Source organism: Paenibacillus periandrae, assembly GCF_022458865.1.
Taxonomy (GTDB): Bacteria; Bacillota; Bacilli; order Paenibacillales; family NBRC-103111; genus Paenibacillus_S; species Paenibacillus_S periandrae.
The window spans coordinates 1-49,817 of sequence record NZ_JAJNMU010000043.1 but is presented as its reverse complement, the minus strand read 5'-3'; the positions used below and the strand labels follow the sequence as shown (position 1 = coordinate 49,817).

Annotated in this window: 33 protein-coding genes and 1 rRNA gene; 3 read left to right on the top strand and 31 right to left on the bottom strand. The window is 47.1% G+C overall.

Annotated elements, in window-relative coordinates; genetic code table 11:
- Window positions 1–263: 263 nt before the first annotated feature.
- The 30 genes from LRL21_RS42005 to LRL21_RS41860 form a co-directional block, all read right to left on the bottom strand.
- Window positions 264–1,217 (bottom strand): tyrosine-type recombinase/integrase, encoded by a 954-nt coding sequence (locus LRL21_RS42005; RefSeq protein WP_275901161.1) that lies wholly within the window; start codon window positions 1,215–1,217, stop codon window positions 264–266.
- A gap of 43 nt (window positions 1,218–1,260) precedes the next feature.
- Window positions 1,261–2,340, bottom strand: coding sequence for a DUF3048 domain-containing protein (locus tag LRL21_RS42000; RefSeq protein ID WP_240421716.1), 1,080 nt, complete (start codon window positions 2,338–2,340; stop codon window positions 1,261–1,263).
- 252 nt (window positions 2,341–2,592) lie between these two features.
- Window positions 2,593–3,450 carry a sugar phosphate isomerase/epimerase family protein gene (locus tag LRL21_RS41995; RefSeq protein ID WP_240421715.1) on the bottom strand — a complete coding sequence of 286 codons (858 nt, stop codon included), beginning with the start codon at window positions 3,448–3,450 and terminating at the stop codon, window positions 2,593–2,595.
- 243 nt (window positions 3,451–3,693) lie between these two features.
- Complete coding sequence (trxA, locus tag LRL21_RS41990; RefSeq protein WP_240421714.1) at window positions 3,694–4,014, bottom strand: thioredoxin; 321 nt, start codon at window positions 4,012–4,014, stop codon at window positions 3,694–3,696.
- A 31-nt stretch (window positions 4,015–4,045) separates the two neighbouring features.
- On the bottom strand, window positions 4,046–4,432 hold the full coding sequence (locus tag LRL21_RS41985; RefSeq protein WP_240421713.1) for a hypothetical protein: 387 nt from the start codon (window positions 4,430–4,432) through the stop codon (window positions 4,046–4,048).
- Between the two features lie 222 nt (window positions 4,433–4,654).
- Complete coding sequence (locus LRL21_RS41980) at window positions 4,655–5,086, bottom strand: RrF2 family transcriptional regulator (protein WP_240421712.1); 432 nt, start codon at window positions 5,084–5,086, stop codon at window positions 4,655–4,657.
- A 142-nt stretch (window positions 5,087–5,228) separates the two neighbouring features.
- Window positions 5,229–12,551, bottom strand: a complete 7,323-nt coding sequence (locus LRL21_RS41975; RefSeq protein ID WP_240421711.1) for a fibronectin type III domain-containing protein — start codon at window positions 12,549–12,551, stop codon at window positions 5,229–5,231.
- A 69-nt stretch (window positions 12,552–12,620) separates the two neighbouring features.
- Window positions 12,621–14,168 (bottom strand): extracellular solute-binding protein, encoded by a 1,548-nt coding sequence (locus LRL21_RS41970; RefSeq protein WP_240421710.1) that lies wholly within the window; start codon window positions 14,166–14,168, stop codon window positions 12,621–12,623.
- Window positions 14,165–15,250 (bottom strand): SGNH/GDSL hydrolase family protein, encoded by a 1,086-nt coding sequence (locus tag LRL21_RS41965; protein ID WP_240421709.1) that lies wholly within the window; start codon window positions 15,248–15,250, stop codon window positions 14,165–14,167. The genes LRL21_RS41970 and LRL21_RS41965 overlap by 4 nt, the downstream gene beginning before the upstream one ends.
- 322 nt (window positions 15,251–15,572) lie before the next feature.
- Window positions 15,573–16,955, bottom strand: coding sequence for an extracellular solute-binding protein (locus LRL21_RS41960; protein WP_240421708.1), 1,383 nt, complete (start codon window positions 16,953–16,955; stop codon window positions 15,573–15,575).
- Between the two features lie 149 nt (window positions 16,956–17,104).
- Complete coding sequence (gene purD, locus LRL21_RS41955) at window positions 17,105–18,373, bottom strand: phosphoribosylamine--glycine ligase (RefSeq protein WP_240421707.1); 1,269 nt, start codon at window positions 18,371–18,373, stop codon at window positions 17,105–17,107.
- A 97-nt stretch (window positions 18,374–18,470) separates the two neighbouring features.
- Window positions 18,471–19,199: an IMP cyclohydrolase gene (locus tag LRL21_RS41950; RefSeq protein WP_240421706.1), complete on the bottom strand. Its 729-nt coding sequence runs from the start codon at window positions 19,197–19,199 to the stop codon at window positions 18,471–18,473.
- A gap of 65 nt (window positions 19,200–19,264) precedes the next feature.
- A complete protein-coding gene (locus tag LRL21_RS41945) occupies window positions 19,265–20,443 on the bottom strand; it encodes a phosphoribosylaminoimidazolecarboxamide formyltransferase (RefSeq protein WP_240421705.1) in 1,179 nt (392 codons plus the stop codon).
- 235 nt (window positions 20,444–20,678) lie between these two features.
- Window positions 20,679–21,272 (bottom strand): phosphoribosylglycinamide formyltransferase, encoded by a 594-nt coding sequence (gene purN, locus LRL21_RS41940; protein WP_240421704.1) that lies wholly within the window; start codon window positions 21,270–21,272, stop codon window positions 20,679–20,681.
- On the bottom strand, window positions 21,269–22,309 hold the full coding sequence (purM, locus tag LRL21_RS41935; protein ID WP_240421703.1) for a phosphoribosylformylglycinamidine cyclo-ligase: 1,041 nt from the start codon (window positions 22,307–22,309) through the stop codon (window positions 21,269–21,271). The genes purN and purM overlap by 4 nt, the downstream gene beginning before the upstream one ends.
- A 783-nt stretch (window positions 22,310–23,092) precedes the next feature.
- Window positions 23,093–24,583, bottom strand: coding sequence for an amidophosphoribosyltransferase (gene purF / locus LRL21_RS41930; RefSeq protein WP_240421702.1), 1,491 nt, complete (start codon window positions 24,581–24,583; stop codon window positions 23,093–23,095).
- Complete coding sequence (purL, locus tag LRL21_RS41925; protein WP_240421701.1) at window positions 24,568–26,811, bottom strand: phosphoribosylformylglycinamidine synthase subunit PurL; 2,244 nt, start codon at window positions 26,809–26,811, stop codon at window positions 24,568–24,570. The genes purF and purL overlap by 16 nt, the downstream gene beginning before the upstream one ends.
- The gene (gene purQ / locus LRL21_RS41920) at window positions 26,789–27,484 is read right to left on the bottom strand and encodes a phosphoribosylformylglycinamidine synthase subunit PurQ (RefSeq protein WP_240421700.1); all 696 of its coding nucleotides are present in this window, start codon (window positions 27,482–27,484) and stop codon (window positions 26,789–26,791) included. The genes purL and purQ overlap by 23 nt, the downstream gene beginning before the upstream one ends.
- Window positions 27,485–27,822: 338 nt before the next feature.
- Window positions 27,823–28,065, bottom strand: coding sequence for a phosphoribosylformylglycinamidine synthase subunit PurS (gene purS / locus LRL21_RS41915; RefSeq protein ID WP_076237752.1), 243 nt, complete (start codon window positions 28,063–28,065; stop codon window positions 27,823–27,825).
- Between the two features lie 439 nt (window positions 28,066–28,504).
- The gene (locus LRL21_RS41910) at window positions 28,505–29,389 is read right to left on the bottom strand and encodes a phosphoribosylaminoimidazolesuccinocarboxamide synthase (protein WP_240421699.1); all 885 of its coding nucleotides are present in this window, start codon (window positions 29,387–29,389) and stop codon (window positions 28,505–28,507) included.
- A gap of 24 nt (window positions 29,390–29,413) precedes the next feature.
- Entirely contained in the window at window positions 29,414–30,712 is a 1,299-nt protein-coding gene (gene purB, locus LRL21_RS41905) for an adenylosuccinate lyase (RefSeq protein ID WP_240421698.1), read from the bottom strand.
- Between the two features lie 27 nt (window positions 30,713–30,739).
- Window positions 30,740–31,924, bottom strand: a complete 1,185-nt coding sequence (gene purK, locus LRL21_RS41900) for a 5-(carboxyamino)imidazole ribonucleotide synthase (protein ID WP_240421697.1) — start codon at window positions 31,922–31,924, stop codon at window positions 30,740–30,742.
- The gene (gene purE / locus LRL21_RS41895) at window positions 31,921–32,406 is read right to left on the bottom strand and encodes a 5-(carboxyamino)imidazole ribonucleotide mutase (RefSeq protein ID WP_240421696.1); all 486 of its coding nucleotides are present in this window, start codon (window positions 32,404–32,406) and stop codon (window positions 31,921–31,923) included. The genes purK and purE overlap by 4 nt, the downstream gene beginning before the upstream one ends.
- A gap of 299 nt (window positions 32,407–32,705) precedes the next feature.
- Window positions 32,706–33,395 carry a DUF6483 family protein gene (locus LRL21_RS41890; protein WP_240421695.1) on the bottom strand — a complete coding sequence of 230 codons (690 nt, stop codon included), beginning with the start codon at window positions 33,393–33,395 and terminating at the stop codon, window positions 32,706–32,708.
- A 134-nt stretch (window positions 33,396–33,529) separates the two neighbouring features.
- The gene (locus LRL21_RS41885; RefSeq protein WP_240421694.1) at window positions 33,530–37,360 is read right to left on the bottom strand and encodes a cadherin-like beta sandwich domain-containing protein; all 3,831 of its coding nucleotides are present in this window, start codon (window positions 37,358–37,360) and stop codon (window positions 33,530–33,532) included.
- 293 nt (window positions 37,361–37,653) lie between these two features.
- Window positions 37,654–39,486 (bottom strand): hypothetical protein, encoded by a 1,833-nt coding sequence (locus tag LRL21_RS41880; protein ID WP_240421693.1) that lies wholly within the window; start codon window positions 39,484–39,486, stop codon window positions 37,654–37,656.
- 236 nt (window positions 39,487–39,722) lie between these two features.
- Window positions 39,723–40,979, bottom strand: a complete 1,257-nt coding sequence (locus LRL21_RS41875) for an efflux RND transporter periplasmic adaptor subunit (protein ID WP_240421692.1) — start codon at window positions 40,977–40,979, stop codon at window positions 39,723–39,725.
- Between the two features lie 14 nt (window positions 40,980–40,993).
- On the bottom strand, window positions 40,994–44,095 hold the full coding sequence (locus LRL21_RS41870) for an efflux RND transporter permease subunit (protein ID WP_240421691.1): 3,102 nt from the start codon (window positions 44,093–44,095) through the stop codon (window positions 40,994–40,996).
- A gap of 337 nt (window positions 44,096–44,432) precedes the next feature.
- Window positions 44,433–45,812 carry a HAMP domain-containing sensor histidine kinase gene (locus LRL21_RS41865; RefSeq protein ID WP_240421690.1) on the bottom strand — a complete coding sequence of 460 codons (1,380 nt, stop codon included), beginning with the start codon at window positions 45,810–45,812 and terminating at the stop codon, window positions 44,433–44,435.
- Entirely contained in the window at window positions 45,809–46,486 is a 678-nt protein-coding gene (locus LRL21_RS41860) for a response regulator transcription factor (protein ID WP_338044764.1), read from the bottom strand. Before LRL21_RS41860 ends, LRL21_RS41865 begins: the two co-directional genes overlap by 4 nt.
- Window positions 46,487–46,728: 242 nt before the next feature.
- Here LRL21_RS41860 and LRL21_RS41855 point away from each other — a divergent pair, with 242 nt between their 5' ends.
- Genes LRL21_RS41855 through nagA form a run of 3 tightly spaced genes read left to right on the top strand, consistent with a single transcriptional unit; the run spans window position 46,729 to window position 49,505 of the window.
- The gene (locus tag LRL21_RS41855; protein ID WP_240421688.1) at window positions 46,729–47,574 is read left to right on the top strand and encodes a MurR/RpiR family transcriptional regulator; all 846 of its coding nucleotides are present in this window, start codon (window positions 46,729–46,731) and stop codon (window positions 47,572–47,574) included.
- Window positions 47,575–47,592: 18 nt separating this feature from the next.
- A complete protein-coding gene (gene nagB, locus LRL21_RS41850) occupies window positions 47,593–48,318 on the top strand; it encodes a glucosamine-6-phosphate deaminase (protein WP_240421687.1) in 726 nt (241 codons plus the stop codon).
- Window positions 48,318–49,505, top strand: a complete 1,188-nt coding sequence (nagA, locus tag LRL21_RS41845) for an N-acetylglucosamine-6-phosphate deacetylase (protein ID WP_240421686.1) — start codon at window positions 48,318–48,320, stop codon at window positions 49,503–49,505. Before nagB ends, nagA begins: the two co-directional genes overlap by 1 nt.
- Window positions 49,506–49,692: 187 nt before the next feature.
- Here nagA and rrf read toward each other — a convergent pair.
- Window positions 49,693–49,809 (bottom strand): 5S ribosomal RNA (rrf, locus tag LRL21_RS41840).
- Window positions 49,810–49,817 lie beyond the last annotated feature (8 nt).

Sequence of the window (49,817 nt, the reverse complement as noted above, 5' to 3'; positions counted from 1 at the left end):
ATCAACGTGTATTGCATTTGACATTTTGCACCACCCTCCAACAAAATACGACACACATTTACATATTTCCTACTGGTGGGGGATTACACTCCCCCTAGTGATGTCGCACAATAACTGTTGTGCGACATTTTTTTGCAGATTAATGCAGATTAATGTACATTTTTGTCAAAATATTACTCAATAAAGTATAGTTCAAATGCCCTATCAAATCAACACTTTTGTTAATTTTTTGATATCTTGGGCATGATCCTCTAAAAATAATTTTATAAATATTCGGTCAAGCTCTCATGTACAAAATCGGGAGCTGCCTTCTTTAGCTGTTCAACCGTATGTAAATAACGCTGTGTTGTATTGATATGGGAATGACCCAAATTCTCCTGAACCTGCTGCAGGGAAGCACCGTACAGTAGTGCTAATGTAGCATTCGTATGCCGAAGCCAGTGGGGAGTGAAGCTCTTACCCAAATCGCATTGTCTGCTTGCTTGTTGAATAATACGCTCGATTTGTCTTCCCGATAAGGGGAAAAGTCTTTGTTCGTTTTTCTTATCTGGCTTATCGGATTTGAGATGCTGGAGTAATAATTCCCACAGCGGCTGAGGTACTTTGATTGTTCGCCGCTTGCCGCCCTTTCCGTCCATCACAGTGAGCCACATGGAGGCTTCTAAAGCGTCTTTACTAAAGTGGTTCCATTCGATGGAACTAAGCTCGGACAAGCGCAATCCCGTTAAAACAAAGGTTAATCCGATCAAATAATCCCGATCGCTTTGTTTTTTTAACTGATTCAGCAGACTGCCAACCTCCTGCTTGGTCAGATAGTGATTCTTGCTGTTAACCGGGATTGTGGGAATACGTACGCATGATGTCGGGTTCATTTTGAACAAAGCAATGTTGGGGTCGCTCCCCCATTTATAGAGAGAACGAAGTGGTGCAATAAAACTCGCAACCGTGGCTGAAGCCAACGGTTTTTTGTTTTGGCTGTAGTAGCCCCTCATCAGGCCGATTTTGTAAACCTCGATTTCTTGCCAGGTCACCTCGGACAAGGATTTGTGGGAAATGAACTGACGGAATCGCTCTATAGCCTGCTTATAATTGCGAATCGTATATTTGGAACGACTGCAAGTTGCTAAGAACATATCGATAATCTGATCATCTGTGTAGGGTTCCTGCTGCTGTTCATATAGGGATACCGAAGTAAATGCGGATACTTGATTAATCAATGGTTCTCCTCCTTTTTGTCGCACAACAGTTATTGTGCGACATTTAATTTTTTTCATACCCGATAATCTGAATATGCCCTTCAAATGTCGGTTTATTCGGTACAACTAACATATGGGTTGTCCCTGGATATAAGCCAAGCTCCCGATTTTCTTGAAATAAATGGAAACGATCCTGCTCTTCTGATCTTTCCCATCTTACCGACTGCACCTTGTCTCTCTGTAACAAATACCCCTTGCCACTGCCAACAAGTTCAACATCTCGACGACCCTCATCGTCCAAAATCGTATGCTCAGCCTCTATGACAACCACGTTGGCTGCAGCCAGCTGGACATTGTTTGATATATCCAAGTGTGGTAAATCGTTGATAAATCGCTTATATAGCTGGCTATCTGGATCATATTGGTAAGAAACCACATAGTTATTTAGCAAAAAGGTAACGTTAATTCGGGTAAGACGATTTTCATATGCCTCTACAGTAGATTCTGTTATGAATGCAGCCTGTGCCCGCAGATTTTGACTAACCTCGCGAATACCCATTTTCTTAGCCCCGGCTTCGAGTCTGTCCATACTGGTATATAAATTATGTGGCGCCTTACGGTTAGCATCCCTCCAAAAAAAAGGTCCGGCATTCGTAATTTCGTCCATATGCTCAAGCTTTTGTGCCGTTAATTCCGTATAAGCATCCGGACTTCCACCCGCATGAACAGGTACTGCGTCCATTATTTTTCCCAAATTTATGTAGTAAGGACGAATGCTTCGAACTGGGCCAATTGGCCCATCCCAATGTTTACTTTGGTAAACGGCCACCAAGCGAGTGATTTCCCCCTCTGCCAGTATTTCAAACAAAATGTCTGCATAGCTGAGTCCGGACTGTGGCCTTGCTTGGGGTGCATTATTAACCATGACCATGAAGGGTCGATGTGTGCTTGCTGTTGGTGCCTTTATGCCCGTGAGCGGCCACGCATATTCTGGAGTAACGGGCGGGCGCTGCTCTTGTATGATGGTTACATCAGGAGTTGGCGCTACAACCGTGGCAGGCTTATCCTTGTATATTCCGCATGAAGCTGTGACCGCCGCTACCATACCACAGGCGATCAGAGAAACTGCAACTTTTTGAACCACACTCCAATCCCTCCTTCCAAAGTACAGATGCAATCAATAAAGTGTACTCTTTATTACCCAAATCAGAACGAAGGACTGCGGTCGCAGCTGGCAAAAGCTGAAGGCAATTATTCAGCCAATTCTATTATCTCCAATTCCACCAGCCAGAACAACAACAGGAATGCAGTTCAAAGCAAATAACCCTCCAATTTCACTTTAACAGTGATTTTGGAAGGTTTTTTACACTCAACAGGTATGCGACTTGCTAATTAATTAAATGCTGGCCAATATTTCACGAGTTTGCTCGCCGTATTTCTTTAACAATTCCTTGGAGCCGTACAAACCGCTGAAATCCTCAACACCCAGATAGCCATCATAACCGACTGCCTTCAAATCAGTTAAAACCTGACGCCAGTTCACGATGCCTTGCAGATTCGGTTCCCAATACGAAGCCCAACCTTGCGATCCGTCTTCACGCACATCGGCCTTTTTCCAACCTGTATTTTTAATATGCACATGTGCCAGATAAGGTCCCAGCAGCTCCATGCCCATGCGGAAATTCTCATAACCCTCGTGGACCATGTTGCCTGGATCAAACAAGACACCAATATGCGCAGGATCGGAGTTGCTAACGAGACGGTAAGCCGCGGAAGCACTTGCCGTAATCGTGTTGTGATGCGTTTCAACCAAGCATTTTACACCATACTGCTTGGCCAACGGCTCTACACCCTTGATATATTCACTGGCTAATTGAAACAGCTCGTTATAATGTTTAGTACCATCATAGCTTGGAACACCAACACGAATTGTACTCGCACCCAGCTTTTGGGCTACCTGCAGCACACGCTCAGTGCTTTGCAGATCTCCAGCTTGCAAATATGGAGTGACGCTTACCGTTTGTAATCCGTTATCTCGTGCAGCATTGGCAAACCGCTCCAGCTCAGCATCGGTTGCTGATGGATCTATGGAACACAGATTGTTGCGCCAAAAAGATGGCGATTCATCCTTCGCATCCTGCGGCACTTCTTTAAACCGCCACTCAATACCATCGATTCCTGCTTCCTTAGCGGCTGCAGCCAGCTCTTCCGGTGTCAAATCAGGCGTAACTACGGTAAATACGGACAATTTCATGGCGAACCCTCCAGCTTTTTATGGACTTATCCTACGCTTCAAAGTATAACAAAGTGCAAACAATTAATCTATGTTAACGTGAACAATCGGAATATTCAGTAAATTATAACTCCATTTTGCGTAATTACCGTTAATAAACGACAAAAAACCGGAACCGTGTCCGCTGCTTGTGTAAGGGCAGCTGGATGGCTCCGGCAACTTCTATTATAGCGATTTGCAGTATGATTGAGTACGGTTATAAATTTATGCCAAATGCGGTTCAACCCAGGCCAACATATCCTGAAGCGGCTTGAAGCCGACTACACTGGAAACCTCTACACCATTTTTGAACAGTTTGAGAGTTGGAATACTCATGATACCATAAGCTCCTGGAGTTTCCGGGTTATCGTCAACATTCATTTTGGCAATTGTCAATTTATCTCCCAATTTCCCATTCATTTCTTCCAGCACGGGTGCAATCATTTTGCAGGGACCGCACCAGGGTGCCCAGAAATCTACGAGTACCAATCCATCCTGACCAATGGTTTCTTTAAAATTATCATCTGCCACTTTTACGATTGCCATGTGTATCACTCCTTATATTTATCATTCATTATTAATCAATTTTTATTCTTCTTGCTGAGCCATGTTTAAATCCAGTCGATTCTTTGGAAGCTCCATTCTGTCTCTTCGACTGAATGCTGCGGAGAGTGGAACCCAGCTCATCAAACCACAATTGATCCCTCGTCATCAACGCCAAATCCATCAGGCTGAGCACATCAGACTCATTAGCAGGTGTATATTCATCAAGCTTCTCCAGCTTGAACCTCTTGCTGTTAACGATGGACCCGATAGCTTCCTGACGATCCGACTGTGTGACCATCACTTTCACAGTACCATACGCATCCATTGAATCTACATAACCGATAATTTTTTCATCCTCAATTGAGGTCCCTCCAACCCAGTCCCCAACGCCGATCATTGTTTGTTTTGCCCATTCCATACTTGCCACTCTCCCCTCCGAAATCTATCTGTTACAAGATTACCCATTTATAACCTATGTTTAATCAATATAAAGTGTTAAATTGTAAATATTTTCATGAATTCACAGGATGCCCACAACTATAATAATATTAGTTACAGTTTATTAAATAAAATAGCATTTGTTTTGCCGCCCTTGACTTCCCAATCAGGATTTGCAGCTCTACTCATGCTTGACCATACGCTAAACCTTACTCTGCTGTTCCTTACGAACCTGAATCAATACGTCCAATATGGTCCACTGGTTGAAGTACTCAATCATCTGACGCTCTGCGTTCATAAAAATACCCTCCATCACAGAAGCCATATTACATGCAACCATACATTCCTGCTCAATGTCACCTGAACACCAACCCGGTTTCACAGAGCCAAGTGAAGTTAGCTGATAAATCTCACCCAATGTGACTTGATCAGGCTCGCATTTTAGTATAAATCCGCCGCCGATACCTTCCTTTGCTCCAACATAACCTTGCTTGCGAAGCAGTGCCATAACTTTGCGCACTCTTGCCGGATGGGTACAAACATTGTGTGCTATCATATCGCTGGTTGCCATATGCTCAGGCTTGTAAGCAAGAAGCGTCAGACTATGAACCGCTATTGTAAATTCGCTATTCATTAGATATCCTCCTGACGATACTACTTGCTGCCTTCACCTTATACTGTTATTATATCGATTACAGTTATTTCTGTCAAGAGGCTAAACTGCTTTTGCAAAAGTCACCCCCGCTTCACTAGGAATCGAGGGCTGCATTCGATATTCAATTGATGAATCCTTCAAATTGCAAAAAGCGTTTTAACATCACGACTGCCTCTGCTCGGGTCGCATTCGCGAATGAACCGAACTTATTGTCACTCTGTCCATTAAGTATACTCGCTCCGACTGCTTGAGCAACAGCCAATTGCGCCCAGCTGCTGATCTCGCCCTTATCATCAAATTTTGATAATAATAATTCGGTTCGATTTCCTTGTTCATTATAAGTTTTGCCGGCAATAGCCATGGCACGCACTAACATCAATGCCATTTGTTCACGGGTTATCCCTGTATCCGGTTTAAAGGTGCTGTCCTCAAAGCCTGTGACGAGACCTGCTTGTGCTGCGGCACCTACTGCACCCGCGAACCATTCCCTCCCATTCATATCGACAAAATCGGTTCGAGCCTCATAACCAAGCCCAAGCGCCCCAACCAACAATGCCGCAAATTGTGCTCGGGTAATTGGATGGTCTGGACCAAATGTAGTGTCTGTCTCCCCCTTAACCAGAAGCTTGGCGGCAAGAAGCTCTATATCTGCCTTGGCCCAATGATTGCTTGCATCGACAAAGGTTTTATTGGACTCCACTATCGTATAGATGCTGTTAGAATGATTTTTGATTGTGATCTGCGTGCCTCCGCTTCCGTTATCACTGCTGAAAACAGCCGGAACAAAGGTCATCTCTTGATTCACTGGGTCATACAGCACCGCTGTCACTTTGCTGGAATCGATGCTGTGATCCAATTTTATGGATCTTGTGACATATGTGGTACCAAAGTTATGAATCGTTATGGTTTTGCCGCCTGCTGAAGCAGTTAAGTCAAACCTGATAATTTGAGGCTTGTCTCCGCCGTGCAGAGTGAGCCCTGCATGGAGCGCGCCTCGTTGTACTTCATCAGCCATCGGACCCGCTACTTTTTCAATCGTTAGCTGGATTTGCACGTCTTTGACATCGCTTCCCAGAGCCTTAGCTGCCGCTGCAATATCAATCACCTTAATGGGCAGGTTATAGGTAACTGGGCCGGATTGAATGGAGATCATGGCATCAGGTACATGCTGCATGGCTTCATGAATAGCTGCGGAAGGCAGCTCTACGGTGACTGCTGTTCCTATACCTTTTACTTGTATTGTAATAATCTGCTCGAAGGCTTCTTTGTCTTTAATGCTCTCCAAAGCTTTCGATAGGCCTGCTGTGTTCACTATAAAATAATCTAGTGCTGCTCCCTCCGCAGATTTTTCTGGGATGAGCGTAATTGTTGAACCTTCTACTTCTGCACCCGTAGGTCCCGGAGTGCCATCGACTTGTGCACTGGTGCTGGTGTTATCTCCGCCTGCAGCCGAACCAGATCCAGCTGAGGCAGAGCCTGAGGAGGTTGAAGTATTCGAACGATTCTGAATCGTTCTTGCAGAAACTGTTAACGCACTACCTGCATTTCCCGCTCCATCCAGTGGGACAATACTGTAGTCATAGGTTTTGCTTGGGATTAATCCCGTCACGTTATAACTCGTTTCTTTGATTGTCTCTATTGATACACCATCCTGGATAATTTTATATGCTGTAACCCCTATATTATCTACTGCTGCAGGCCAGCTTAAGGTCAGGCTTCGCTGCGAGACATTCGTTAAGCTTAGCAGCGCTCCGCCCGGCCAGGACGGCGGTGTTGTGTCCGATGGTACAACTGGAGGAGGCGTTGTCCCTTGCTGCGTCGTCACGCTCACGCTGAGCGGCTGGCTATCAAGACCAGCCGCATCAATTGCTTTAACACTAAAGCTGTACGTCATGCCTGCGCTCAATCCGCTGACCGTGTAGCTGTAGGTGGTGCCTGTGACCGTAGTCAACAGCACGCTGTCCTTATACAGCTTGTATCCGCTCACGCCGATATTATCCGCTGCCGCAGGCCAGCTTAGCACTGCCCCCGTCTGTGTAATGTTCGCGGTACTTAAAGCCGCGCCATTCGGCCAGGACGGTGGTGTCGAATCCCCCGCAGCTGGCGGCACAATCGGTGGCGTCCCTTGCTGCGTCGTCACGCTCACGCTGAGCGGCTGGCTATCGAGACCAGCGGCATCAGTTGCTCTAACACTGAAATTGTACGTCATGCCTGCGTTCAATCCGCTGACCGTGTAGCTGTAGGTGGTGCCTGTGACCGTAGCCAACAGCACGTTGTCCTTATACAGCTTATACCCGCTCACGCCGATATTATCCGCTGCCGCAGACCAGCTTAGCACCGCCCCCGTCTGTGTGATGTTCGCTGCACTTAACGCCGCGCCATTTGGCCAGGACGGTGGTGATGTGTCCGTGTTCCCAGACGGCCAATCTTCGATAACCTGTGCGCTTTCGCTTTTCACATAATTCACATTGAGACTGTTCACCATATTGCTGCGTACTTCAATGCCTGTACCCGCTTTAATTTGAATACCGTTGGAATTCCCGGTTAATGTATTGCCAATGATCTGTACATGACTTGGATCGCCCGCTCCGATATAACCGGCATTTTGATCTCCGTTATCGTGCTCCAGCAGGATGCCCCAATAGCCGTTGGCCGTGTTCCCGCGAATGAGATTGTTTGTAATGACAGTGCCGGGTCCATTCAATATCCGAATTCCTGCCGCTCCATCGATGTTGGTTGTAAGCTCAATCAAATTGTTGTGAATGATCGTATCCGGCGTACCCATCGTCACGACGACACCTTCCCGCGTGTTACGGATCGTATTATCGTGAATAAAGTTTTTTGGGCCCGATTTGCTATGGTTGCTTGGCGCAGTACCCCCAGTGTTGCCGAGACCTACTGCCCCACCGGTAAGAATATTGGTAACGGTATTTCCGGAAATTTCATTTAAATATTCAAGCTCGCCATGAAGATCAATAGCATCCAGCTTGGTTCGGTTAAATAAATTGTTTCTGATTAAATTGTTATGTGCGACAAATTGAATAAGCGCTCCATGACGCAGGTAAGGACCTTCAAAGGATGAATTCTCAACAAGGTTCCACCGGGTATCGTTATCGAAACCCAATCGATCGACCTTGGCTGTACCTTGAATGGCAACACCGTAGCCCGAACCACCAGGACCGACATCGGTGGCATTACGAAAGATGCTGTTTCGGACAACCGCGTCGTGGCTATTATCAATCCGTATGCCCATCCGTGTGAACTTTTCCACGATCAGATGTTCCATCGTTACGTGATAGGAAGGTGTATCTCCATAGTTGGCAATGACCAGCATGCTGTCAGGCCCGCCTGAGGCTGGGTTATTAACTTTATGATCTGTGGAATAAGATCCGTCCCAGGTGGACGTTAAGGTCAGATTGGAAATCATCAGATCATGCTGTCCGGACACTTTGAGCATGGCGCTGTTTTTGATTTTGTTTAATGATGTTTTTAAAATTGTCCCGGACTGGCTCTCCCCGCGCAAATTAACACCCGTCTTCAACGTCAAGTTAATCAATCCATCGGGGGACGAATTTAAATTGTAGGTTCCGTTCGGCAGCAGCACCTCATCGCCTGCTACAGCTGCATTAATCGCTGCCTGAATAGCTTGGCGATCGTCAGCTGCATTGTCGGCAGGATTCGCGCCATAATCAAGCACATTGAGCGTTCGGCCCGTTACCGCATGAGCCGTATGAATCGGGTGCTCCGTGCCATCTGCATTTTTCATTCCTGGTACTGTAAAGGGCACAGCACCCGGTGGAGGACCCGGAACAAAATAAGGAATGCTCGCAACCGGCGTATCGCCGTTAGCAAACGGTGCGTAAATATGCACTTCGGTTATGCTTGTAAATGCACTCCCATCCGAATTGCCGCGGCCGACAATCCGCACATATCTCGCATCCTGATCCTGTATGTCAAACGCCTGCATGTCGGTCGTTTTGCCACTGCTCGAACCCGCAAACCGCTCTGACCAGACCCTCCCATCGTCAGACGTTTCAATGGCCAGATTTGTTGCACGCAGGTCGCCCTTGTAAAATGCAATGCCAACGTAGCCAACTCGTTTGCTTTCGCCCAAATCATACAGTATCCACTGTCCGTCTCCGGAGGCCGACCAGCGGGTGAACAAATTGTTATCGATCGTATTGATCTCTATATTGCCATCACTGCCTCCTGCCACTACACCCTCGACTGGAATCGGCGTAATGGGCGCAGATAATGTCGTCCTGCTCAAGGCTAGCGGTGATGGAGTAAAGTTATTTGAGAGATCCCCGGCTTCTACCTTGAAGGTATAGGCCGCCCCAGGGATTAGTCCCGTAACATGGTATGCTGTTCCGCTAACGGTAGTCAGCAATACATCATTTTTGTAGATCCGGTACTGCGTTACCGCTTTGTTGTCGGTAGCTGCAGGCCATGACAAATGAATGAAGTCCGTTCCCAAATTAGCTGCGGACAAGTGGCTGCCGCTCGGCCATGATGGCGGCTCCTTATCGCTTGAAAGATCGACAGGCTCCTGCACAACAAGCTTCGGCCGCGGATTGCTGGTGCCATTCGCTTCCTTGGAGTATATGTTTAATGAAATCCCTGTGTTCGCAGCATCCGCAAGTACAAAAGCTACCTTGCCGCCCATGGACAGCTTGCTTCTCACGTAGGCCGATACATCCACACTATACAATTGCGGACTGCCCGTGTTATCGGCTGTAACCGTAAATTTGTCAATGTAAGACGCGGAAGCCAAATTCGTTAAGGGCGCATTACTCCAGGTCAGTGTCGATTCTGTCCACCCTGTATCTTCGGTGCCATAGAGGGATAAGGCCACGTCCGTGTTGGATGAACCTTTTTTGGCAGCGACGTTAAACGTATACTTGTAATCCGGGCTGCTGTATCCAGATACATCGTACTTGAAGTAAACGTACTTCTTGTTCGTGCCTCCAGAGGAAACACTGAATAGTCCGGCACTGCTGCCGGTTGCGGAATCATAATTGGTAGTGGCCTTGCTGCTGTCAATGACTGCGTCATCCGTCGGCGCCAGACTCCCTTTATCCAGGTAAACAATATTGCCTGGATCGACAGGCGGCTCGGTAACCGTAATCTCACTCTCCGCGTATACCTGCTGCGAAACCGTTGATGCTGCTCTTATAATCGCCTTGCCAGGATTTAACGCGGTTACAGTGGCAGCTGCAGGCCCGCTTGATACTACGGCTGCCACATGGCTGTCTGAAGACGTCCAGTTGAATGCTGAGCCTGATGGGTCAGCGGGTGTTATGATTGCGGTAAGCTCGCTTGATTCATTCGGTGCTAGTGTTAGTGATGTCTTATTCAAAGTGATCGAAGGGTTACCGGAAGGCGGATTTCCCGTTTTATATATAATAGGCTCGGTAACTATTTTATTTTTTACATATTTATCCATAAAAATCCAGGCTTCAGTGTTAGCTTGATCCGATGCGTCCCCGGTAAAACCGTGCCCTTGACCCGGCACCAGACTGAAATCGACAACATTGACTTCAGCCGCTCTCAGTTGACCAGCAAGCTTCACACTATCCGTATAGGGAATGGTTGCGTCGGCATCACCATGGCGAATCCAGAACGGTGGATCATCAGGGGTAGCATACGTACCGGGCATCGCTGTCCTTGCCTCATCCGGTACAGTGAAAGCCTTATGTCCACCCAAAAGCGCCGTCACCGAGCTGTAGCTGTTGGCAAACTCGGTCGTGAAATCGGCAGGTCCAAACCAATCCGCTACGGCCTGCACTTTGTCCGAGTATTCCGGCCATCCGCCGGAGCCTTCAAGATCAGGTACGGGAACCGTATGCCCGTTGTCCAACAGAACTTGGTCGGTGGTCAGCAAATCTCCCGTCGTTCCCAGCAGAGAGGCCAGATGCCCTCCTGCAGATGAGCCCCAAACTCCGATCCGGGAAGGATCAAGATGGTACAACGCCGCATTTGCCCTTAAGTATCGAATAGCAAGCTTAACGTCCTGAATTTGCGCCGGGTAGGGCGCTTCAGGCGTTAGCCGGTAATCAAGTGAGACGCCGATATACCCACGCTTGGCGACATAGCTGCTAATGTTGCTGAGCGCCTGCTTCCGGTCTCCGTGATTCCAGCCTCCTCCATGGATATATACCATAACGGGCATTGCCGCAGCCGGAGCTGTATCAGGAACTGCAATCGATGCATAGAGGGGGCGGGTCCCTGCTGTGCCAATCTGCACATCCTCATACATTTTCACACCAGCCGGGGGGATATAGGGAGTTGGATCGGTAGGTGGCGGCGTGACAGGAACTGGCGATGCTGCCGGTGGAATACCGGGAATGGCCTGACCTGATATCGACACGCTGTCAATATACATATTGGCGCTTACAGCCTCTCCAACCCGAAACCGAATTTTGACGCTCGTATTGCTGTTGGCTCCTTTTCCCAGTGTCCAGAGCTTTTGGGTATTGGGCTCGCTGGTCGTTCCTGCTGGCAGCTTATATTCTTCAAGTGTTGTCCAGGTCACACCTCCATTAGCAGACCATTCAGTAATGATGCTTCCGGCCGTATAGGAGGATGCTCTCGTGTAATAGCTCAGCTTGATGTTGCCGTAACCAGTTAAATCGAGCGGTAATGCCAAAGCATCGCTGCTATCCATTTTGACCATATTAGGTAAAGAAGGAGCACTTGATGATGATGATGTCTTGGCTGCGCTCCCATTGGCACCTTCCTGCACCCATGGCGCTGGAATCACAACGCCTCCGCTTGATCCGAAATTGTCGGGATCATCAAAATTTTCTGTATAAATCTCAAGCTCCGGTCCATCCGGGTCTGGCAATGGAGGTGCCTCCGTCATAGACGTTCCCCTGACCTCAACATCGTCCAAATAAATATTTCCCGCAAGGGTAATGCTCGGGTCTACACGAAATCGAACTCTGAAATCTGCTAGATTATCGGCCGATGTATACGCCGGTGCGATGAGCGTATAGGATTTTTGCACAAATGTACTCTGGTTGGCCGTAATCGATTGCAGCAACAACCAGTTTGTACCACCATCCACCGAATATTCTGCCTTGATGCCCCCAGCCGTTACACTGCTGGCTTTATACCAATAGCTTACGTAGATATTCTTATAGCCTGCTGTGCTCAAATGCAGCGTTAGCGAGTCCTTGGAATCTATTTTGGCACCATAGCTGCCCGTCCGTTTGCCGCTTGCCGCAGTCTTGACGACACTGGTTCCTCCATCCTGAGTCCATGGCGTGGTATCCGTCGGTACTGTCACATTATCCCCATATTCGAATCCATCATAAAACAGCTGCTTGTCAACAGTTTCTGCCGAAACCGCTTTCAGATCCATCTGTGGAAAAATTAACGTAATAACCAACAGTACGGATAAATAAGCTTTGAAAATACCATCACGAATCCATAGCTTCATACACAAACCTCCTCTACATGTACCTGCCCTTTTACAGATGAGAGCCATTCTGGATGATACTATTTGTTCTTATCGTTTCGACTGAATGACGCCTTCATTATTCTTCACTCTTTCCGTAGCTTCCTGGATCACGCTATTGCCGCCCTTTTGCTTCCACTCCTCCAACACCTTCGGGTAATCCGAGATCGGCTCTTTACCATATACCATTTTGAGAACATGGGTCAGGATAACAGGTGGCAATTTGTCTCCGGTAGGAGCGATGTCCGGATTTTTGGCATACGCCTGCAGTTGAGGATCGAATTGAATACCATCACGGCCTTCCTTGGCAAGAACCGTATCATACAGCTTCATCAGATTCTGGCCTTCCGGGGTCAGACTTAATGATCCTTTGTTGTACGTTGTATCCTGAACGAGCCACAGCAGCGTTTGTCGATACGTTTCCTCATCCACCTCTGCAGCTGTTGCCGGGGTTTTGTAATTGATTTTGCCGTTTTCCTCGGTATAATTTTCTCCCTTTACTCCAAAGGTAAAAAATTTCTCCGCCTCATCGCTGACCATCCAATCAAAAAATTTAATGATGCCCGCCGGGTCCTTTGCATTTTTATTGATCAGATACGCTCTGGTCACTTTGCCGACAAGCCTGAGTCCTCCCTTGCCGTCGGGTCCGGTTGGAGACGCAATTAATTTCATTTGGGCACTCGGATTACTCTCCTTAAGCTGTGAATCCCATTGAATTAGCAGATTGGCGTTCATGTTCCAGATTCCAGCCTTCCCTGCGATGATGTCATTTTTGAAGCGAGTTGGGTTGATCGTAGCAAATTCCTTATTGATCAGGCCCTCATCAAGCATCGTTTTATACGTTTGAATCGCCTTCTGCATACCGTCCACATTAAAAAACTTCGGAACGACCTGGTCACCCTGCTTCATAAAAAAGTTGCCAAATACATCATACGCACCATAAAAAGCATCGGAATATACAAAATCCTCCCGGCCCATAAAAGGGTTTTCCACTCCCAGCTTCTTGAACGCTCTCATGACATTCAAATAATCCTCAACCGTCTTCGGTTCCGGCAGCCCGGTCTTCTCCAGTAAATCAGACCGAATCCACGTTGCTCTGCGAGCGGGATTAGACAACCATTCGGGAATCCCGTAAATATTGCCTTTTGCATCCGTTTCCGTATCCCAGGCGTCCTTCGGTATTTTCTTCAACAGATTCTGCCCATGCTTGGCCAGCAAATCGTTCAGCGGCATGAATACTCCGGCCTTTACAGCACCGGCAAGTTGTGGATTGTTCAAGCCGGAGCTTGCCTGCACGACATCGGGAATATCGTTAATGGCGAACATCTGAATCATTTTCTGATCAAATTCCTTATGCGGCATGAGCCGTATATCCAGATCCGTATTCGTTAACGCCTCCAGCCGCTTAACCCACTTTTCTTCGTTAATGTTGGGATGCTGCTCCGCATAAGAGATATTTCCCGATCTGAAAGAGATTGAGAAAGCAGCCTTTCCTTGTGGACCCGCAGAGCCTTCGGCTGCCTTGTTGCCTGCTTGCGAGCAGCCTATAGTTGTTGACGCAATTGAGAGAACGCTTACAATTGTTAAAAGCTTTTTCATATGGAGCCTCCTCTATAGGTTGTATTCATAGTTAATTGGAACTGCTCAGCACGAAGCCTGTCTATTACAGGTTGAATCATACCGGAGAGTGCCTCCGCCATCCGTATATGGCCATAATCCGACGGGTGAACCAAGTCACTGGTAAGCGAAGTGAAATCGCTCATGATTTGCTCCCCTTGCAGCAGCTGCAGATTTGCATGTTTTTTATCGGCGGCATACCGTATCAACACGTCATTAAATTGCTGCTCACTGTCTCTGTAAGCAAATATCGCACTTCCCTCCTGACTGTAAGTGGCCCGATTCGGATACATCGTGGTCACAAACAACGGCTTTTCCGGATGCCGTTCAATGATCCGGTCCAACAAATAAACAGCCCTTTGCTGGAATTCCTCGACTGTGTATACACCGCGCATATTGACACCGATTTCAAGAAAACCGATATCCCAGTCATCTCGCTCCGCAATATGATCTGCCAGCCCTTGCTCGCAATAGCAGGAGCCACTCAGACCGAGATTCAGAACGTCGATCCCCAGACGCCTTCCCGTCTGCTGGACGTAACAGTTGTAATTGCTTAACGCACCGGCGCCCTGCGTGATCGAAGAACCGTACGCGAACATCGTCAACCGGGGGATTTCGTGTGAATGCGGTGGACGTACTTCGAATCCGAACGCTTCAATCCCATGGAATACACCATTAATTCTTTCAAAAAAAACACGCCATACCTTCGATGAAAATGCGGAATTATCCAGCACTTCTGGATGCACGTCGGGGAACCTTTCCGGGGCTTCCAATTGAAGTGTATGAATGACCCCCGCTTTCAGCTGATGGGAGGAATGAAGGAAATCCCCTTTGAACACCAGCACTTGTCCGTCCGCTTCCTGCGAAGACACCATAACGCGCACCTGCTTGGCATCGGTTACAAAACGTAGCTCACAGCCATTGGATTGTACAGCCTTCGTCCTGCCCTTCTCCTCTAATGAATACCGAACCTCCTTCGGGAACCGCTGTAATTTCCAGCCAGGTGTATGAGGCGATGTTTCCAGCTCCGTAACATTATGGAAATAGATGTTTTGATGCAGCATATTCATGACCACTCCAACATTTTTATTTATTGACTTACATCTAACTCATATCTATAGTATTTCACAATTAAAAATGCAGTCAATTGGTTATTTTTAGGTCGACTTGTGATTTTATGAGTCAAATATGATTGTATATCTTATTTTCGATTCGTTATTCATAACCGTGAAGCCCTTTGCACTCGTTCAGCCGCGAACTAACAAAGACCGTCCGAAGTGCCTCGGACGGTCTCTCTATGCTGCCTTATCAGCAGCTTCATGCACTTCACACCTCGGGCCGATCATCCGACAACAGTGTGTGGTTTGCAGTTAACTTAGGCTTCTTTTACGCTTCAGTAAGTATCCCTTCCAGACGGTCACTCATCGTTTGACGATCCTGCAATCCTGACAAAAACATCATGACTTCCCGCTGAATCGCCCTGAACTGGGCATTCCTGAGCCCCAGCTCGGTAATGAGCCGCAAGGTCGGAAAAATCTCGCGATACATGTAAAATCGGGAAGGACGGTATACCGATTCTTCTCCTTCCCATTCCATGGCGTGGCGATGGGCCGAGATATTCAGTGTCTTGCGGCGAACGATGAGCTGTGTCTCGTAGGAACCGAGATAATCAACCAGCAATCCGGCTGCTTCTTTATCCCGAGATCTGCTGTGTACAGCCAAGCCATTAATGATCAGCAGTGTGCTCGTATCCTGCAGCCCCGGTAAAGGCGAAATATCAAAGGGAATCGATGATTGTCGGAGCTGATTCAAAAAGTAGTAGGTCGTCATAATAACCGATACTTTTCCTTCCAAAAACAAGGCTTCTGCATCGGCGTTGCTTTCGGACAGAATTCTTGGAAACACATCGGACATGGTTAGCAGCCCGCGGCAGATGTCCAGGCCGTCCAGCAGCTTGTTATCTGACAAGCTGTACCTCCCATTCTCATCCGCTTCAAATACTCGACCGCTCTGAAGAATAAAGATCGGCCACCGATTAAGAGAAGGCAAATAAAAATAAAAACCGAATCGATCCTCGTTCACAGCCAGCTGGTGACCATATTCGAAAAGATCGTGCCAGGTCCAGCTGCTATCCGGGAATGGAACCTGCGACTGCTCAAAATGCTGTTTATTGTAGCACAGCACGACCGGCGAATATATAAAGGGCTGAACCAGCGTGTGCTCACCCTGTAGAAAGGGCTCCAACAACAACGGGTAGCAGTGCTGTACCGGCTTAAGAGGCTCCAGCAAGTCCGTGCAGTCATCCTCCAGAAAATCCTGAAAATTGTTGTTATTAATAAGGACCACATCCAGGATTCCCGACTCCATATACTCCTTAAGCACTTTGGCATAGCTCCCAGATGGCAGCTCAACAGGCTTCACATGGATGTGCGGGTACTGTTCGTTGAATCCGGCTAACAGCTCCGACATCTCAACAAGAGCTGCAATGGAGTGTACATATCCAAATTTGATAGTCCTCATCTGGTCTGGGGAAGGAGGTTTAACAAGATTGCCCACCCGTGGTATTTTCTCAATTAAGCCCTCTTGCACCAATACCTTCAGGCCATTGCGCACCGATGCGTTACTGAGGCTGAATCGCTTTTCCAGATCACTTTCGGATGGCAAATACTCGCCGATAGCGGTTTTGCCTGTTATGATTTCCTGACGCAGGGTCGCAATCATCTCATCCAATCGCACCCGAAAATTTTTACGGCTTATTCTTTTTTCCATATTGTACCTCACTATGTACAGGCTAGCGCTTTCAATTGAAATCACCCATTTGTATCATCATACACCAAATCATTGTACCTTCACCATGCTTGTCACAACTGGGCATCAAAAGAAAAAGAAGACGGAATTGCTCCGCCTTCTTGCTTTTATTATGTTTGTACGACCAGTGCTTTCTTCGCTATATCGGTACGACTGTGCTTGCCGGGGAACGTGATGCGCTCGACGGCTGCATAAGCCTTTGCACGGGCATCCGCAATATCGCTTCCCAGTGCCGTAACACCGAGGACACGGCCTCCATTAGTGACAATCTTGTTATCCTTCAGTGCTGTACCCGCATGGAATACAAGTGCATCCTGAACATCGTCCAGCCCTTCAATCGGTAGACCCTTAGGATAAGGACCCGGATACCCTTCAGACGCGATAACTACACATACTGCGGCTTCATCACTCCACTGTATATCCATTTGTCCCAAATGGCCATTGATCGCTGCCAGAAAAATATCCAGCAAATCGGTTTTGAGCCGCGGCAGCACGACCTGCGCTTCCGGATCGCCAAAACGCGCATTGAACTCAATCGTCCTCGGTCCTTGCGGAGTGAGCATCAGACCGGCGAACAGGATGCCGCGGAACGGACGGCCTTCACTAACCATTGCCGCCGCTGTCGGCTTAATGATCTTCTCAATCGCTTCTTCGATCACAGACGGATCAATATGCGGCAGCGGTGAATATGTACCCATCCCCCCTGTATTTGGACCTTTATCATTGTCAAACACCGTTTTATGATCCTGTGCAGCGACCATCGGACGTACTACATTGCCATCAACGAACGATAAAATCGACATTTCCTGACCAGTCATAAACTCCTCTATCACAACCTGATTACCGGACTCGCCAAAGATTTTGGCCACCATAATATCATGAAGCGCCTTCTCTGCTTCCTCCATGGAGTGAGGAATAATGACACCTTTGCCAGCAGCCAAGCCATCTGCTTTAATAACAATTGGAATCTGTTGACTGTGCAGGTAAGCCAGAGCTGCTTCATAATTATCAAACGACTCGTAAGCTGCTGTTGGGATGTGATATTTTTTAAATAATTCCTTGGAAAATACTTTACTCGACTCAATAATTGCTGCATTTTGACGCGGGCCGAACACAGTTATCTGTTTCGCCTCAAGGAAATCGACGATTCCCTCGGATAATGGATCATCTGGGCCGATAACGACGAGATCAATCGCATGATCCACTGCAAATTCAGCGATTTCGGCGAATTGATTCACCTGGATCGGTACGCATTCCGCTACTCCGGCGATGCCTCCGTTACCCGGCGCACAGTACAACTTGCGCACCTTGGGGCTTTTTTTCAGTGCCCAGCAGATCGCATGCTCCCTGCCGCCTCCGCCTACAACTAAAATCCGCACTATACATCCCTCCTATTGCTTTTGATGATTATTACATTCAGATCACTGAAATGAGTTTATTGCTTCCTATAAGCTGCTGTGAAGTCATTGCGCGAGATTACTGCTTATTAATGACCTTTAATTCGGTTTGGCCGTTATCGAGTTGAATCGTTTTGACCAGCAGTGAAATTTTGTTATCCTCATTCAATCGATCCCAGTAAGCATGCAGCGTCTGGTCGATATTGTCGTATACAGGAACCAGCTTAGGCTCACCCTGGAACGATGGCAATGGATCGCCGTCTTCGGAATACGTATGGATGCAGTGTCCGTAGCCAGCAATTGCCTGCTCGTAATGGAAAAATTGACGGAACGTTTGCTCAGGATTGCCTGCATTGGACTTCAAAATGGACAGCTTGTACTGGCACTGTGGATTGTTCAGTTCGATTAGTCCGGAAATACGAGGTGTGTAGTTAGGCGCATCCGGTTCAAAGGTTCTTGTCGTTAATGCCTGCTCAAAAGTACCGCCTGCAAGCAAAGCATCATAGATCGTATCGGTTTGATCACCATTGGTTACAATGTGCGAGCCCTCGGTGTGCTTGAGCGGATAATAAATAATCAGTGAAGGATCGGTCAATAGCGCAGGATCCTTGGCTTCCGTACGCAGAAAACCATTCTCCTCTTGGACAAAAATACGATTACGGCTGTTCACGCTGCGCCCCATAATCCAGTATACCTGAACAAGTTTGGTGCCATCTGGTGTCAGGCCAATGACAATTCCCCGGCCCGGATACGGATTGTGTTGCAAGCTCTCCAGGTTTTGCTCGGCTCTAAGCTTATTTGCAGTCACGTAGATAGATCCCCCTTATAATTAAATCGATAGCTGCTGTATGAATATTTTACTGGCTGTATATTTTAGTGATGGAATAAACGAACGCCGGAATAGGTCATAACCATGTTATAATCATTAGCAGCTTGGACGACTTCCTCGTCACGCATCGAACTGCCTGCTTGAACCACGTATTTCACACCGCTGCGGCTTGCACGGTCCAAATTGTCACGGAACGGCAGGAAGGCATCCGAACCAAAGGTAACGCCTTGCAGCTTATTCAACCATTCGCGCTTCTCTTCACGAGTCAGACGAACAGGTACTTCCTCAAAATATTGCTCCCAGCTGGCGTTTTCAAAAGAGGTTACTTCCTCCTCCAACCACAGATCAATCGCGTTGTTTTGTTCAGGACGGGTAATACCAGCACGGAATTTCATGGCAAGTGCTGCCGGATGCTGACGCAGGAACCAACGGTCGGTTTTATCACCAGCAAGACGCGTACAATGAATTCTGGACTGCTGACCAGCACCAATACCAATGGTTTGTCCGTCCAAGGTATAGCAAATCGAGTTGGATTGTGTGTATTTCAAAGTGATCAAGGCAATCAGCATATCGCGTTTGGCTTCTTCTGGAAGCTCTTTGTTGTTCGTTACAATGTGAGTCAGTACTGAGCTGTCAATCACGGCATTATTGCGCTGCTGCTCGAGAGTCATGCCAAACAGATTACGCTTCTCGATGGGTGCAGCTACATATTCCGGATCAATCTCAAGAACCAAAAACCCGCCTTTTTTCTTCGAACGCAGAATCTCCAAAGCTTCTTCCGTATAGCCTGGTGCTACAACCAGATCGGAAACCTCGCGTTTCAGCAAACGTGCCGTGGATGCATCCACGATATCGCTTAGCGCAGCGCAATCCCCGAAGGAAGACATCCGGTCAGCACCTCTAGCTCTTGCGTATGCAGTTGCCAAGGGAGACAGCTCCAACCCTTCTACAAAGTATGCTTTCGCCAGTTCAGGGCTAAGAGGGGCATATACAGCCGCTCCTGCAGGGCTAACATGCTTGAAGGAAGCAGCAGCAGGAAGACCTGTAGCCAAGCGCAGCTCACGAGCCAGCTGATAGCTGTTCAAAGCATCGAGCAGATTGATAAAACCTGGGTCACCGTTGACAACACGCAGCGGCAGGTTGCCGTTCTCGCTGTAGATCTTGGCTTCTTTTTGGTGTGGATTCATACCGTAGCGCAAATGGATTTCGTTAGGGTTACTCATCGTTTAATTCCTTTCCTATGCAGCTGTATTGGTGGAACTGGGCTTTATATCAATGGAACAATTGAACAATTGAACAATTGAACTCTAATAGCTTATTGATGAATACTTCAGCAGAACCTTCTGTACCGTGTGCAGATCCTAACCGTTCGGCGGGTGATATACGTGTTTACGGGATTAACTGACTTTGGCTTTGTTGAACTTCCATTGAACCTTGTTCTCATGGTGGGAGCTGTTGCTATGGATTCAGCTTTATTGATCCAGCTGCAATCTGTGCAATGACCTGCGGCAGCAGCACATGCTCGATTGGGTGTATACGCGCTGCCAAGCTTTCTTCTGTATCCTCCGGGGTAATGTCCAGGCTTTGCTGGGCAATGATCGGCCCTGTATCCATGCCGCCATCTACATAATGTACCGTGACTCCGGTTACTTTTACCCCGTAATTCAACGCCTGCTTGATAGCATCCAGACCTGGAAATGCAGGAAGCAAGGAAGGGTGAACATTAATCAGCCTTCCATACCAAGGCTCGACAAGCACTGATGTAATCAATCTCATATAGCCTGCCATCACTACCAGGTCAATCTGCTCTTCTTCTAGCCGCTGCACAATCTCCCGTTCATACTGCTCTCTGCTTGCATAATCCTTCGCCCGGAATACAAAAGTGGGTATCCCGAGCTTGTTCGCCCGCTCCACTACCTGTGCCTTGGGGCGGTCACAGACAAGAAGCCCGATGTGAACATCGAGCCTGCCAGCATTCACCGCATCCGCAATAGCCTGGAAATTGGACCCGCTCCCGGAAGCGAACACGGCAATGCGAAAGGACTTACTCATACAACGGCTCCGCTAAATGTAACCACCCGATCTCCTGAGGTTACATGACCCAGCGTATACACCTGCTCACCCTGCTCAGCAAAAATAGCTGCGGCTTCAGCAGCCTGCTGCTCTGGCACGATGATTACCATGCCAATACCCATATTAAAGGTACGGAACATATCGTTATTGCTGATTGAGCCTGTTTCCTGCAGCAGCTGGAAAATCGGCAAAATCGGCCAAGAGCCATAATTGATTTCTACATTGACATCAGCAGGCAGCATCCGCGGAATGTTTTCGATAAAGCCGCCACCCGTAATATGCGCCAAGCCTTTAAGCTCTACCTTTTGCAGAGCAGCAAGCACGGATTTGACATAAATCTTGGTTGGTTCCAGTACCACATCACCCAGTTTGCCGCCCAATGCGTCAATGGTGTCATGCAGGCTGTAGCCTTTTTCCTCTAACAACAGCTTGCGAACTAGCGAAAAGCCATTGCTATGTACGCCACTTGAAGCAAGACCCAGTACGACATCACCCGGACGGATTGTGGAGCCGTCAATGACTTTCTTTTTATCAACAATACCAACTGTGAATCCGGCAATATCATATTCGCCTTCCGCATACATACCCGGCATTTCAGCTGTTTCGCCGCCGATTAGGGCGCAGCCTGCCTGAACGCAGCCATCGCTGATGCCTTTAATAATCGATTCGATTTTTTCAGGGATGACTTTATCACAAGCCAAATAATCAAGGAAAAATAAAGGCTCTGCGCCCTGTACAATAATATCGTTAACGCACATCGCTACCGCATCAATACCAATCGTATCATGCTTGTCCATAGCAAAAGCAATCTTGAGCTTCGTTCCTACGCCATCCGTACCTGACACCAGTACCGGCTCGTCATACTTATCCTTATTCAATCCAAAAAGCCCACCAAATCCACCCAGCTCTGTTAGAACCTCGGGACGAAATGTGGTTTTAACATGTTTTTTCATCCGTTCTACTGCTTCATTACCAGCCGCGATATCGACTCCGGCCTTTTTATATGCATCCGACACTTGTTACACTCCTTTAACTTGGTTGGTGGGAGGTTGGGCTGTTCGCAGTTGTGGAGTAAGAGCATTATGCTTGATCGCCTAAGGTCGGCTCCGGGCTGTGCTGCTTGCCTGCGGCCGCTCTTGAAAATGGGTTATTGTGATTAGACTTGGTGGTGATAACCCATTTTCAAAGGCGGCCTAAGGTTTTCGTAAGAAAACCCGCTTCGTAAGCATTAGGCAAGCACTCAGCCCTCCGCCTACAAGGCGATCAGGCACACATCTTACAAGATGCGAAAGGCTCAACGCAATCCACACAACCTGCGTTTTATTAATGGCCGCGGGGCAGCACTAGCCCCGCTAGTTGTTAATTCGACGGGCCGGACTACGGCCGCGTTAAATTGTTACTCAGTGGGTCATGCTCACAGCCCACATAACTAACACAATTGGCCTGGTCATACGGCCCAGTTGTCACTTTATGAGGTGGTGTGACTCATACCAGCTAGTTTGTCGCTCGGCGGAGCAGGCGAATGCCTCCGCCTTCTTTCTACTCACAGACAAGGTTCTGTGAGAGGGAAGTGCTTGTGAATTTGGATTCATCCAGGTGTATGGAGGAAAAGGGATTGCCATGGAAAGTGTAACGGCCGCCTTTGAAAGAAAGCTGCTTCCTGCAAGGAACCCATTCCATGCAGCTATCTTTCAACAGCGAGTGGAATGGCATCCCTTTTCCGGAGTAACCGTCCGTATGAATCCAAATTCACTGGTTTTCAATCACTGCACTGCGCTGCACTTTTCTCACTCAGACCCTTAGTCGCACCCACATCCGACTTCTGATTCCTCAGTAATCCGCGTAGGGTACATATTGTCAAAACAGGCTGTACAAACGCCTTGATTCACATCACCTTTAGGACGGCCGATTGAGTTTAACAAGCCTTCCTTGCTAAGGAAATAAAGTGAATCGGCATTGATCGCAACCCGAATTTCTTCGATGGACTTTTGAGCGGCGATTAATTCTTTGCGGTCCGGTGTGTCGATTCCATAATAACAAGGATTCATAAAAGGCGGTGAGCTGATTCTTACGTGAACCTCGGTTGCACCCGCTTCACGAAGCATGTTAACGATCCGCAGTGAGGTCGTGCCACGGACGATGGAATCGTCGATCATCACAACCCGCTTGCCGGCAACGATACTGCGTACAGCGCTCAGCTTCATTTTCACGCCCTGTTCGCGCAGTTCCTGGCTCGGCTGGATAAAGGTCCGACCGCTGTAGCGGTTTTTGATTAAGCCCAACTCATAAGGGATACCGGTTTGCTCAGCAAAGCCGATAGCCGCTGAAATACTGGAATCCGGCACGCCGGTGACCACATCAGCGTCAACGAAAGCTTCCTGTGCCAGCTGCTTGCCCATCCGTTTGCGTGCAGAGTGAATATTAATCGAATCCATATCGCTGTCAGGCCGAGCAAAATAAATGTACTCCATCGAACAAATAGCACGCTGCTTGATCGGTGAGAACCGATCCTCAATCAAACCATTTTTCGCATCAAGTACAAGCAATTCACCCGGGATCACATCACGATAGTAGGTTCCTCCCACCGCGTCAAACGCACAGGTTTCTGAAGCGAACAAGTAAGCATTGCCCAAGCGACCCATAACAAAGGGGCGTAAGCCGTGCGGGTCCAAAGCTGCAACCAACTTATCCTTGGTCAAAAACAAAAACGCGTACGCGCCTTCCACCTGCAGCAAGGCTTCTTTTACAGCCAGTTCAATTTCCGTGTGCTTGGAACGTGCAATCAAGTGAGCAACAACTTCGGTATCGCTTGTTGTCTGAAAGATCGAACCCATGTCCTCAAGCTTTTTTTTCATTTCGGCCGCGTTAGTCAAATTACCGTTGGTGGCAATCGCTAAATCGCCGCCGCGATATTTGAACACAAGAGGCTGAGCGTTAGCCAGCTTGCTCTCACCCGCTGTCGAATAACGAACATGCGAGATCGAGTTGGCTCCAGATAAAGTGGTTAAATTATCATTATTAAAAACTTCCTTTACAAGTCCCATGCCGCGATGGTATTTGAAGCTATCACCATCCGCTACACAGATCCCTGCACTCTCCTGGCCGCGGTGCTGCAGCGCATGCAGACCATAATAGGAGAGCGAAGCGGCTTCGGAGTGACCATACACTCCGAATACACCGCATTCCTCCCCTAGCTTATCGAGCAGCCCGTCACGGCTGCCCATATCTTCATTATAATAATTGCCTGTCCATAGCTGCTGCTCCTGCAATGTCTTTATTTCATCAGACATGGAATCGCATCCTTCCAAACCTTTTGTAGTTGTTCAACCGGTGACTGGATGACGGGTTTAGCGTTAATGTGGATATGCAACTCTGTTCCTTGAACTTGACCTAATTGCTGATACGGCACGCCTTGTTCGGAAATCCATTGCTTCAAAGCTTCCGCTTTTTCAGGCGAAGCGCTGAGCAAAATACGAGATTGGCTTTCGCTGAACAGTGCAATATCATTGCGCAGATCTGTGGAGAAATCGACTTGAGCACCGAGGTTGCCGCTGATGCAGCTCTCAGCAAGAGCTACAGCCAAGCCGCCATCGGATAAGTCATGCGCTGAAGCCACGAGACCTTTTTGAATACCGCCAAGCACGGTGCTTAACAGCTTTTTCTCAACATCCAGATCAATTTGAGGCGGACGTCCTTCTGTAACTCCATGGAGAACATATTGGAACTCGCTGCCGCCTAATTCTGCTTTGGTGTCGCCGAGCAGGATAATCACATCGCCCTCTTTTTTAAAGGCTTGCGTCGTAATATGATCGGTATCATGAACCAATCCAACCATTCCGATAACCGGTGTTGGGTAGATAGCACCCTTGGAGTTTTCGTTGTACAAGCTGACATTTCCACCGATAACCGGTGTGTCCAGCTTGCGGCACGCTTCTGAAATACCGTCTGCCGCTTTCTCCAGCTGCCAAAAAATATCAGGTTTTTCCGGGCTTCCGAAGTTCAGGTTATCTGTAATCGCCAGCGGCTCGCCGCCGGAGCATACATTGTTACGAGCTGCTTCCGCAACCGCAATCTTGCCTCCCACTTCAGGGTCCAGATAAACAAAACGGCCATTGCAATCGGTCGACATGGAAAGCGCCTTGCGTGAGTCTTGAATCGTTACGACCGCTGCGTCCGAACCCGGACGAACCGCAGTGCTTGTACGCACCATGTAATCGTATTGATTATAAACCCATTCCTTGCTGGCTACAGTCGGGGAAGCCAATACCTTTTTCAAAGCATCATTCAGATCCGTTACTTCGGCATACCGATTCGTATCTACCTCAGCATTAGCCAGATAGTAAGCAGGTACTTGCGAAGGCTTATTATATACAGGAACCTCGTCAACCAATGCCGTTACCGGCATGTCCGCAACAAGCTCACCCTTGTGGAACAGCTTAAGCGCTCCGTCATTGGTTACTTTACCAACCTTTGCACAATGCAAGCCCCAACGTTCAAAAATCGCTTTGGCCTGCGCCTCATCCTTAGGCTCAACAACGAACAGCATCCGCTCCTGTGATTCGGACAGCATCATTTCATAAGGCGTCATGCCTTCCTCACGCTGTGGCACCTCATCCAGGTACAGCTCCATACCGTTACCTGCTTTGCTTGCCATCTCGGCACTCGAACAAGTAAGTCCGGCTGCACCCATATCCTGAATGCCCAGCACGATACCTGAGTTAATTAAATCCAGGCAAGCTTCCAATACGAGCTTCTCCATGAACGGATCGCCTACTTGTACAGCAGGACGCTTCGCTTCGGACTCCGCAGTCAATTCCTCCGATGCAAAAGTCGCACCATGAATACCATCGCGACCCGTAGCCGGTCCGACATAAAACACCGGATTGCCTACACCTTTGGCAACACCCTTTTGAATCTTGTCGTGATCGATCAATCCTACACACATTGCATTAACGAGCGGATTACCCTCATAGCTTTCATCAAACATAACCTCGCCGCCGACCGTAGGAATTCCGATACAGTTACCATACCCGGCAATCCCCGATACGACATGCTCGAACAAATATTTAACACGGTCATTTTTAAGATTACCAAAACGCAAACTGTTCAGAACAGCAATCGGACGTGCACCCATAGAGAAAATATCACGAATAATTCCGCCCACGCCTGTGGCCGCTCCTTGAAACGGCTCGATAGCAGAAGGGTGATTATGACTTTCAATCTTGAAAACAACGGCTTGATTATCGCCGATATCGACGATCCCCGCACCCTCACCTGGACCCATTAATACCCGCGGTCCTGTTACAGGAAACTTGCGAAGAACTGGCTTCGAGTTTTTGTAGGAGCAATGCTCAGACCACATAACGCTAAATACGCCAATTTCCACATAATTCGGTTTACGTCCGAGGAATCCGCATACTTGATCATATTCCGCGTCTGTGACACCCATCTGCTTATAAAGCTTCTGTTCCGCGATTTGCTCCGCGTTTGGTTCCTTAGCTGTTAACTGCTGCGCCATGTTGTTCCCTCCAAGTGCTCAAAATCGATGTAAACATCCGCTTGCCGTCCGCCGAACCCAACAATTCTTTTACTGCGCGTTCCGGATGCGGCATCATACCAAGTACGTTGCCCGCTTTGTTGCAAATGCCTGCGATATCATCCACAGAACCATTCGGGTTATTGCCTGCTTCATAACGAAAAACGATTTGATTGTTCGCCTGCAGGTCTGCAAGAGTAGCATCGTCACAATAGTAGTTGCCTTCGCCATGAGCGATTGGAATGTTAACCAACTCACCCTTGCTGTACTCTTTTGTAAACGGATTTTCGTTATTATCCACCTGCAGCATAGCCGCATGACAGCGGAATTTAAGCGAATTGTTACGAAGCATGGCGCCAGGCAGCAAACCCGATTCCAGCAAAATTTGAAAACCATTGCAGATCCCGATAATGTAGGTACCCTTCTCAGCCGCTTGCACAAGTGCCGTCATAACAGGAGCAAAACGAGCTATCGCGCCTGTGCGCAAATAATCTCCGTACGAAAAACCACCCGGTACAATAATACAGTCATACTTGGACAAATCGGTTTCGGTATGCCATACATATTCAACAGGCTGCCCGATTGTTTCTTCAACCGCTTTGTAGCAATCGATATCACAGTTGGAGCCTGGAAACACCAATACAGCGAAATTCATGATACTCTAATCCTCCCTTTATTCACCCTTGATTTCCCAGAACCGGGAGCAGTTTACCCTCTCTATAGGGAGGGCCCCAAAGGGCGTTGCCCTCTGGACTCCCTTGGCACGTGTGCAAGACTTTTGTGTTCTCGGGGCGCTTATCGTCCCCATCGGGACACGCTTGACATGGGTGATACATTTCGTTCGCATACTGTGTGCTTATGATGAGCGCTTCCGTCCCTATCGGGACACGCTGAACTTTTGGTGCGATAACATCGCTTAGAGCATAACTGCTTTAAACAGATCAGCATAGCTTCGCTCGCTGATGGTTGGCCTGACGGCTGAGGTTGAAGAGATTAAACTAATTCGTAGCGGTAGTCTTCGATGACTGTGTTCGCTAACAGCTTTTCACACATCGATTTAACACGCTGCTCAGCTTCTGCACGGTCAGCAGTGCCAAGTTCAAATTCTAAATATTTGCCTACACGTACTTTATCCACTTCGCCGAAGCCCATGGAGTGAAGTGCGCCTTGGACGGCTACTCCCTGGGGGTCGAGAACGCTTTGTTTGATCGTGACGTATACGGTTGCTTTTAACATGGGGATGAATCCTCCTTAGAGTTTTCGCAGAAAACTTACTTCGTAAGCATCTACCGAGTTTTCGCAGAAAACTTACTTTGTAAGCATCTACTGAGTTTACATAGAAGCTTATTATAAGCATCTACCGGTGTTGCGCAGAGCACTCGCTTCGCAAGCGCCTGCTTGAGATAGTTTCTATATAATTATGCCACTTAATAATTAGAAGCTGGTGATCTTTCGTTTAAAAGTTCGGTGAATCATGAGCGGAGCGGCCCAAAGTGTTCTGGAGATAGCGAAGCGGTGCCTTTGTTCAAGAATTTCTACAGCTAAATATCTTATAAAATATAAGAAATCCTTGAACAACAGCTGAGAGTTTACTTTAGTAAACTAGCTTCGGAAGCATCATCCCGTAAGAATCTTTGGCCGTGCAGCGGTACTTATTCACCGAACTTTTAAATTTTCACTTAACTAGCAGCTTATAGATGCTTCTATAGCGGCGGGAGGTTTCCTCGACGACATCGGCGGGCAGCGGGTCGGGCTCGCTGTTTTTATCCCAATTCGTGCTGGACAGATACGTACGAACCGGTTCTTTATCCATACCATCGATTTCGATATCGAAGGCGTACTTTTCCTTGGCCCAGAAACGTGAGGAATCCGGTGTGAAGATTTCATCGATCAGAATGATTTCTCCATCAATGAGTCCAAACTCGAACTTGGTATCAGCTAATATGATGCCACGCTCTTCACAAAAGCGATGAGCAAATTCATACAGCATAATGCTCTTGGCTTGCAGCTGCTCGGTCAATTCGGCTCCGACCAGTTCTTTCATCCGTTCGATCGAAATATCTTCGTCATGACCGACATCGTTTTTGGCTGCAGGCGTGAAGATCGGCTTCTCGAAGCGTTCATTTTTACGCAGTCCGCTCGGCAGCTTTTGTCCGTTGATCTCGCCTGTTTGTACATACTGACGCCAGCCCCCACCCGTAATATAACCACGGACGACACATTCGATATCAATACGCTCCGCTTTTTTGGTGACCATGAACCGATCCTTCATGACCTCACGGTCTTTGACAATATCGCCCAATTGATCAACATCGCCATGTACGACATGATTCGGTTGAATATGCGCGGTTTGCTCAAACCAGAATTTGCTTAAGGAGTTGAGCACATTCCCTTTGTCCGGTACTGCAGGTGACAGCACCCAATCGAATGCCGAGATCCGGTCCGTTACCGCGATCAAATAATGCTCTCCTAAATCATACAGCTCACGAACCTTACCTTTGTAGATCAGCGGTGCACTCAGATAAGATTCAGCGCTCGAAATCGCCTTTGTTGAGACCATCGTCTGTAGTCCTCCCCTAATTTATTATTCGGTTAAGCCCAAACGTTTGAAAATCGTATCCACATGCTTCAAATGCCAGGTTGGGTTAAAGCAATCTTCAATTTCTTCGGCGCTCAGCTGCTCACGGATTACAGGCTCGTTCTCAATAATTTCGCGGAACGAACGCTGCTCTTCCCACGCCTGCATGGCACGCGGCTGCACGGTATCATAAGCTTGCTCACGGCTGTAGCCTTTGTCGATCAGCTTGGTCATAACACGACCGGAGAACGGTACGCCGTAAGTACTTTGCATGTTGCGCTTCATATTTTCCGGGAACACGGTAAGGTTCTTCACAATCGTTCCAAAACGGTTCAGCATATAGTTCAGCAAAATCGTTGCATCCGGCAAAATAATCCGTTCTACAGACGAATGCGAGATATCGCGTTCATGCCATAAGGTTACATTCTCATAAGCTGAGACCATATGACCACGAATGACACGGGATAAGCCCGAAATGCTTTCACAGCCGATTGGATTACGCTTATGCGGCATAGCGGATGAGCCCTTTTGACCTTTGGCAAAAGCTTCCTCAACCTCGCGAACCTCACTCTTCTGAAGTGCACGAATTTCAGTCGCGAATTTATCCATGGACGTTGCAATCAGTGCCAGTGTCGCCATATATTCAGCATGACGGTCACGCTGCAGCGTTTGTGTGGAGATCGGAGCCGCTTTTGTACCCAGCTTCTCGCATACGAAGGTTTCAACAAAAGGATCGATATTCGCATACGTACCTACGGCGCCGGAAATTTTACCGTACTGTACACCGTCCGCCGCCAAGCGAAAACGCTCCAGGTTCCGCTTCATTTCTTCCAGCCACAACGCCATTTTCAAACCGAAGGTTGTCGGCTCGGCGTGTACGCCATGTGTCCGTCCCATCATCGGTGTATCTTTATATTGAATTGCTTTATTCCGCAATATTTCAATAAAATTAAGCAGGTCCTTTTCCAAAATCTCATTAGCCTGTCTCAGCAAGTAACCGAGTGCCGTGTCCACAACATCTGTCGACGTCAAGCCATAGTGTACCCATTTCCGCTCAGGGCCTACCTTTTCGGATACCGCACGCGTGAATGCAATCACATCATGGCGCGTTTCCAGCTCAATCTCATAAATACGGTCGATGTCGAAAGCAGCATTTTTGCGCAGTTCCACTACATCTTCCTTCGGGATGACCCCAAGCTCAGCCCAGGCCTCACAAGATAACAGCTCGACCTCCAGCCAAGCATTAAATTTATTTTCCTCTGTCCAAATCCGGGCCATTTCCGGCCTGCTGTAACGTTCAATCATTGATTAATCCCCCGTTCTTCGTGCTGGCTATTCTTTCGTATTCCATATGCCTGAGGCTTCAATCCATTGCAAGGCTTCATCAACTGAAGGTGCAAGCACGTTCAAATGACCCATCTTCCGATTGTCCTTGGCCTCCTGCTTACCATACATATGCAGCTTTGCTGTGATGCCACTGCCAACCTGCTCCGATTCAGGCTGCATGATCCAGTCCATCGCAGGCTCGACATGCTGACCCAGAATGTTACCCATGACAACCGGTGTAAGCAGCTCCGTCGAGCCCAGCGGCAGATTGCAGATCGCTCTCATGTGCTGCTCGAACTGCGAGGTTTTGCAAGCTTCCATTGTATAATGACCGGAATTATGAGGCCGCGGCGCTAATTCATTCACATAAAGCTCACCTTCGTGTGTGACAAACATTTCGACTGCAATTAATCCAACCACATTTAACGATTCCGCAATTTGAATCGCTAACTGCTCAGCTTCCTGCTGCACAGCCTCGTCCAGACGGGCCGGTACGATCGACAGGTGCAAAATATTGTTCACATGTATATTTTCCGCTGCGGGAAACGCCTTAACTTCTCCTCTTGGGCTTCGCGCCGCAATCACGGATATTTCTTTGTCAAAGTCGATAAATTGTTCGAGAACCAGCTCAGTCCCAGCCCGGCTGATTTCTTCATAAGCTTCATCGGCTTCATCTATCGAACGTATTACCCACTGTCCTTTGCCGTCATAGCCGCCTGTCGCTGTCTTCAGTACACAAGGGGTACCCAACCGCTGCAGCTCCTCCCGAAGCTGTGCACTGCTCGTAATCTGCGCATAAGGCGCGACCTTGACGCCAGCTGATTCAATCGCCTGCTTTTCACGCAAGCGGTGCTGCGTAATATAGAGAAGTCGGCTGCCCTGAGGTACATACGATTCCTCCATCAGAAGCTCGGTCACCTCGGCATCGACATTTTCGAATTCATAGGTGATCACATCCGACTGCTCGGATAACATCCTCGCTGCCTCAATATCATGGTAAGCAGCCACAATTTGTCTGTCAGCCACTTGGCCGCAAGGTGAATCGACCGTCGGGTCCAGTGTAATGAACCGATAGCCCATTGCGCGTCCAGCCAATGCCATCATGCGCCCAAGCTGTCCTCCACCTAACACACCTATGGTGCTGCCGGGACGTATTATCTTTTTGGTGTCTCTTCGATCATATTCGCTCATTCCAGCACGCTGCTTTCTGTGATCTTCTCACGAGTCCGTTCACGGCGCTCACGTACCTTTTGCTGCAGCTCAGGATCGAACGCTCCTAATATTTGCGCAGCCAGCAAGCCCGCATTCGTGGCTCCCGCATGACCTATCGCTACAGTAGCTACAGGAACACCCCCAGGCATCTGAACAATAGACAGCAGGGAGTCCAGCCCATTAAGCGTAGACGTCTTAACGGGAACACCAATAACCGGCAGCTCCGTCTTTGCGGCAACCATACCGGGTAAATGAGCGGCGCCTCCCGCTCCTGCTATAATAACCTTCAAACCTCGTTCTACTGCAGATGCTGCATAGTCAAACATTAAATCTGGCGTACGATGGGCGGAAACAATCTTTTTCTCATAAGAAACTCCCAGCTCCTCCAGCATGTCACAGGCGTGCTTCATGGTTTCCCAATCCGACTGACTTCCCATAATGACTCCAACAAGAACAGACATTTCGACCTCCATAAATGGTTACTTTTGAAATACGTGCAAGCTTGAATGTGTATAGTATGAAAAGTCCGGCAGACCAAGATCACTTTCATTGACCCACAGGACGGTAAAATAATCCCAAGCGCAAGCTAAGGCCTAACACCGATGTGCTGACCTTACATTTTCGTTATTTCGACAAGTTTAGATCAAAAAAAGGAAAGCTTTTACGTGTTTAGTTTACAGGGATAGCGAGCGGCTGTCAACCTGAGAAGACGAACATTATACGAATTAATCTTATGAAAAGTTCGCATTTCCAAAGCAGTTTATTGCATTCTCTCGATCTTGCTCGCTTTTTGCTTCATTTTAACTAGTTGGGTATAGGTCTCTCGGACTTCCTCTGCGTTCAACTCGCCTTGCGCAAGCTCATCTGTCGACATTTTTTGCCAACGCTCCACCATGTGCAGACCGGAATCGATCCACACCGTCGGGTCCACATCTGCATCCAGTATAAAAAATAGCATGTCCTCCGCCTTGGCCAGCCGCCCTGTACTGTCGTAATAATGGACCAATGGTTTAAGGACCCGCAGCGGCATTATTCCAGGCTTGATGATAGTAAGAAAGTCTTCGATTCGCTCCTCCATCTCCTGCTCTAATTCGGAAGCTTCTTGCATCCATCTCATTTCGAGCAGCAGCTCCAGAGACTTCATGTGACATGCCATGCCTTCGTCTTCTTCCGCGGCATCAACCAGTAAATCACCCTCTGCCTTTAACATATCACTGAGCAGCAGGCCTTTGCCGGCATCGAATTGACCCTGAGTCGTGAGCAAAGCCATCAGGTCCTTCACGGATAGAGCAAGCACAAGCTTGGAATTCAGCCCCAGCAGCTGCTTCATTGCCTGTGTCAACAGCTCCATCGCTTCAGCAAATTGCTGATTTCGCCGCTTGAACAGCACCTGACCCAGTGTCATCGAAAATTGTTCGATCATTCGCATCAAATAATCCCGTTGGTACAATGTGGTCCCTCCCAGCTATGAATTTGATTCGTATAAGTTCATTGTACCTTATTGGGGTGACGATTGAAAAAGTCATGATAGGACAAAAAAACCATAGCTCAGGATTATTCCCAAGCCATGGTTCGATGAATTTTTTAGTGACCGCGAACGGGTTCTACCTGATTAAGCAGAGCTCTAACATCCGACTGATCAAATATGTTATCACTGTTCTGATCAGCTTTATTTAAGATGCTGTTCAATATGTTGGTAATCGTTTTGCGTGCTTTCCCCGCAAAGCTGACCGTATCACTTGTAATCATCCCGTTTTTGACAGCTATAGCTTTAAGAGTCTGGTTGGGTAACAAATTAGGCTTGTTACTTGAGTTGTACAAGCTGCTTGCTGTAGTCGGTTCCGAGCCATCCAGTGTAAAGTAGATTGCTGCTCCCTCCGTAGATGTAGTCAAAGTAACCTGCTTCGTTGTGTCATTTGTGTATAAAGAATCCATTGAAGGGGTCGCCACTTTATTCGCTTCAAACACACCATAAGTTGAAAAATGTGTTACTTTTGCAGATGCAGCTCCCGTGGTATCGATCTCCGTTTTTTGATACTCCCAAGTGAGAGTCGAAGGATTATAGTAGAAGACGCCTACTTTGCTGCGATTCGCATTGGTATTCGTAGGAATTGAGATCTTCACCGGTTTTAAAGGATCGATTGTTATCCCTGTCAGTGTAAACTCCAAAGTCTTGCCAGCCGACACCATGCCCGTTCCGCTTATATTTAGCGGGGTTACCTCCGCTACCGACACATTAGCATTAGGGCCAAAGGTCGCTCCTTCAAAATCGATTGTAGTGCCCCCTGGCAGCGTGGCTATTGTGTCTTTCAAAACCTTGAAATCAAAAGTTCTTGGCACCTCGGTTGAATACGTCACGTTGGACACCGTTGTCGATGCTTTTGCACTCAACGTGACAGCTTTGAACAGCTCAGACGATGTGTAACCGGGACGTGTGACCGCACCACCTGTTGTGATAGTAGCAGCATCTGAGGTGGACCAAGTGATCGAATATCCGCTGCTTGTATATTGAGGCAGCGATAAATTACGAGTAATCTGACTCGCCGAAGTATTGCCATTTAACATAGTCGATGAGTCCAGCAAATTCAGATCGGCTATCAATAGCTGATTAATGTCTTGCCCCCCAGGGTTCCCGCTAGAAGCTCTTGTGATAGTTAGCATGTACGTAAGGGTAGTTGACCCATCAGGCGCAGTAACGACAATCGTGAACACATTAGCCCCTACGTTCAAATTGACGGGCTGGCCTATATACACATCCCCGCCAGTACTCGATTTGATCGTGATCTTGGCTCCTGATTCATATACAGCATTTGTAATTGTAGTCGTATAGACTGAATTGATTACACTCGCGTATAAATTTTTATTCGCGTCTGGAGTGACTGCATTTGCTCCAACATTCAACGAGCTTAAAGTCGCATTATTATTTGGTACTGGAGCCGCTCTTGTAATCTTTATATCATAATTCTTCGAAGTGTTGTCTGCAGCAAGCCCGTGCACGTGTACCGTCGTAACACCTGTAGCAAGTCCTGTGACATTTACGGTCCTATTTGACAAATCTACTACAGCTGTTCCACCGCTCGGCTGCTCCATACCATCCAAAAAAACAGATGCCGTAGAATCTGCCATTGTGACTAAGAGGGCAACATTTTTAATTTCATTGCTAACATTTAAGCTAAAAACCGGTGGATTGGAAGTACTTGAGTAGCCAAGATCCGTGGATTGAAGCTTGATTGAAGCAATGTTAGCATTGCTCGAAAGGCTGCTAGTCAATGTAAAAGGACTCACGTCATTACCGCTACCGCCACTAATGACCATACCTGGCTTTAAGTAAACGACTGGATGAACTTCTTTACTGTTCCAGTTGGCAACCAGGCTGCCTTCAGAGTCAACGCTAAATATATAAAAATCACTACCTGCATGAGCAGGGTTCATCAAAAACCATTCCGAACCCAGAAACCTGTTCAAAACACCAGTGCCTTTCAATAATTGATATTGCGGAATCGATAGCAGTCCAACCTTCGCCTTGACTCTATATTCATCACTCCACCGTGTTGGCACCGTTCCCGTCGAATAGATTGTGTTATCGAATGGATACACAGAAATATTGGAAATATTTTCCTGTTCCAGATTATTTAAAAATTCATTATTTAAATAATAAGCAACACTGTCTTCATCCAAAGGATCGAATTTATACCCGTCATACCAACTTTCCGTACCCCAACTATTACCATACCCGTCCCAATCACAGTTACTGGAATCATAACCAGCACACTCCGTATAAGGCTGCAGAAGAGTCAGCTGCCGTTTAGTTTTATCCGTTAGCACCCATTGCTTCCCACCTAATACGACGATACTGCCATTATTTATTACCGTCGTATTGTTTGAATGCTGTAGCTCAGGTCCTTCCTTGAAAATAATAAGATGATAGTCTTTATTGCCTTCAGCCGCTGAAACTCGAATTTTTAAATCGTTGCTGCCGAATCCCAAATTTGAAAAAGTGATTTCACCATTAGTGGAATTCACAGCTGTGTATGTTGCTCTTGGATCATCTAGCAATATATTGGCCGCCGCCGTCTTGGTTAGATTAATTTTTACCGTATTTACTGAAGAACCTACCACTGCATCATACACATCATGTGCATCGGAAAAAGAGGGACTTAAAGCCACATTGGCAATATTCTCATCTTTAACCGTCAAGCTGCCCAGATTAAGCTTATCATCATAAATAACCGTGATTTGATAGGTCACGCTTGGATTTTTGGCAGCATCATAGAACCTAACATAAATCGTTTTGGGGCCTGCACCAGGTGGGAGAAGATAAGGAACCTGGGCTTTGTATTCCAGTCTATCGTCAAAACCATAAAAATAATCCGTATCCGATACTTCATATCCGGCAATGACTCCAGATCCCACATCGGTAGCATTCAAATTCAGTAAAATAGAGCGGCTGAATATTGTATTGGATGCTGGTATACCCTCAACAGTAACAGTCCCTGTTGGAGGTATGTAATCCTTCGTATAATTTACTTCAGCCCAATCAATCAGATTTCCGAAGCGAATACCTATTTGTTTCGTAGGCATATCTCCTTCTTCAAATACCGGATTGCTCAGACCTGCTTCTGCAGTAAATTCCAGTGTTACTATCTCGCCTGGTGAAATATTAGTACCGAAACCAGGTTTAACACTAAAAACTTCACTATTAATAATACTATCAACCATGGTACCGTTCAGATATACCTTGGATGGGTCTATTTCGGGTATGGATTCAATCAAATCGTAAGGAAGAACCGGATAAAGATGACGTTCGTAATCTATCGTTTCTCGAGTTTTGAAGGTAAGCTTATAGTTTACCTTCCGTGCACCCTCGTACTGATTGCTCAGAACGACTGTTAGTGTACTGCTCTCTATTGTTACCGGAATACTAACAGGATCTGAATCCGACGAAGTCCACAGGAGAATATTTTTGGTACCCCCTGTCACAGGATTCGATACTGCTTCTGGGATAATAGACAATTTCACTACAGATCCGGCAGACACACCATCTGCAATCTGGATTTGTAACTGTTGTCCGCTAACAACAATGGAGCTTGCTGCCAAACCGTTAACCGTAACGATAGGAATACCATAGATTCGATTAGCAGCAAAATTAATATGTTTATGTTCCTCATCATTATTAATTTTGAAATCTGCTGAATAATTTACGGTAATCACACTACCGCTATTCAATGCGTTTTTGGCTATGAATTGAAAGTCCCATGTATTGTTATTTCGTGTAAGTATCGTTTCCGGATAGGTAGAAACCGTAGGCGAACTGACAGAAGTCCCTGCCACAGCCTGTGCCTTGTCCACATGTAACAGCATCACCCCTGCCAATACAACAATCAGGCAGCCAATAATAGCCATTGCCTCTTTCAAAACTAATGCTTCCGCTAACCTCCGTTTGAATTTGAAACCAAAGTATGTACGCATAGCCCAGTCATTCCTTCTTTCTATATAAACTATTAATGATGATTATAATTAACGCTATCTACTATCTAGTTTATCTTATTTTTAGAAGGAAATCTTTATTTTCATTGTTAAATTTCATACATTTCCTATGTGAATTTAATTTGTATACTACTGAATATACAAAAAGCATCCCTCTTCGCAGTCTGCAAGGAGGGATGTACATCATTACTATTCACTTTTGACTAAATGGGTGCTGTACCTTACTGCTGTAAAGTCTTCACAAGCCGTTTGGCCACACCATTAGGAGTCTCAATAGTTTCATATAATTTAATGGTCAATGGATATTCCTGCTGCTCGCTCTTGATATTGCCGATCTGAATGGTCTGCTCGCCGCTGATCAGCATATCAGTTCCTGTGAAAGGTACCGATTGCGATCCGAGTGTCCGACCCAATCCATCAACAAGCTCAATTGTGAATTTCGGGAAATTGTCATCGACGACAACATCTTCAACCCGGTCAACAGTTAAATTCATCTTCATCTTATAGGAATAGGTTACGGGTAATCCGGCATTCGTATACGCCGACATTGTCCAATCGTTCAGCGTAACGTTAAATGGATAGAACGCCATCACAGAGCTATCCACATCATCGATCTGTACAGCCGTTTGGAATCCGGCAATCGTCGTACTGTAAGGCGCAGATGTCAGATTGTCAAGCAGCTTGATACCAAGCTGTTCACCCTTCTCCGAGGCTGGAACCATAAACGAGTAGCTCACTACATAGCTCAGATTCGGCATCAAATTAGCTGCCGTTTCCTTTTGGCGAGAGCCAGCATAGCTGGAGCCGTCGCTGCCTACCAGCTCTGTTTGAAAAGCGGGAAGCGTAACGGTTTGATCGCTTTTATTTTGCAATCTGAATTTGGCGACTACGCTTTTAAAGCCTGACCCTGTGTTCTCATGCATATGAAGCTCCATTAAAGAGACCTGCGTGCTGGCATCCAGCAAACGGTTCAGCGGATCGAAGGCAATCGGAGTGCCTATTGTGTAGGCAGGCAGTGTGTTAGGTAAAGCCACCGCATCTGCCGCCACATTGATTTTCAAACGTCCGACATCAAATCCAGGCGTGCTGGACGGTGTCGCTGCAGCGGCACCCGCTGAACCCCCTGCTACTCCTGCTCCGGTGGCCCCGGCAGAAGCTGCAAAAGCTTCTGTCGTCATCAGCAGCAAGCTTTGCAGCTTGATGCCTTTATCTGTCGGGATCAAATATTGAATATATTTGCGATCACCCGCGGCAAGGACAATAGGATTCGCATCAGCTCGTTTACCCGCATAAATTTGGTCGCCAGCTTTACCATCCAAACGGAAGCCAGGTACCGTTTCACTAGCCGTACCCGGATTTTCAGCCAGCAGCGTTACGACCTGGGTATGCACACCCTTTTCATCCGTCTGCTCGGTTAAACTGGTCGTTGTGTATTTAATTGGAGATGGAGATTCAGGAACCATAAATGGATCTCCCCACGCTTTTATAAAAGCAGGATCAGTAATATCAGGCTTGGCGGCATTCCACACTGACGTTACAGGCAGACTCAAGCGCACCGTTTCCTGTTTGGGGTACACATATTCATCGACTTCCACAAAAGACATCCCTGTTATCGTAATATCATCCTGACGGTCTACCGTTACCATACCCGTCAGCTCTACATTTTCCATCGCCAGCATCGACTTCGGGTTGGATGCGCTGGGTGTAATCTTATATTCACTGCCATCCGAAGCTTGGACACGGATTTCATAATCGGGAACCCGCTTCATCTGGGTCGTATTATTACGCAGACGTACCACCGCACCGATGCGTGTGCCCTCAGTTGACTTGCTGATGGATAAGCTTTTAATGCCCGCTTGAATTGATTCTGTTAACGGATACGAGACTGCAGTCGGCGTAAGTACTTGTGTCTGGGCTGGTGCTCCTGACTCCTGTACAGGAACAGCGTCTGCCAGTGCCATAGATGGGACAGCTGATATAACTAAAGACATGGACAGCAAAGTGCTGCCGAGCGTAGTTTTCCATTTAGGTGCTGCAGTTAAGTTCTTTCTCATGTTTGTATAGCCTCCTCTTAAGTTCAAGGACAGAAATCGACACTGCTGACTTCTATCCTTTGCTTTGCTTGGTCAATCGGGTTCAATCCATGTGCCGGCCTATGAGCTTCTATAAGCAAATTAAACCTATTCCGTTTTCTACCTTTTCATATCTTCCTCTGTATGTTTATCTAGTTGTCTATCTCTATCTTTTCTACTTATTCTATAATTGCTTTTACGAGCTTCAAACGATTTGGTTACTTGGCAACTTCTACCTTTTGTCCATTTTTCAACTGATGCTGACCGGAAACGACTACAGATTCTCCTGCTTTCACACCTTCCAACACCTCCTGAAATGTATCCTTGACGCGTCCAAGCTTGACCGCACGTTTCTCTACCTGATCACCATTCAGTATAAAAACAAAGGACGCGTTGCCCTCTCTGACGATGCTCAGGCTTGGAACAGCAAGCCCCTGCTCCTCCTCTGGACTGGTCAATTGCAGCTGAACACGGCTCCCTGGCTTGATCGAACCATCCGGATTTGCCAAATCCAATTCAATCGGAAAAGCTTTTGTCGTGCTGTTCATCTGATTGGCAAGAAACGTCACCTTGGCTGTTTTTTTGTTGGCGGGATTATCCGCACTATAGAAGGTGAGCTCCTGCTTGTTATTAACCAGCTTGGCGGCTGACTCTGTCAAATCGGCTTTAATTTTGAGTGGGTCAAGCTGTTGTACCTGACCAATCTTGGCCGTACGGGACATATTCATACCCACTTCAGCTGTCAGATCTGTTAAAACACCCGTAATCGGCGCTTTGATTTCATAATTAGCGACAGCATTAGCTGCATCCTCCACACTTAAGCGTGCTGTAGCTACCTGAGATTCCTGAGAAGCAATCGGGTTGGTTTTATCCAGAGCATCCAGCTTGTTCTGAACAGATTGCACATCCAGCCGAGCGTTAGTCACGAGCGTTTCCGCCTGATCTACCTGACGTTTGGTCACCGTACCAGCCTCAAAGTCATTGCGCGCTTTGTTATAGTCCTTTTCCACATTACTTAATTGCTCATTAGCCTTGACAAGCGAGCTTTGCAGATCAACCCGGCTGTTGTTCTGGTCTTCAATCGATTTGCGAAGTGATTCCTCCGCGCCTTTAAGGGATTGCTCTCCCTTTTGCATTTGAAGTCGGGCATCACGGGCATCCAACCGGACTATAACATCACCCTGTTTGACAAGCTCACCCTTCTTCTTCAAAACCTCCAGAACCTGTCCGTCTGCTTTGGGGATCACATCAATTTGCACGGCGGCGCTAACATCCGCAATTTGTTCCTTGGGATCACCCATACTTTGCTTGACAATGGCAGCTACCTTGACTGGCCTGTTCTGCGACTGAACGGCTGCGGCTGCCTGCGGCTGCGCAGGGCTTGAGCACCCCGCCGCCAATGCAGTGACTACTAGAAGAATACCGACAGTCCTTGAGCCGCTGCCGAAGCTTTTCTTTGACATCTGATTATTCATATCCCTTCTCTCCCTTACATCTCAATAGTTGTATTTGCTTTTGGATTAGGCTTGCGATGTCTCCATTGACCCATACGCTTTTTACTCGATTCAATTAACTCATAGACAACTGGCACCACAACAAGTGTTAGGATTGTGGATGTCGTCAAACCCCCAATTACAACAACGGCCAAGCCTTTTGAAATCAATGTGCCTTTTGTCAAGCCAAGCGCCAAAGGCATCATCGCCATAATCGTAGCTCCTGCTGTCATAATAATCGGTCTGAAACGAACCATCCCTGCCTCTACAAGCGCATGGCGTACAGTGTATCCTTCCTCGCGCAGCTGCTGGGCACGGTCGATAAGCACAATGGCGTTGGTAACGACAATACCGATCAACATCATAAAACCGATCATTGAGGTTACATCGAGCGACTGCCGGGTAATTAGCAATCCCAGCAATCCGCCAATTGCCGCTAGCGGTAGGGAGAACAGAATCGCGAATGGAGCGCCCGCATTACCAAAGGCTAATACCATTACGAGATATACGACGGCGATAGCCACTGCCATAGCCACAAACAATTGTGAGAAGCTCTTATTGATATCGGCGCTTACTCCCTTAACTTCACGGGATATGCCATCCGGCAGCGCCACCTTGCTTAGCTCACTAGATATCTTCGTACTGACCGCCGATTTATTGACCGAATCAATCTTGGCTGTGATCTTCAATACCTGCTCCTTACTTTCTCTTTGCAGGGACAACGGAGCTTCAACCTCTGTCAGCTTCGCAACCTCATTCAAATAAATCGTCGAGTTTTGCGCTGTTTTGAGCGGGATTTTTCCCAGCTTCTCGATTGAATTTTTATCCGCTTTGGATAGCTGAACAGTTGTTGTATAGGTTACATTGTCAAACTGAATATCTCCGAGCTGGTCCTTCATAATCCAGCTTCTTGCGGTATCACGAACCTGTGAGGTGCTGAGTCCAAAGGTTCTGGCTTTACTTTGGTCTACTGTAATTTGCACCTGGGTTTTGGAATCACTAAGTGAATCTTCAACCTCGCTCAGTTCCGGATACTCCTCCAGTTTTTGCTTGATTGTGACGGCTGCTTCCTGTAATAAAAGTTGATTGTCACCTTTTAATGAGTACGAGAAGTCAGTTGATGAGACACCGCCACCACCACCAGCCAATGACTTGGGCGTTACTTCTGATCCTTTCGGCAGCTCATACAGAATACGTTCCTTGAATTCCTTTTTCACTTCATCAGGATCGGCCTGAGTATTAACCTCGGTATAGATCTCGGCCATATTGGCTACCTGATCCTTACCGCCGCCGTAGCCTACAAGTGCTTCAACAAACGTAAACAGCGGCTGGCCCTTGCTATCCTTGGCTTCCTGCATCATGGCTTCCAATTCCTTGGAAATCTGATCGGTTCCATCGATCGAGGTTTCATTAGGCAACTTGACCTGAAAATACATCTGGCGTTCGGAACCGCTGCTTGGTATGAAGCTGACAGCCAAATTCGGAACAATCGCAGCTATCGATACGACAAACAACAATCCTGAAATAATTAATGTTTTAAAGCGATGGGACAAGCATGCTTTCAAGATCTTTTCGTACAGTGTCATGAATCTGCCTTTTTTGTTTTCGTCGTGATGGACAATCTTGTTATTATTAAGCACGAGCAGTTTGGCCATCATCGGGATGACTGTCAAGGCTACCAGCAAGGAAGCCAGCATGGCAGTAGCAACTGTGATGGCAAAAGGTCGGAATAGCTCGCCCACGATACCACTTACCATCCCGATTGGTGCAAACACGCCAACTGTTGCAAGCGTCGATGAAGTAATCGCCATCGCTACCTGCTTCGTTGCAAGCTTGATGACCGATTCGTTACGCTCCTGCGCCTTCTGCAGCGATGCATATATATTCTCGATAACGACAATGCTATCATCGACGACCCGGCCTACCGCAATAAATATGCCCCCGAGCGTCATCGTGTTCAAAGTGATCCCGAATTGCGAAATCACGAGCAGCGTAATCATAATCGATAAAGGAATCGATACAAGAACAATCAGCGTCATTCTTACATTTCGCAAAAAGATCAAAATCATCAAGGAGGCCAACAATGCTCCTGTTATACCTTCCTTTAACATACCGCTAATCGATTCCTTAACTTGATCGGCACTGTTATATACCGACTTGAAAGTGATATCAGGAATAGACGTTTCCCATTTCTTGATCAACAGGTCGGTTGCATCTGAAAAATCGACTGCATTCGCATTACTTGTTTTAAATAAATGAATCCCAAGAGCCGGCTTATTATCCAAACGTGCAATAAATTCTGAATCGGTCACAGCCTGAACCTTGGCTACCTGCTTCAGCATCAATGTGCTGCCATTACCTGCGGCGATCTCCATATTTTCCAGGTTATACAGACTGTCGATATTACCTGTTACACGAGCTACCTTCGTATTCCCGTTAAAATCCACAGTTCCGATGGCACCGTTAGCCAATGTGTTTTTCAAAGTCGTGCTCACCTGAATGGGGGTTAATCCGAAGCTGGTAAGCGCATCAGCATCCAGCTCAATATCAAGTGAGGTTTCTCGCGCACCAATCGAATCGATATGATCCATACCAGGTATAGACTCCAAGCCCGGCTTGATTTGATCCTCATAAACTTTATCCAGCTCGGTCTGGCTCATGCCGTTATCCGCATAAATCGCCAAGTAGTAGGCCGGAATCGAAGCAAAGCCGAAGGTGGAAGCCTTAGGTCTTTCTGCCGTTGCAGGCAGCCTCACTTCCTGAACAAGACTATCGATCTCCTGCTTTTTCTTATCGATATCAACACCTTGCTCAAATTGAACGATAATCGTCGAAATATTATCGCTGGAGGTGGATGTTAATGTGTCCAGACCTTCAACATTTGAAATCTTATCCTCTATCGGCTTCGTGACCTCCTTCATCACGTCTGTAGGGGATGCCGGATAGGTCGTGGAAACCAATACTACCGGAAAAGAGATGTTCGGCATATTTTCAACTTTAATCGTATAAGCCGAATACAGCCCTCCACCTAACAGAATAGCGACTATAATCAAAACTGCCGCCACATTTTTCATTGAGAAGCTTGTAAGCTTGTTCATGGGTTCCCCTCCTGTGAGTCTTGCATCAGCCTACATGTAAGCTGAGCTTTTTCTGCAGCAAAACTGTTTCCATTCGCATTAAACTGTGATTTTTCTTAACAAAATGTATGACTGACATCATTAGCGTAAGCTAAGGTTAACTAGCAAAACGACTAATTTCGTTGTTATCTGCAGCCAAGCATACATAACCAATATGAACTCAATATGAACGGTAGCGCTTTCTTTATGAACCAACAGCAAAAAAACCATAGAGAGTTGGCTCCATGGCAATTATTTTTGATAATATGAAATATTTATAGCCTAAATATTTAAATTAATATCATTTATTTCAATATGTTTAATGCCCAATGCTCGCTACTGGCATACTTGGCAAAGTAATCGAAAAGGATGAGCCTTTGCCAAGCTTGCTCTGAATGCTGATTTTCCCTCCGTGCAGCAGCACAATTTTATTGACAATGGCTAGCCCGAGACCACTGCCGCTATGCTCACCTGTCCGTGACTTATCCGCTTTGTAGAAGCGTTGAAAAATCCGCACCTGATCCTCCTCGGAAACCCCGATCCCTTGATCAGAGATATTGACCGTGATCTCATTGGTGGTTTGCTTTACCTGGATATGGATCGATCCGCCTTGATGCGAAAATTTAATGCTATTCGTAATTAAATTCGTCCATACCTGATTGAGCAGATCCTCATCGGCGCATATTTTGATACTGGGCATATTCAACTCAAATTCGATTCCTTTCGCAGACCATTGAGGCTCGCAGGCAACAATCACATGACGGAGCTGTTCATCCAAGTCGTAGGTATGCGGCTGATAAGGATGATGCATAGATTCCAACGAAGCCAGCTTTAACAAATTTTCGCTCATACGCGACAAACGCTCACTCTCTGATTGGATGATCTCCAGGTAGTACAGCCGCTCCTCTTCCGGCATTTTATTGCTGCGAAGTGCCTTTGAAAACCCGGAAATCGACGTTAGCGGCGTCTGAATCTCATGCGAAACATTGGATACAAAATCCTGCCGCATCTGTTCCAGCTGTTTGAGCTCCAGCGCCATTTCACTAAAGCTTTGTGCAAGCATCCCAAGCTCATCCTTACGCTTCCTCAGCTTCCAATCCATATTAAAATCACCCTTAGATATCCGTTTGGTCGCCTCAGTCATCACCCTCAACGGTTTAACCACATAACGTGCAGCCACGAAAATGAACAAGCTTCCCATCATCAGCGTAATGAGTAACGACGTACCCACCACCTTCTGCAGCGCACCTTCCTTGTTGTGCCTTGAATATTGAAAAAATATCGCATAGCGCATCGTATCCATTTGGAATGGAATGCCCACTAAGATCTGATCGGGAAAACCCGTCTCGCTTCGATACATCTCTCCACCCCGTACCAGATCGACCACCTGCTCAGCGATATCCACCTTTTCTTTGGGCTCGGTTTCCCCATACACGCTTTTATGTTTGTTATCGTCATATAAAGTAATATAAAAATCAATGATTCGACTGACACTAGTCAAATATTCATCGGTTTTCTCTTTTTGTAGCAAGGTCAACGTATGTACCACGTCCTTGCCATTTCTCATCATCGTATCCTGGATCTCTTCCCTAACCAGATTCGTATAAATTAAAGATGACAAAAAAAACGCCGATACCAACCCGAACAGAACCGCCGCCAAAAAAGTAAGCACCACACGTACATACAACGTTTTAATCATGACCTTACCTCAAGCTTGTAGCCCAGTCCGCGAATCGTCACGATACTGAAATTGTCAACAGCCTCTGGGAAACGTTCCCTGATTCGTTTGATGTGGACATCGACAGTCCGGTCATCACCTTCGTAATCCATCCCCCAGATTTGTTCGATGAGCTGATTACGCGTAAAAATCTGATTAGGATGACTAAACAGCTTGAACAGCAGCTCGAATTCCTTTAGCGGCAGTGTGGTTCTTACCCCATTGATAATGATTTCATAGCTTTGCCGATTTAATTCGATATCACCAAACTGCACCTTTTGCGAGGCTACGATCCGGTATCTTTTCATCAAGGCCTTAACTCGTACAACCAGCTCCTCCGGATCGAACGGTTTTACCAAATAATCGTCGGTACCGAGCTGAAACCCTTTTACCTTGTGACCGGTCTCGCCCTTGGCCGTTATCATGAGCAGCGGCAGATTCGGGTAGGCTGCACGCAGCTCGACACACAAATCCCATCCATCCATCTCCGGCATCATAATATCCAGAATAACGAGATCAATTCGGGTCTTCTCCATCTCCAGCAAAGCTTCCTTACCATGACCAGCCTCTACAACATCAAAGCCCTCCTGCCGTAAATATACCTTAATCAACTCACGAATATGAATATCGTCATCGACGATCAATATGGTGGCCACGAACATTCATTCCTTTCTAACCCTTGATTCCCTACTATAATTAGCTGGTTATGCACGATTTTCTTTAGAACTGAGAACACTAATATAGCATACCATCAATTTGCATACGATACATAGTCAGGCAAAGTCCCTTCCAACTTTTCACTTGAAAAAACGATTTTAATTCGGTATAGTAAATATGTAAATTATTTTCTTTAAAAAATAAATATTAAGTAAATTATTTTCAAAAAGAAAGGGTCACTATGCCGGGAATTTTAAGCGCTATTCAAGAACAAATGGGCTCCATGAGCCGTAAAGAAAAAGAACTCGCCGCATATATTATTGACCATTCAGCCAGTATGACTCAGATCGGTATTACGCAGTTGGCCCAAGACTCGGGCAGCAGTACAGCAACCATATCGCGTTTTTGCAAGATTTTTCACTTTGCCGGCTTCACCGAATTTAAAATCAAGCTGGCTGCCGAGCTCGCCCAGCCACCAGCAGCCGCACAATCGTATCAGGATATCATTGCCGACAACTCGCTCAATAATATCGTCGCGGCGATGGAGGCAAATCATGTGCGGTCCATCACGGATACAACTCGCCTGCTCGATATGAAGCAGCTTCAGAGGGCAATCGATGCCATTGCCGCTGCCAGACAAATTGACCTCTATGGTGTAGCTACATCAGGACTGGTAGCACAAGATTTTTATCAAAAGCTGATACGGATTGGCAAGCGTAGTGTCGCCTTTTCCGATCCGCATATGCAGGTGACATCTGCATCCAACCTGACCAAAGGCGACGTAGCCATTGGCATTTCCTATTCAGGGGAAACCACAGAAACCATCGCAGCGTTAAAATGTGCCTCCGAGCACGGAGCTACCACCATTTCCCTTACCAAATTCGGCACTCATACGCTTACCTCTCTTGCAGATATTTGCCTGTTCACCTCCACACTTGAGGAGGGTATGCGCCGCGGTGACATGGCGTCCCGTATTGCCCAGCTGCACGTTATTGATATTTTATTTGTAGGCTTGTTGAGTCAACAATTTGACCAGTTCGTCCCACGTCTCGAAACTTCATACCAAATGGTCCGCAAATACCGTTAACAAAGGAGCACCACTACTATGCATATATTAACCTTCGATTCTCATCAAAAACTGCATGAATCCGGTGCCGGCATTATCATCGGCATGGTACAAACCAATCCCCGAGCTGTATTGGGGCTTGCTACGGGAGGAACACCGATTGGCATTTATCAGGAAATCGTCAAAAGCTATCAACAAGGAATAGTCAGTTTTAAAGATACGACAACTTTTAATTTGGATGAATATGTTGGGCTTCCTGAGAATCACCAGGAGAGCTATCACAATTATATGAATACCCATTTGTTCGATTTGATTCAGCTGCAGCGCAGCCAAACCCACATTCCTGACGGCAATGCAGCCGATCTTGAAGCGGAATGCCAAAGCTATAATAAGCTGCTTGAGCAAGCGGGCCAAATTGATCTGCAGCTGCTGGGTTTGGGACACAACGGACATATCGGCTTCAACGAGCCTGACCATGCCTTGACCGGAGGCACACATATTGTGGAGCTTCGCGAGGAAACGCGCAAGGCGAATGCCCGTTATTTTGATTCCATTGACGAGGTACCGACACATGCATTAACTATGGGTGTAGGTACAATTTTGAAAGCCAAAATGATCCTGCTCATCGTCAAAGGTGGCGACAAGGCCGAGATCGTTCAACGCGCTCTGAAAGGTCCCATCACTACCGATTGTCCGGCATCTCTGCTGCAAACACATCCACATCTCGTCGTACTTCTGGATTCCGATGCAGGGAGGCTATTGTAATGACCCGATCCCAACCCGCTGTTTTTATTTATAATGCTGCGATCATAACGCCTCAAATCACTTTGCATAAAGGCTGGATTCATTTCGTTAACGGCCTTATTCATGCAATCGGAACTGAACAGGAATATGATATTTATTTAAGTAAGCTTGAAGCAGATACTGAAAAAATAGATGCAAATGGAGGTTGGGTGCTGCCTGGTTTTATCGATATGCATGTGCACGGCGGCTATGGTCATGACTTCATGGATGCTGATATAGAGGGTCTTGATGCAATTACACGCTTCCACGGCATGAACGGTACTACCACCATGCTGGCTACGACTGTAACTGCTGCCAAGGAGGAGCTTGACCAGGTATTGCAGCGGGTTGGTTCATACCGTAGTCAGACGATGCCTTATGCTCAGCTGCTTGGCGTTCATTTGGAAGGACCCTTTATTAATGCCAACTGGTGTGGAGCACAAAACCCTGCCTTTATCGTACCTCCCCAACCGGCCTGGCTCTCGGATTGGACGCAGCGTTTTCCGGGTCTAATTCGAATGCAGACTTTGGCTCCTGAAACAGCGGGTGCTCTTGAGTACATTGAGGCCTTGGTTAAGCACGGTATTATCGCTGCACTCGGTCATACCGATGCCAATTACGAGCAAGTCAACACGGCTATTGAGCACGGGTTAAGTCAAGCCGTCCATACCTACAACGCTATGCGCGGGCTGCACCATCGGGAACCGGGCGCTGTCGGCGCTATTATGTCGAACCCGGCTATTCTTGGAGAAGTCATTGCAGATGGACATCATGTCCATCCTACAGCTATTCGTCTACTCGTGAATGCCAAAGGGCCAGAGGGCGTACTATTGATCACGGATGCGATGTCAGCCGCCGGACTGGGTAACGGAGAATATGATCTTGGTGGACTTGCTGTTATTGTTCGTGACGGTGTAGCTCGATTGAAAGAAGGCAACAGTCTCGCTGGCAGTACCTTAACGATGATCGATGCATTCCGCTTTGTTGTCCAACAGGTTGGTGTCAGCGTCGAGCATGCCAGTCTTATGGCCAGCGGTAATCAGGCTAGACAGCTTGGCATAGATCAGACTACCGGCAGCTTACAGCCCGGCTTGCAGGCAGATGTACTGCTGGTGAATTCAGAGTTCAAGTTAGAGCGGGTCTGGATCGGCGGACGTTCTGTACGGTAACATAGGAATGCTATAAGCAAACGTAGTGCCATACCTCTATATGCTGCCTCATTATTGTCATCAAAAAAAGCTCGATCCGTTAATGTAACAGATCGAGCTTTTTTGATGTATTCTTTCTTAAATCGAAGGCAAATACCAATCAATATACAAAAAAACAGCTGATCATTGAGATCAACCGCTTCATCGTGCTTGGCGACGTCCTACTCTCCCAGAACCCTGCGGTTCAAGTACCATTGGCGCTGAAGGGCTTAACGGTCGTGTTCGAGATGGGAACGCGTGGTTCCCCTTCGCCATCATCACCAAACTAAGAGC

Coding starts and splice junctions, on each gene's coding strand:
- LRL21_RS41880 (WP_240421693.1), bottom strand. CDS start 39,486: ATGAGAAAGAACTTAACTGCAGCACCTAAATGGAAAACTACGCTCGGC.
- LRL21_RS41970 (WP_240421710.1), bottom strand. CDS start 14,168: ATGAAAAAGCTTTTAACAATTGTAAGCGTTCTCTCAATTGCGTCAACA.
- LRL21_RS41975 (WP_240421711.1), bottom strand. CDS start 12,551: ATGAAGCTATGGATTCGTGATGGTATTTTCAAAGCTTATTTATCCGTA.
- trxA (WP_240421714.1), bottom strand. CDS start 4,014: ATGGCAATCGTAAAAGTGGCAGATGATAATTTTAAAGAAACCATTGGT.
- LRL21_RS41855 (WP_240421688.1), top strand. CDS start 46,729: ATGCCGGGAATTTTAAGCGCTATTCAAGAACAAATGGGCTCCATGAGC.
- LRL21_RS41980 (WP_240421712.1), bottom strand. CDS start 5,086: ATGAATAGCGAATTTACAATAGCGGTTCATAGTCTGACGCTTCTTGCT.
- purN (WP_240421704.1), bottom strand. CDS start 21,272: ATGAGTAAGTCCTTTCGCATTGCCGTGTTCGCTTCCGGGAGCGGGTCC.
- purQ (WP_240421700.1), bottom strand. CDS start 27,484: ATGAATTTCGCTGTATTGGTGTTTCCAGGCTCCAACTGTGATATCGAT.
- LRL21_RS41910 (WP_240421699.1), bottom strand. CDS start 29,389: ATGGTCTCAACAAAGGCGATTTCGAGCGCTGAATCTTATCTGAGTGCA.
- LRL21_RS41875 (WP_240421692.1), bottom strand. CDS start 40,979: ATGAATAATCAGATGTCAAAGAAAAGCTTCGGCAGCGGCTCAAGGACT.
- purK (WP_240421697.1), bottom strand. CDS start 31,924: ATGAGCGAATATGATCGAAGAGACACCAAAAAGATAATACGTCCCGGC.
- purE (WP_240421696.1), bottom strand. CDS start 32,406: ATGTCTGTTCTTGTTGGAGTCATTATGGGAAGTCAGTCGGATTGGGAA.
- nagA (WP_240421686.1), top strand. CDS start 48,318: ATGACCCGATCCCAACCCGCTGTTTTTATTTATAATGCTGCGATCATA.
- LRL21_RS41960 (WP_240421708.1), bottom strand. CDS start 16,955: ATGGAAAAAAGAATAAGCCGTAAAAATTTTCGGGTGCGATTGGATGAG.
- LRL21_RS41985 (WP_240421713.1), bottom strand. CDS start 4,432: ATGGAATGGGCAAAACAAACAATGATCGGCGTTGGGGACTGGGTTGGA.
- purB (WP_240421698.1), bottom strand. CDS start 30,712: ATGATTGAACGTTACAGCAGGCCGGAAATGGCCCGGATTTGGACAGAG.
- LRL21_RS41945 (WP_240421705.1), bottom strand. CDS start 20,443: ATGAGTAACCCTAACGAAATCCATTTGCGCTACGGTATGAATCCACAC.
- LRL21_RS41870 (WP_240421691.1), bottom strand. CDS start 44,095: ATGAACAAGCTTACAAGCTTCTCAATGAAAAATGTGGCGGCAGTTTTG.
- nagB (WP_240421687.1), top strand. CDS start 47,593: ATGCATATATTAACCTTCGATTCTCATCAAAAACTGCATGAATCCGGT.
- purL (WP_240421701.1), bottom strand. CDS start 26,811: ATGGCGCAGCAGTTAACAGCTAAGGAACCAAACGCGGAGCAAATCGCG.
- purF (WP_240421702.1), bottom strand. CDS start 24,583: ATGTCTGATGAAATAAAGACATTGCAGGAGCAGCAGCTATGGACAGGC.
- LRL21_RS41865 (WP_240421690.1), bottom strand. CDS start 45,812: ATGATTAAAACGTTGTATGTACGTGTGGTGCTTACTTTTTTGGCGGCG.
- LRL21_RS41995 (WP_240421715.1), bottom strand. CDS start 3,450: ATGAAATTGTCCGTATTTACCGTAGTTACGCCTGATTTGACACCGGAA.
- LRL21_RS41965 (WP_240421709.1), bottom strand. CDS start 15,250: ATGCTGCATCAAAACATCTATTTCCATAATGTTACGGAGCTGGAAACA.
- purS (WP_076237752.1), bottom strand. CDS start 28,065: ATGTTAAAAGCAACCGTATACGTCACGATCAAACAAAGCGTTCTCGAC.